General features: G+C 68.3%; 51 protein-coding genes and 1 tRNA gene (1 of these 52 only partly in view). 40 read left to right on the forward strand and 12 right to left on the reverse strand.

All coding sequences use genetic code 11. The annotated features are described in order from the left end of the window. Positions 1–742: IS3 family transposase (locus JHD63_RS04305; RefSeq protein WP_198969508.1), on the forward strand; the 742-nt coding region annotated here is incomplete at its 5' end. A 730-nt stretch (positions 743–1,472) separates the two neighbouring features. Here the strand turns inward: JHD63_RS04305 and JHD63_RS04310 are convergent. Further along, entirely contained in the window at positions 1,473–2,699 is a 1,227-nt protein-coding gene (locus JHD63_RS04310) for a hypothetical protein (RefSeq protein WP_198969510.1), read from the reverse strand. A gap of 317 nt (positions 2,700–3,016) precedes the next feature. On the opposite strand from JHD63_RS04310, the gene JHD63_RS04315 reads away from it, so the two are divergent. After that, positions 3,017–3,106, forward strand: a tRNA-Ser gene (locus JHD63_RS04315). A 513-nt stretch (positions 3,107–3,619) separates the two neighbouring features. Beyond that, positions 3,620–5,005, forward strand: a complete 1,386-nt coding sequence (locus tag JHD63_RS04320; RefSeq protein WP_198969511.1) for a sensor domain-containing diguanylate cyclase — start codon at positions 3,620–3,622, stop codon at positions 5,003–5,005. A gap of 37 nt (positions 5,006–5,042) precedes the next feature. Here JHD63_RS04320 and JHD63_RS04325 read toward each other — a convergent pair whose 3' ends face one another. From JHD63_RS04325 to metK, 6 genes are all read right to left on the reverse strand, one after another. Beyond that, entirely contained in the window at positions 5,043–5,831 is a 789-nt protein-coding gene (locus tag JHD63_RS04325) for an ABC transporter ATP-binding protein (RefSeq protein ID WP_198969512.1), read from the reverse strand. Positions 5,832–5,843: 12 nt separating this feature from the next. Further along, entirely contained in the window at positions 5,844–6,593 is a 750-nt protein-coding gene (modA, locus tag JHD63_RS04330; RefSeq protein ID WP_198969513.1) for a molybdate ABC transporter substrate-binding protein, read from the reverse strand. A gap of 17 nt (positions 6,594–6,610) precedes the next feature. Beyond that, positions 6,611–7,288: a molybdate ABC transporter permease subunit gene (gene modB, locus JHD63_RS04335; RefSeq protein WP_198969514.1), complete on the reverse strand. Its 678-nt coding sequence runs from the start codon at positions 7,286–7,288 to the stop codon at positions 6,611–6,613. Between the two features lie 114 nt (positions 7,289–7,402). Further along, positions 7,403–7,750: a winged helix-turn-helix domain-containing protein gene (locus JHD63_RS04340; RefSeq protein WP_198969515.1), complete on the reverse strand. Its 348-nt coding sequence runs from the start codon at positions 7,748–7,750 to the stop codon at positions 7,403–7,405. Between the two features lie 234 nt (positions 7,751–7,984). Then, entirely contained in the window at positions 7,985–8,977 is a 993-nt protein-coding gene (locus tag JHD63_RS04345) for a 2-dehydropantoate 2-reductase (protein WP_198969516.1), read from the reverse strand. Between the two features lie 451 nt (positions 8,978–9,428). Next, entirely contained in the window at positions 9,429–10,610 is a 1,182-nt protein-coding gene (gene metK / locus JHD63_RS04350; RefSeq protein WP_198969517.1) for a methionine adenosyltransferase, read from the reverse strand. Positions 10,611–10,765: 155 nt separating this feature from the next. Between metK and JHD63_RS04355 the strand changes: the two genes are divergently transcribed. Then, positions 10,766–11,611, forward strand: coding sequence for a lysophospholipid acyltransferase family protein (locus tag JHD63_RS04355; protein WP_198969518.1), 846 nt, complete (start codon positions 10,766–10,768; stop codon positions 11,609–11,611). Next, on the forward strand, positions 11,608–12,474 hold the full coding sequence (locus JHD63_RS04360; protein WP_198969519.1) for a lysophospholipid acyltransferase family protein: 867 nt from the start codon (positions 11,608–11,610) through the stop codon (positions 12,472–12,474). The genes JHD63_RS04355 and JHD63_RS04360 overlap by 4 nt, the downstream gene beginning before the upstream one ends. Before the next feature lie 36 nt (positions 12,475–12,510). Here JHD63_RS04360 and JHD63_RS04365 read toward each other — a convergent pair whose 3' ends face one another. After that, the gene (locus JHD63_RS04365; RefSeq protein ID WP_198969520.1) at positions 12,511–13,458 is read right to left on the reverse strand and encodes an alpha/beta fold hydrolase; all 948 of its coding nucleotides are present in this window, start codon (positions 13,456–13,458) and stop codon (positions 12,511–12,513) included. 46 nt (positions 13,459–13,504) lie between these two features. After that, a complete protein-coding gene (gene yihA, locus JHD63_RS04370; protein ID WP_198969559.1) occupies positions 13,505–14,182 on the reverse strand; it encodes a ribosome biogenesis GTP-binding protein YihA/YsxC in 678 nt (225 codons plus the stop codon). 155 nt (positions 14,183–14,337) lie between these two features. Here yihA and JHD63_RS04375 point away from each other — a divergent pair, with 155 nt between their 5' ends. From JHD63_RS04375 to JHD63_RS04395, 5 genes are all read left to right on the forward strand, one after another. Beyond that, complete coding sequence (locus tag JHD63_RS04375) at positions 14,338–14,979, forward strand: c-type cytochrome (protein ID WP_198969521.1); 642 nt, start codon at positions 14,338–14,340, stop codon at positions 14,977–14,979. 125 nt (positions 14,980–15,104) lie between these two features. Beyond that, a complete protein-coding gene (locus tag JHD63_RS04380) occupies positions 15,105–17,255 on the forward strand; it encodes a cytochrome c biogenesis protein ResB (RefSeq protein ID WP_198969522.1) in 2,151 nt (716 codons plus the stop codon). A 26-nt stretch (positions 17,256–17,281) separates the two neighbouring features. Further along, positions 17,282–18,625 (forward strand): c-type cytochrome biogenesis protein CcsB, encoded by a 1,344-nt coding sequence (gene ccsB / locus JHD63_RS04385; RefSeq protein ID WP_198969523.1) that lies wholly within the window; start codon positions 17,282–17,284, stop codon positions 18,623–18,625. A 107-nt stretch (positions 18,626–18,732) separates the two neighbouring features. After that, positions 18,733–19,731, forward strand: coding sequence for a protein-methionine-sulfoxide reductase catalytic subunit MsrP (gene msrP, locus JHD63_RS04390; RefSeq protein WP_198969524.1), 999 nt, complete (start codon positions 18,733–18,735; stop codon positions 19,729–19,731). Positions 19,732–19,752: 21 nt separating this feature from the next. After that, the gene (locus JHD63_RS04395) at positions 19,753–20,397 is read left to right on the forward strand and encodes a protein-methionine-sulfoxide reductase heme-binding subunit MsrQ (RefSeq protein WP_198969525.1); all 645 of its coding nucleotides are present in this window, start codon (positions 19,753–19,755) and stop codon (positions 20,395–20,397) included. A 96-nt stretch (positions 20,398–20,493) separates the two neighbouring features. Here the strand turns inward: JHD63_RS04395 and JHD63_RS04400 are convergent, their stop codons facing one another. Together JHD63_RS04400 and lptM are read right to left on the reverse strand one after the other, a co-directional pair. Beyond that, positions 20,494–21,321, reverse strand: coding sequence for an MBL fold metallo-hydrolase (locus JHD63_RS04400; RefSeq protein WP_198969526.1), 828 nt, complete (start codon positions 21,319–21,321; stop codon positions 20,494–20,496). 111 nt (positions 21,322–21,432) lie between these two features. Further along, positions 21,433–21,720: an LPS translocon maturation chaperone LptM gene (gene lptM / locus JHD63_RS04405; protein ID WP_198969527.1), complete on the reverse strand. Its 288-nt coding sequence runs from the start codon at positions 21,718–21,720 to the stop codon at positions 21,433–21,435. Positions 21,721–21,731: 11 nt separating this feature from the next. On the opposite strand from lptM, the gene cyaY reads away from it, so the two are divergent. Continuing rightward, positions 21,732–22,055 (forward strand): iron donor protein CyaY, encoded by a 324-nt coding sequence (gene cyaY / locus JHD63_RS04410; protein ID WP_198969528.1) that lies wholly within the window; start codon positions 21,732–21,734, stop codon positions 22,053–22,055. 123 nt (positions 22,056–22,178) lie between these two features. Here cyaY and JHD63_RS04415 read toward each other — a convergent pair whose 3' ends face one another. Further along, positions 22,179–24,521, reverse strand: a complete 2,343-nt coding sequence (locus tag JHD63_RS04415) for a penicillin-binding protein 1A (protein ID WP_233167607.1) — start codon at positions 24,519–24,521, stop codon at positions 22,179–22,181. Between the two features lie 294 nt (positions 24,522–24,815). Here JHD63_RS04415 and JHD63_RS04420 point away from each other — a divergent pair, with 294 nt between their 5' ends. The 29 genes from JHD63_RS04420 to hisB form a co-directional block, all read left to right on the forward strand. Then, the gene (locus JHD63_RS04420) at positions 24,816–25,895 is read left to right on the forward strand and encodes a pilus assembly protein PilM (RefSeq protein WP_198969530.1); all 1,080 of its coding nucleotides are present in this window, start codon (positions 24,816–24,818) and stop codon (positions 25,893–25,895) included. Continuing rightward, positions 25,892–26,509, forward strand: coding sequence for a PilN domain-containing protein (locus tag JHD63_RS04425; RefSeq protein ID WP_198969531.1), 618 nt, complete (start codon positions 25,892–25,894; stop codon positions 26,507–26,509). The genes JHD63_RS04420 and JHD63_RS04425 overlap by 4 nt, the downstream gene beginning before the upstream one ends. 8 nt (positions 26,510–26,517) lie before the next feature. Continuing rightward, positions 26,518–27,195 (forward strand): type IV pilus inner membrane component PilO, encoded by a 678-nt coding sequence (locus JHD63_RS04430; RefSeq protein ID WP_198969532.1) that lies wholly within the window; start codon positions 26,518–26,520, stop codon positions 27,193–27,195. Next, positions 27,192–27,734 (forward strand): pilus assembly protein PilP, encoded by a 543-nt coding sequence (locus JHD63_RS04435; protein WP_198969533.1) that lies wholly within the window; start codon positions 27,192–27,194, stop codon positions 27,732–27,734. Before JHD63_RS04430 ends, JHD63_RS04435 begins: the two co-directional genes overlap by 4 nt. Continuing rightward, on the forward strand, positions 27,731–29,914 hold the full coding sequence (gene pilQ / locus JHD63_RS04440) for a type IV pilus secretin PilQ (RefSeq protein ID WP_370590390.1): 2,184 nt from the start codon (positions 27,731–27,733) through the stop codon (positions 29,912–29,914). Before JHD63_RS04435 ends, pilQ begins: the two co-directional genes overlap by 4 nt. 47 nt (positions 29,915–29,961) lie before the next feature. Continuing rightward, entirely contained in the window at positions 29,962–31,812 is a 1,851-nt protein-coding gene (locus JHD63_RS04445) for an Ig-like domain-containing protein (protein WP_198969535.1), read from the forward strand. Beyond that, positions 31,809–32,363, forward strand: coding sequence for a shikimate kinase (locus JHD63_RS04450; RefSeq protein WP_198969536.1), 555 nt, complete (start codon positions 31,809–31,811; stop codon positions 32,361–32,363). The genes JHD63_RS04445 and JHD63_RS04450 overlap by 4 nt, the downstream gene beginning before the upstream one ends. A 97-nt stretch (positions 32,364–32,460) precedes the next feature. Next, on the forward strand, positions 32,461–33,609 hold the full coding sequence (gene aroB / locus JHD63_RS04455) for a 3-dehydroquinate synthase (RefSeq protein WP_198969537.1): 1,149 nt from the start codon (positions 32,461–32,463) through the stop codon (positions 33,607–33,609). A gap of 48 nt (positions 33,610–33,657) precedes the next feature. Further along, positions 33,658–34,869, forward strand: a complete 1,212-nt coding sequence (locus JHD63_RS04460; protein ID WP_198969538.1) for a deoxyguanosinetriphosphate triphosphohydrolase — start codon at positions 33,658–33,660, stop codon at positions 34,867–34,869. Next, positions 34,866–36,065, forward strand: a complete 1,200-nt coding sequence (locus tag JHD63_RS04465; protein WP_370590391.1) for an MFS transporter — start codon at positions 34,866–34,868, stop codon at positions 36,063–36,065. The genes JHD63_RS04460 and JHD63_RS04465 overlap by 4 nt, the downstream gene beginning before the upstream one ends. 10 nt (positions 36,066–36,075) lie before the next feature. Further along, a complete protein-coding gene (locus JHD63_RS04470; protein ID WP_198969539.1) occupies positions 36,076–36,666 on the forward strand; it encodes a DUF1415 domain-containing protein in 591 nt (196 codons plus the stop codon). Beyond that, positions 36,663–37,526 (forward strand): class I SAM-dependent methyltransferase, encoded by an 864-nt coding sequence (locus JHD63_RS04475; RefSeq protein WP_198969540.1) that lies wholly within the window; start codon positions 36,663–36,665, stop codon positions 37,524–37,526. The genes JHD63_RS04470 and JHD63_RS04475 overlap by 4 nt, the downstream gene beginning before the upstream one ends. Before the next feature lie 13 nt (positions 37,527–37,539). Then, on the forward strand, positions 37,540–38,250 hold the full coding sequence (locus JHD63_RS04480) for a transposase (RefSeq protein WP_198969541.1): 711 nt from the start codon (positions 37,540–37,542) through the stop codon (positions 38,248–38,250). Between the two features lie 188 nt (positions 38,251–38,438). Further along, positions 38,439–43,178 (forward strand): glutamate synthase-related protein, encoded by a 4,740-nt coding sequence (locus tag JHD63_RS04485; protein WP_198969561.1) that lies wholly within the window; start codon positions 38,439–38,441, stop codon positions 43,176–43,178. Between the two features lie 38 nt (positions 43,179–43,216). Next, a complete protein-coding gene (locus JHD63_RS04490; RefSeq protein WP_198969542.1) occupies positions 43,217–44,695 on the forward strand; it encodes a glutamate synthase subunit beta in 1,479 nt (492 codons plus the stop codon). A gap of 253 nt (positions 44,696–44,948) precedes the next feature. Then, the gene (locus tag JHD63_RS04495; protein WP_198969543.1) at positions 44,949–45,791 is read left to right on the forward strand and encodes an ABC transporter ATP-binding protein; all 843 of its coding nucleotides are present in this window, start codon (positions 44,949–44,951) and stop codon (positions 45,789–45,791) included. After that, positions 45,788–46,576: a lipid asymmetry maintenance ABC transporter permease subunit MlaE gene (mlaE, locus tag JHD63_RS04500; RefSeq protein ID WP_198969544.1), complete on the forward strand. Its 789-nt coding sequence runs from the start codon at positions 45,788–45,790 to the stop codon at positions 46,574–46,576. Before JHD63_RS04495 ends, mlaE begins: the two co-directional genes overlap by 4 nt. 10 nt (positions 46,577–46,586) lie before the next feature. Next, positions 46,587–47,084 carry an outer membrane lipid asymmetry maintenance protein MlaD gene (mlaD, locus tag JHD63_RS04505; RefSeq protein ID WP_198969545.1) on the forward strand — a complete coding sequence of 166 codons (498 nt, stop codon included), beginning with the start codon at positions 46,587–46,589 and terminating at the stop codon, positions 47,082–47,084. Continuing rightward, entirely contained in the window at positions 47,081–47,866 is a 786-nt protein-coding gene (locus JHD63_RS04510) for an MlaA family lipoprotein (protein ID WP_198969546.1), read from the forward strand. The genes mlaD and JHD63_RS04510 overlap by 4 nt, the downstream gene beginning before the upstream one ends. Positions 47,867–48,002: 136 nt before the next feature. Continuing rightward, complete coding sequence (locus tag JHD63_RS04515) at positions 48,003–48,641, forward strand: MlaC/ttg2D family ABC transporter substrate-binding protein (RefSeq protein WP_198969547.1); 639 nt, start codon at positions 48,003–48,005, stop codon at positions 48,639–48,641. Positions 48,642–48,646: 5 nt separating this feature from the next. Continuing rightward, positions 48,647–48,985 carry an STAS domain-containing protein gene (locus JHD63_RS23890; RefSeq protein ID WP_198969548.1) on the forward strand — a complete coding sequence of 113 codons (339 nt, stop codon included), beginning with the start codon at positions 48,647–48,649 and terminating at the stop codon, positions 48,983–48,985. A 49-nt stretch (positions 48,986–49,034) separates the two neighbouring features. Beyond that, positions 49,035–49,976, forward strand: a complete 942-nt coding sequence (locus JHD63_RS04525) for an ABC transporter ATP-binding protein (RefSeq protein ID WP_198969549.1) — start codon at positions 49,035–49,037, stop codon at positions 49,974–49,976. 10 nt (positions 49,977–49,986) lie between these two features. Beyond that, complete coding sequence (locus JHD63_RS04530) at positions 49,987–50,745, forward strand: ABC transporter permease (RefSeq protein WP_198969550.1); 759 nt, start codon at positions 49,987–49,989, stop codon at positions 50,743–50,745. A gap of 119 nt (positions 50,746–50,864) precedes the next feature. Beyond that, complete coding sequence (locus JHD63_RS04535) at positions 50,865–51,110, forward strand: BolA family protein (RefSeq protein ID WP_198969551.1); 246 nt, start codon at positions 50,865–50,867, stop codon at positions 51,108–51,110. A 3-nt stretch (positions 51,111–51,113) separates the two neighbouring features. Then, positions 51,114–52,379: a UDP-N-acetylglucosamine 1-carboxyvinyltransferase gene (gene murA / locus JHD63_RS04540; RefSeq protein WP_198969552.1), complete on the forward strand. Its 1,266-nt coding sequence runs from the start codon at positions 51,114–51,116 to the stop codon at positions 52,377–52,379. Further along, complete coding sequence (gene hisG / locus JHD63_RS04545) at positions 52,376–53,038, forward strand: ATP phosphoribosyltransferase (protein WP_198969553.1); 663 nt, start codon at positions 52,376–52,378, stop codon at positions 53,036–53,038. The genes murA and hisG overlap by 4 nt, the downstream gene beginning before the upstream one ends. A gap of 5 nt (positions 53,039–53,043) precedes the next feature. Next, on the forward strand, positions 53,044–54,387 hold the full coding sequence (gene hisD / locus JHD63_RS04550; protein WP_198969554.1) for a histidinol dehydrogenase: 1,344 nt from the start codon (positions 53,044–53,046) through the stop codon (positions 54,385–54,387). Between the two features lie 62 nt (positions 54,388–54,449). Then, a complete protein-coding gene (locus JHD63_RS04555; protein ID WP_198969555.1) occupies positions 54,450–55,604 on the forward strand; it encodes a pyridoxal phosphate-dependent aminotransferase in 1,155 nt (384 codons plus the stop codon). Further along, on the forward strand, positions 55,601–56,115 hold the 5' portion of the coding sequence (hisB, locus tag JHD63_RS04560) for an imidazoleglycerol-phosphate dehydratase HisB (RefSeq protein WP_198969556.1). 103 nt of this gene lie beyond the right edge of the window; 515 of the gene's 618 nt are visible here — the first part of the coding sequence; it begins with the start codon at positions 55,601–55,603; its stop codon lies beyond the right edge, outside the window. Before JHD63_RS04555 ends, hisB begins: the two co-directional genes overlap by 4 nt.

A 56,115-nucleotide genomic window follows, 5' to 3' on the forward strand; every position in this document is an offset into this window, starting at 1 on the left:
GCACATCAAGGCCATCCATGCCCAGACACGTGGCGGCTACGGCTGGCCGCGCATCTGGAAGGAACTGCTGGCCCGCGGCATCCGCGTGGGCAAGGACCGGGTGCAAAAGCTCATGCAGCGCCATGGCATTCGCGCCAGAGGCAAGCGCCGCTTCAAGGTCACCACCGACAGCCGCCATGACCTGCCGATCTCGCCCAATGTGCTGAACCGCGAGTTCACCGTGAGCGAGCCCGACAAGGTCTGGGTGGGGGACATCACCTACATCGCGACCGACGAGGGCTGGCTGTTCCTGGCGGTGGTGATCGATCTGTTCAGCCGCCAGGTGGTGGGCTGGTCGCTGCGCGAGGACATGACGCGCGACATCGTGATTGACGCGCTACGCATGGCGTGGTTCAAGCGTCGTCCGGGCAAGCAGGCCGGGTTGATCTTCCATAGCGACCGGGGCAGCCAGTACGCCAGCCACGACTTCAGGGACGTGCTCAAGGAGTACGGCATCACCAGTTCGATGAGCCGCAAAGGCAACTGCTGGGACAACGCCTGCAGCGAGACGCTGTTCGGCTCCTTGAAGGTGGAGCGGTTGCACGGCCAGCGCTTGAAGAGCAGGCGCGAGGCGAAGGACGAGACCATCGACTGGCTGCTCTGGTACAACCGTGCCCGACTGCACTCGACGCTGGCCTACGTCAGCCCGATGCAGTTCGAGCAGGACTGGCTTGCCAATCAACCAAGGCAAGCCACCTCATGAGCTCAGCTATGGGATACGGATTCCAGGGGCAAGGTCACTCCTTGAGCAATGCGTAGACCGCCGTGCATGTAGATGGCGATCGTGCGCGGGTTTGAGAGAGACGGAGTCAGTGGGCAGCCAATCCAATGGCGCCACGGCCAAGATGGATGGACGGACGTGAGCCGAGCGTCTCCATCGGGGTGCCTGACCCCACCAAAATGGGGCTGAAACTGTTACAAATTTCCCAATTCAGCCAATAGCGGGATTCGTTGTCCAAATCCCAGTCCGCTCCTGGAAATGGCCCTTGAGAGGGCAAATAGAGCGGAAAACGGGGAAAATATCTCACCATGTGAAAAATCTCCTGGATTTTGTGCGCTGGGGCAGAAATTGCGCAGGCCACATGGGTAAACGCCAAAACTGGAGCGGGCAACGCCTCGTCTCGTCGGCGTGCAATGTAAAGATTTGGTTAACCTGTTACATATTTGGACGGTATTGGATGCGCCCGATGCCCTGGTTGGGCGAGATGTTTGAGGTCAGGAGATTGGGGCGGGGAGAGCCTGGCGCATGAGGGGTAGCGCGAGGGGGAGCGGTGCGGGACGGGCCGCTATGCGATATGGGAGATCAGGCTGCGGAGGTGGGGAAGACTGTTATCTCGGTCGCTTGCAAGAGTAGGTATGACCGCATCGGCAAGTAGCAGCCAAAACAGATATTTCCTGCCTATGGCAGATTCATGGGCGCAGCAGCAATCCACTCAGAATGACACTTTGGGGGATGACGCATTCTTTAAGCGAAAAACCTGCAAGATGTCCAATTGGTCTATTCCCGACAGGCATAAACCACCTTCGATCATTCCGACGCAAAACAGTATCTTCTCTCTTCCGATTTCGCAACCGAACCGCCAGAGTTCTGGGACTGATTGCCTTTGTTCAATCAACAACGATGCTGACACCGAAATACGGCCTGGCATTGCGCCATCTTGGTAGTGAGTGTTGTCCAACTCGATTCTGGCTGCACCACAAGGATTGATTTGCGTTTCGTTCTTACTTGGCGGGGTGCGAGCATCCGAGTAGACGACCCCCAAACCCGATGAAAATGGCGAAAAGAGCATGGCACGAAAACCCTCGTAGGTGACCACACCAACCGCACCTTGGCGCACGCCTATGAGACATTGCGCAATGTGGCGCCAGATCCGAATCAACTGAGCGTACGCGACTGCCAGCGCTTCCGGATCAGGAAGGGTTGGTGCCTCCATGCCGTCTTCCGGCTTGGCGTGAAACAGGTAGCAGCGCATGCGTTCGTACTGATCGAGCAACATGTAATCGACCAAATTTCGACTGTCAGGAAGAAGCGCTCGCATGTCGATTCTTGCAGCCACTTCTCCGAGGACGCGGCGCAGCCATTTGCGCTCGCCCTCGTTCGACCCTTTTGCTCCCACCGTAGACAGCAGAACCTCCAAGCCAAGCCACAGGTTTCGGTAGGCTTCGTACAAATCGCTGCTCGCCTGCGAGAGTCGATAGAAACGTAGCGCTGGAGTCCACACTGCGGATGGCTCTGGTGGGGGCGGCATCAGATTCCCGTCTCGATCGTAGGCAACAGCGGCCATCGAAACACCGAGGACCATATCCTCGGTGGCCATGATTTCCACGATGCGGCGACCGGCATTTGTATAAAGCAAAACATGGTCATCGCCGAGGTCGGCCAACTCTGAAACCTTGGATTGCTCATAGGACAGCAAATCGAGATAGCGCTGGATGCTCTCTGTTCCGGCAGCGATCGTTGCCCGCCTATCGAGCGCTTGCAGTGACCTCGCTACGATGGTGGATTTGCCCTCTGCGCTCTCCACGATCCAGCCGTTAATCTCATCCGACCGGCTTAGCTGACATGGCTTGCGAAGACGATAAGCGACGGCTGCACCGTGATCAGCATGACCTAACGAGTCAGATCTTCCGCTCAGTAAGAACCCATCAATGGTTGCCATCACTGCCTCTGTGCAATATCAAATATAGGCTGCCCACGAACAATTAGGCCATGAATAGCTATCTTTCAGAACCTCAGGCGTTCTGCCTTGCCCTACGCTAGCTCCGCGTCTACCTGTCGGTCTACCCATCGCCCCGGAGTTCAGAGGCTCCGGTCTGGCCGTGGGCCGCACCCTGGTCGCGGTGCTGGAGAACTACCAGAACGCCGACGGCAGCGTGACGGTGCCCGAGGCGCTGCGCCCCTACATGGGCGGCACCGAACTGCTCAAGGCCTGAAAACCGCCAGAAGCCTCTGCTAGAATCCGCGCTTCGACACACAGGAGAGGTGGCAGAGTGGTCGAATGTACCTGACTCGAAATCAGGCGTACGTGCAAACGTACCGTGGGTTCGAATCCCACCCTCTCCGCCAGTAGGCAAATGGACAAGCGGCTCTCGGGCCGCTTTTTCTTTGTCTATGCCATCCGTTCCGCCAAATGGGATCTGATGGTTTCGAACGCTTTCAAATCCCGGACGCACAGCCCGGACATAGGGGGCTCAAGGGGCCAATCGCCAAAGCGCCAGAGCAGATTCGCACCCCCGTGGACGCCTGCTCGGTAGCGAAATCACGCGGCATCCACGAATAGCCGGTTTGTCCCCGGTCCGCATATCCCAGGCAGCTCCAGGCGCCGGCAACGAGCCCTTGACGCGTTCCACTGGGCGTCTTGCCGTGCGTATCTTCCGCATATGCCCGCCTATCCAGGTGCTCTTGCTGGCGTGCGGGATTCTGTTGATGAGACGCCCTGGTGCCGCGGAGAACGCAGCTGGATAGTGGGGCCAGGCCTCCATGACATGTGCTCCGAGGGGCCCTGTCTGTGCATGTTGAGCGCATCGTTTGCGATAGAGTAGCCATCAGGCGCCTCTCACTCCAGACACTCTGTGCCGCATGCTCCAGCATCTCTACCTCGTCGCTAAGCTGCTCGATGCTTTGGGGATCGCCATGTATGTGCTGGACACTGACGACCAGGCGGTGCTCTGGAACAATTCCTTCCTGCGCTTCTTCCCGGAACATGATGGTGCCGTCCACGTGGGCGAGCCGTACCGCGAAAACCTGCGGCGCTTCTACGTGTTGCGGGCACCGGATGAAAGTGCGGAGCAGATCGAGCGCTGGATCGCCGACGGCGTCCGGCGGCATCGCACGCAGACCCAGCCCTTTGTGTTCCAGCATTGTGGCCACTGGTTGCGCGTGTCCTGCGTGCTCCAGCCGGATGGATCGCGCATCCGTATCTGGCACAAGCTCTCGGCGACGGAGGCCTGGCCAAGCGAACGCCGCCCAGAGCAGGGCATGCTGCACGATCTGCATACGCCCGACGCGCGAGACCTGCTGGAGAACGTCGGCCAGGGAGCGCTGGTGGTCGATGAGCAGGACCGCATCCTGTTTGCCAACGACCAATTCGTCTCGATGTACGGCTTCGCCACCAAGGCGGCCGTCATCGGCCGCAGCTATGCGGAGCTGATCATGGCACTCTGGAGCGACGCCGATGCGGAGGAGCGCGCCGTGCGTGCGCAGGATGTGGCCGCTGCGCTGCGCGACGGCTCGCGTTTCCTGGGGGCACCCTACGAGGTACCTTTGCCAAAAGGGCGGTGGATGCGCGTGACCGCCAACCGAACGGCGAGCGGAAACAGCTATGCCCTGCATTCCGACATCAGCGCCGGGAAGCAATATGAAGCGGCGCTGCGGGGCGCCGAGCGTCAGGCGCGCGAACGCGAAGCGCAGTTGCGCGAACTCACCGACCAACTGCGCAGCGAGACCCGCCTTGATCCGCTCACCGGCTTGGCCAATCGGCGCAGCCTGCATGGACAGATGCAGGAACTGGCCCTCAACGCAGGACCGCACAGCCTGCTGTTCATCGACCTGGACGGTTTCAAGGCAGTGAACGACCAGGCCGGCCATGCTGCGGGCGACCAGGTGCTGCGCCAGGTCGCCGATCGGTTGCGCCAGGTGGTACGTGCATCTGACATCGTGGTGCGCCTGGGCGGCGACGAGTTCGTAGTGCTGCTGCGCGATGCGGGGACTGCGCAGGCGCGCGCGGTGGCCCTGAAGATCGTGCAGACCCTGGGTAGCGATGCCTTTGACGCCGACGGTCTGCGTTTTCACGTGGGTGCCAGCGTGGGCGTGCGCACATTCTGCGGGCCAAGCGAAGATCCCGAGAGTCTGGTGCGCGACGCGGATGTCGCGTGCTATCGCGCCAAGCGCAAAGGCCGTGGCTGTGTCGAGTTGCATCCCTCGGGTGGCGGCGTGGCCGGCACGGTCTGCGTGGAGCAGCCATAGCCGTCACCAGCGGCCGTCCCCCGGTCCAGCCCGTGCGCTACGGTGATACAGCGCCCTGCAGCAGGCTGCGCAGCTTCTGCCGCATGGGCGACTCCGCAGGGCCGGCGGGCACCTCGAACTGCTGCAGTGCCAGGTCGCGGCTTTGTCCTTTGCGCAGGTCGATCTCGCGCACCGCTTGCCCCTTCTGGTAGACGAAGGCGACATCCGCCAACTCCAGAACGTCGTCGATGTCGTGGGTGATCATCAGCACGGGAATGTTCCAGCGCTGCCGCACCTGCGCCAATTCCTGGCGCAAGCTGCGGCGCAGCATGGGGTTGAGCGCGGCAAAGGGCTCGTCCAGCAACAGCACCTGCGGCCGGCAGGCCAGCGCGCGGGCCAGGGCGACGCGCTGCTGCTGGCCGCCGGAGAGCGAATGGGGCCGGCTGTGCGCCATGTCGCGCAGGCCGAAGCTCTCCAGCAGGCTGTCGGCCAGGGCCTTGTCCTCGTCGGAGAGGCGGCGCTGCCGCCACGAGGTCAGCCCGAAGGCGACGTTGTCGCGCACCGATAGATGGGGAAACAGCGCGTAGTGCTGGAACAGGTAGCCGATGCGGCGCGCGGGCGGCGCCAGATCGATGCCGGCGGCCGAGTCGTACAGCGTGCGCCCAGCCAGGCGCACATGGCCCGCGCTGGGCCGCAGCAGGCCGGCGATGGCCTGCAAGGTGAGCGTCTTGCCGGAGCCCGATGGCCCGTACAGCGCGGCAAATGGAACGTCGGTGGCAAAGCGGGCCGCCAGATCGAAGCGCCGGCGGCCATCGGCCACCGACAGGCATATATCAACGTCGATCACGGCCGCACGTCCTCAGGGCTTGCCGAAGCCGTAGCGTGCCAGCACCTGCTGCGCCGCGTCGGAATTCAGAAAGGCGATGAAGTCCTGGCCCAGCGCCTTCTGTTTGCTGTCGGCCACGGTTGCCACGGGGTAGCTCACCGGCGTATGGCCCGAGGGGGTCAGCACGATCCTGACCTTGTCGCCGGCGATCGCCGCATCGGTGCGGTAGACGAAGCCAGCCTCGACCTCGCCGCGGCTCACGTAGTCGAGCACCTGCCGCACGCTGTCGGCCTGCACGAACTTGGGCTCCAGCGGTTCCCACAGTTTCGCGCCGTCCAGCACCTGCTTGGTGTAGCGGCCCACCGGCACGGTGGCCGTCTTGCCCACGGCGATGCGCTTGACCGCGGCGCCGCCCAGATCCTGCAGGGCCTTGATGCCGGCGCCGCCCTGGGCCGGCTCGATCAGCACCAGGCTGTTGGTGACGAAGTCGCGGCGGCTGTCGGTGTCGATGAGCTTCTGCTGCGCGGCCCGGTCCATGGTTTCCTGGTCGGCGCTGGCGAACACGTCCACCGGCGCACCCTGGCTGATCTGCTGCAGCAGCGCGCCCGAGGCGGCGAAATTCAGGCGCAGTGTGGTGCCGGGCTTGATCGCCTCGAACTTCGGCGCCAGTTCCTTGAACGCATCGGTCAGGCTGGCGGCGGCGGAGACGGTCAGCTGCTGTGCGGACACCGCCAGCGGAAGCGCCAGCGCAATGACCAGGGACAAGAGACGGGAAGGGCGCATGGAAAACTCCTTGGGCATCAACGAAGGGAAAAGAAGCGGTTCGACAGCACCAGCACGGTGATGGACAACAGCGAGGTGATGACGACCAGCAGCAGCGCCATGTCGTCATGGCCGGCCTGCACCGCGTCGTAGATCGCCATCGACAGCGTCTGGGTCTGCTTGGGAATGGAGCCGGCCACCATCAGCGACGCGCCAAACTCCCCCATGGCGCGCGCGAACGCCAGCAGCGTGCCGGCCAGAATGCCGGGCCAGGCCAGCGGCAGCGTCACGCGCAGGAAAACCGACAGCGGCGACTGGCGCAGCGTGCTGGCGGCGGCCTCCAGCGAACGGTCCACGTTGGCAAAGGCGGCGCTGGCCGACTTGAGCACCAGCGGCAGCGCCACCACGGCCGATGCGACCACCGCGCCGTGCCAGCTGAAGATGATGGTGTAGTCCAGATGCTCGCGCAGCCACGCTCCCAGCGGGCTGCGGCGCCCCGCCGCCACCAGGATGGCGTAGCCGATCACCGTCGGCGGCAGCACCAGCGGCAGCATGCAGGCCGCCTCCAGCACCGAACTGCCGGGAAAACGCTTGCGCGCGAATACCCATCCCAGCGACACACCGGCGACCAGCGCCAGCACGGTGGCCACCGCGGCCACCTTGAGCGAGAGGACCAGCGGAAACCAGTCCGTGGATGCGAGCAGGCTCGGCGTCATGTCGGATGGAATATAACGGATGCCGGCAGCCAGGCAGATGCCATGGCGGCTTTCCCGCCACGCGCCAGTGCAGCCGGCCGCCGGACCGTTCCGCGGGCCGGCGCTGTAAGGCGTTCAGGGCGCCAGCAGCCGGGTCAGCGCCGCGATGTCGGCGGCAGCGGCCGTGCGCGCGGTGCTCTCTATCGCCCGGTAGTGCTGCAGGATCTTCTGGCCGACGGTGGTGAGGGCGGTGCCGCCGCCATGGGCGCCGCCGGCGGCGGTGTTCACGGCCGGGCTGCCGAGCGCGCGGTTCATCTCGTCCACCAGCAGCCACGCGCGCCGGTAGGACATGCCGAGCCGGCGCGCCGCCGCCGAGATGGAGCCGGTTTCGGCAATCGCCTCCAGGAGCTGGACCTTGCCGGGGCCGATGGCGATGCTGTCGTCGCGGTAGATGCGCAGGCGGAACTGCACTTTCGATTTCATGGGAGGCGGCTGCGCGGGGCTATCAAAACCGTAGGGAAAGGCATCGGTATGCCGAGGCGTTTTGCTATTAAAAATATAGCTATAAGCCCAGAACATACCTGGGCTACAGGCCTGAAATGCTTCAAAACCTAAGTGACATGAACAGTGCGGGCACGCCGGATGACGAAACACGCCGTGCGAGACGCGCGCAGCCTTGAGGGGGAGGCGCCGCAGGCGCTTCGGGGGTGTTCCACATCAAGCGCTGGCCGCCTCGGGGTACAGCCCATGCACGCGGCCGAACAGCCGGGTCAGGCCCAGCAGCACGTCGATGTGGGGCGTCGGCACGCCCACGCGGCGGCCCAGCTCATGCGTGGCGGTGACGATGCCGTCGAGTTCGATCGGCCGGCCGGCTTCCACGTCCTGCAGCATCGAGGTCTTGAAGGCGCCAAGCCCGGCGGTGATCTGCTGCCGGTCCTCGGGCGTCTGTGCCACCGGGCAGCCGATGCGCGCGCCGATGGCCGAGGCCTCCAGCATCGCCGCCGAGCCGAAGGCGCGCACCAGCGGATCGGCCAGGATGCGGTCCACCGTGGCGCCGGTGATGGCGGAGATCGGGTTGGTGGTCAGGTTGCCCCAGAGCTTGTACCAGATGTCGCGGCGCACGTCGGGCGATACGGTGACGTCGAAGCCGGCATCGGCCAGCAGCTGGCCGACGCGCCGGGCGCGGGCCGAGTCGCCGCCGGCGGGCTCGCCGACGATCAGGCCGTTGCCCATCTTGCGGTGCACCAGCCCGGGTTCCGGGGTGAAGGTGCTGGCATGCACCACGCAGCCGAGCACCTGGGCCAGCGGTACCGCCGCGGCGATGCGGCCGCCCGGGTCCACGCTGTCGAGCGGCGCGCCATCCACCCCGGGCTGGCCCTGCACGAACCACCAGGGCACGCCGTTCATGGCGGGCAGCACCACGGTGTCGGGGCCGATCAGCGGCGCCAGCCCGGCGGCCGCCGCGCCCAGCGCCGGCCCCTTGACGGCGATGACCACCAGGTCCTGCGGGCCGAGCTCCGCCGGCTGGCTGCTGGCCTCGGCCGGGTGCTGCGCCAGCGCGCCGTCCTCGTGCAGGCGCCAGCCGTGCGTGCGCAGCGCCTCCAGCGTGGCGCCGCGGGCAATGGCGCTGACCTGCGCCTGCCCGGCCGCGGCCAGGCGCGCGCCGATGAATCCCCCCACGGCGCCGGCGCCGACGATGCAGACTTTCATGCGGGATATCTCCTTGCCGGCAAGCCCGGCGACGATGGACGTCCTGGCACTGTAGCGCCAGGCGGCGGCATCGTGCCGGTCTAAGGGGTGCGGGAGGTGTGCCGCTGCCGGCCTGCGCGGCGTCTCACGCAGGCCGGGGGCTTGGCCGAGCCCCGCCCGCCTGGATCGGCGGCGGCGGGGAGCATCGGGGGAAGGGAGGGGAAATCAGAGGACGCGGCGCGAGAGGGATCAGCGCTTGCGGTCGCGGGCGTCGTAGGGCCAGCAGGGGGCGGGACGGTTGCCGTGGGAAGCGTGGATGGGATCGTGCGTGGGCATGGCGGACTCCTTTGGCCTCTCACAACGGGCCGCGACAACACCGGGTTGACGCTGGAGCCGGCCCATGCCGGGACTATTTTGTCGCCACGCAGCGACATGGATGCACCGTCATGGTGCCATGGCGATGCGGGGCGCTTCAGCGGCCCGCGGCCGCGCGCAGCGCCGCCGCCTTGTCGGTCCGCTCCCAGGTGAATTCCGGCTCCTCGCGGCCGAAGTGGCCGTAGGCGGCGGTCTTCTGGTAGATCGGGCGCAGCAGGTCGAGCATCTGGATGATGCCCTTGGGGCGCAGGTCGAAGTGCGCTTCCACCAGCTTGGCGATCTCCGCGTCCGGGATCACGCCGGTGCCTTCGGTGTAGACCGTGATGTTCATCGGCCTGGCCACGCCGATGGCGTAGGCGACCTGGATCTGGCACTGGCGTGCCAGCCCGGCGGCGACGATGTTCTTGGCCACGTAGCGCGCCGCGTAGGCGGCCGAGCGGTCGACCTTGGACGGGTCCTTGCCCGAGAACGCGCCGCCGCCGTGCGGGCAGGCGCCGCCGTAGGTGTCGACGATGATCTTGCGCCCGGTCAGGCCGCAGTCGCCCTGCGGGCCGCCGATGACGAAGCGGCCGGTCGGGTTGATCAGGTAGCGCGTGTCCTTGAGCCACTCCCCGGGCAGCACCGGCTTGATGATCTCCTCGATGACGGCCTCGACGAAGCTGGCCTTCATCTTCGTGGGCGTCTCGCTCTGGTCCGGGCTGTGCTGGGTCGACAGCACCACGGTGTCGATGCTGTGCGGCTTGCCGTCGACGTAGCGCATGGTGACCTGGCTCTTGGCGTCGGGCCGCAGGAAGGGCAGGCGGCCGTCCTTGCGCAACTGCGCCTGGCGCTCGACCAGGCGGTGCGCGTAGTAGATCGGCGCGGGCATCAGCTCGGGCGTTTCGTCGCAGGCGTAGCCGAACATCAGGCCCTGGTCGCCAGCGCCGGTGTTGAGGTGGTCGTCGCTCGCGTGGTCCACGCCCTGGGCGATGTCGTTGCTCTGCTTGTCGTAGCAGACCATGACCGCGCAGCCCTTGTAGTCGATGCCGTAGTCGGTGTTGTCGTAGCCGATGCGCTTGATGGTGTCGCGCGCCACCTGGATGTAGTCGACGTGCGCGTTGGTCGTGATCTCGCCTGCGAGCACCACCAGGCCGGTGTTGGTCAGCGTCTCGGCGGCCACGCGGCTGCGCGGGTCCTGCTCGAAGATCGCGTCGAGGATGGCGTCGGAGATCTGGTCGGCCACCTTGTCGGGATGGCCTTCGGAGACGGATTCGGAGGTGAAGAGAAAGTCGTTCGCCATTTGCATAAACTCCAGTGTTTCGGCTGCGGGCGTTGCCCGGGCCTTTCGGAGCCTTGGCGAACGCTTTAGCAGTTGTGTTTAACGTCGCCCTGCAAGTTGCTCATTTAACTCGGCGACCGGGCCATTCTAGCCGGGCGTGGTCTTTTCTTCCGTCGATGCTCCGCTTCCTTTCCCGCTTCCCGCTTCCCCTGCTGCACGCGCTCGGCGCGGCGCTGGGCTGGCTGGCGTTCCTGGCTTCGCCGAGCTACCGGCGGCGCTTTCTGGCGAATGCCCGGCAGGCGGGCCTGGCCTTTGGCGCGGTGCGCGGCGCGGTGGCGCACGCCGGGCGCATGGTGGCCGAGCTGCCGCGCCTGTGGTTCGGCGCGCCGCCGCCCTGGCGCTGGGACGACGGCGGCTGCATCGCGCGCGCCTATGCGGCCGGGCGCGGCATCCTGTTCCTGACGCCGCACCTGGGCGGCTTCGAAATGTCGCCGCAGGCGCTGGCCGCCGACTACGGCCCGGCGCACGGGCCCATGACCATCCTCTACCGCCCGGCGCGCCAGCCCTGGCTGGCGCGCACCATGGCGCAGGCGCGTGGCCGGCCCCATCTGCTGGCGGTGCCGACCACGCTGGCCGGCGTGCGGCAGATGCTGCGCGCGCTGCGGCGCGGCGAAGCCGTGGGCCTGCTGCCCGACCAGGTGCCGCCCGAGGGCCTGGGCCTGTGGGCGCCGTTCTTCGGCCGCGAGGCCTATTCCATGACCCTGGCCGCGCGCCTGGCCCAGCAGTCCGGCGCTGCCGTATTGCTCGCGTGGAGCGAGCGCCTGCCGCGCGGGCAGGGTTTCGTCGTGCACGTGCAGGAGCGCGCGGCGCCGCTGCCGGCCGATCTGCCGCTGGCGGTGGCCGCGCTCAATGCCGACATGGAGCAGTTGATCCGCCGCTGCCCCGCGCAGTACCTGTGGGGCTACGCCCGTTACAAGGCGCCGCGCGCGGCGCCGCACACCACCGGGGAGATCGCTGCATGAGCGGCCGCGTCGGCATTCTCTTCATGCGCCTGATGGCGTTCCTGCCGCTGTCCTGGGTGCGCGCGCTGGGCTGGCTGCTGGGGCGCGCGCTGTTCGCGCTGCTCGGCAACCGGCGCCACATCGCCCAGACCAATCTGGCGCTGTGCTTTCCGGACATGGACGCGGCCGAGCGCAGGCGCCTCGCGCGGCAGAGCTTCGTCGTCTTTGCCCAGACCTGGCTGGACCGCGGCTGGCTCTGGCACGCGCCGCGCCGGGTGCTGGAGCGGCGCCTGGTGCTGCAGGGCGCGGTGCATGAACTGCAGGGCGATGCCCCGACCATCCTGTTCTGCCCGCATTTCTACGGCCTGGACGCGGCGGCGACGACCATCTCGATGCAGGTGCAGCGGCGCTGGTTCTCCATCTACTCGTCGCAGTCGGACCCGGCGGTGGACGAATGGGTGCGCAAGGGCCGCCTGCGCTTTGGCGACTCGCAGGTGTTCACCCGCACCACGGGCACCAAGACCATCGTCAACGCCATGCGCGGCGGCGGCGTGCTCTACCTGCTGCCGGACATGGATTTCGGCGCGCAGGATTCGCTGTTCGTGCCCTTCTACGGCGTGCCGGCGGCCACGCTGCCCTCGGTGCCGCGCTTTGCCCGGCTGGGCCGTGCCAAGGTGGTGCCGGTGCTGCCGCGGCTCACGCCCACCGGCTACACGGTGGACATCCTGCCGGCCTGGACCGGCTTCCCGAGCGAGGACGTGCGGGCCGACACCGCGCTGGTCAACCGCCGGCTGGAAGGCTACATCGACAGCATGCCCGCCCAGTACTACTGGGTGCACAAGCGCTTCAAGACGCGGCCCGAAGGCGCGCCTTCGGTGTATTGAGGGTGTTTTAGGCCTGTAGCCCAGGTATTTCCTGGGCTATAAGCTATCATTTTTGAGTAGAAAGCCCTGTAGCAGGCGCGCCACCAGCGCCGGCTGTTCGTGCACGATCCAGTGCGTGGCGCGCGGGATGCGCCGCAGCTCCAGCCGGGGCACCCAGGGCTCCAGGCCATCGGCCAGGGAGGGCGGCAGGGCGCTGTCGTCCTCGGCCCAGATCACCAGCGTCGGCACTTCCACCCGCAGCATGGACTCCGGCAGCGTGATGGCCGCGGCGGCCGGGTCGCCCACGCGCGGCGGGCGCAGCGGCGAGGCGCGGTAGTAGTTGCAGCCGCCGGTCAGGCCGGCGCGCCAGACCTCGCGGTACTGCTGCTTCACCGCCGGCGTGAGCCAGCCGGCGCCGTTGGGCGCACCCGGCGTGCCGGGCGCAGCCTCGGCGCCCATGTTCGTGAAGAATTCCCACAGCCGGCGATAGTCGTCGGCCGCCAGCAGCGCTTCGGCGTCCGGCCGGATCAGGAAGTTCATGTAGGCGCTGGCCGCCTGTTGCGCGGGATTGTGCCGCAGTTCGCGCAGGAAGGCGCCAGGATGCGGGGAGTTGAGGATGGCCAGCGTCTTCAGCAGCGCCGGATGCTGGTTCGCCAGGCCCCAGGCGACGGCGCCGCCCCAGTCGTGCGCCACCAGGGCGGCGAGCGGCTGGCCGGGGCCGGCTTCGAGCGTGATCAGCGCGGCGATGTCCTGCACCAGGTGCCTGGCGCGGTAGGCCTCGGGCTCGGCGGGCGCGCTCGACGGGCCGAAGCCGCGCAGGTAGGGCGCCACGCAGCGGTAGCAGCCCTGCGCCGGCTGCGCGAAGTGCTCCAGCAGCGCATCCCAGACGAAGGCGCCCTCCGGAAAGCCGTGCAGGAACAGCAGCACCGGCCGGCCCGGCGTGCCGCTGGCGCGGCAGCCCAGGGTGATGCCGTGCGGCAGCACGCGTTCGTAGGTCTCGATCATGTTCGTCTCCTGGGGCCTGCCTGCGGGGCAGGCCGGGAGGACGAACTTACTCTGCCGCCTGCGGCGCGGGCGTCCCGGCGGTGACGGCGGGAGGCTCGGCGCCGCCGTCCGTCGCGGGCGGGACAGGGTGGGCCCAGCGCCACAGCCGCTGCGCCGCCTCGTCCACGCCCTGGCGCTTGAGCGCGGAGAACAACTGCACCTCGCCGCCGCCGGCATTGAGCTTGGCGATCTGCAGCGCCTTGGCCGCCTCCACCCGTGTCAGCTTGTCGGCCTTGGTCAGCAGCACCAGGAACTTCAGGCCCTCTTCCACGCGCGGGCGGATCACGTCGAGCAGGATTTCGTCCAGCTCGGTCAGCCCGTGGCGCGGGTCGCACAGCAGCACCACGCCGGAGAGGCTTTCGCGGCTGATCAGGTAGTTGGCCATGACGCGCTGCCAGCGCGCCTTGTCGGCCTTGGGCACGGCGGCGTAGCCATAGCCGGGCAGGTCGGCCAGCACGGCGTCCTGCACGCCCTGCTTGCCCAGGCTGAACAGGTTGATGTGCTGCGTGCGGCCGGGCTTCTTGGACGCGAAGGCCAGTTGCTTCTGCTGGGTCAGCGTGTTGATGCAGGTGGACTTGCCGGCGTTGGAGCGGCCGACGAAGGCGATTTCCGGCACCGTGAGCGGCGGCAGGTGGTGCAGTTGCGCGGCGGTGGTGAGGAAGCGGGCGGTGTGCATCCAGCCCATCGCGGTCTTCGCGTCGACGGGCTCGGAGGCGTTGCCGTCAGCGGACGCGGGGGAGGTGGGTGCGGTCATCGGGGAAACAGGAGAGCGACTGGCGGAGTGCGCCGGGCCGTCATTGTAGAATCAGGAAGTTTGCGCACATAAACAAGACCCTCGATATGAAGTTGCTCGCCTCTTTGCTGACGGTTGCCGCGCTGGCATCTTCCGCCCTGTCCGTCTCCGCTGCCGATGGCGCTCCCGCCGCGCAGCAGAAGGCCGCCAAGCCCGACCTGGCGCAAGGCGAGGCAAAGTACGGCGCCATCTGCGCCGCCTGCCACGGCGCGGACGGCAACTCGGCCGTGCCGGCCCAGCCCAAGCTGTCGCAGCAGCACCCTGAATACCTGATCAAGCAGTTGCAGGAATTCAAGGAGGGCAAGCGCAAGAACGTGGTCATGCAGGGCATGGCCGCGCTGCTGAACGAGGACGACATGCGCAACATCGCCTACTGGGTCGCGGCCAAGCCCGAGAAGCCCGGCTTCGCCAAGGACAAGGAACTGGTCGTCATCGGCGAGAAGATCTACCGCGGCGGCATCGGCGAGCGCGGCGTGCCCGCCTGCGCCGGCTGCCACAGCCCCAATGGCGCTGGCATTCCGGCCCAGTACCCGCGCCTGGCCGGCCAGCATGCCGACTACATCGCCACCGAACTGATGGCCTTCCGCGACGGCGTGCGTACCAACAACGCGGTGATGAGCGGCGTGGCCGCCCGCCTGAACGACCGTGAAATCAAGGCGCTTGCCGACTACGTCGCCGGCCTGCGCTGAGCGCCTGTGCTGCACTGCAGCGTGAACTAACCGCCGACAAACACTCCAAGAAGGGCGGGTCCATCATTCGGTGATGGCCCGCCCTTCGTCCGTTCCATCTCCCGCCGCCTCGTTCCAACCGTCCCATGTCCGTCTCCACCCACGGTATCCGCGTCCGGTCCGGCTCGCATGTGTTGCGCGCCGCGGTGGAACTGCTGTCCTCGATGCGCTTCGCGATCTCGCTGCTGTCGGTGATCTGCATCGCCTCGGTCATCGGCACGGTGCTGCAGCAGCAGCAGCCCTATGGCAACTACGTCAACCAGTTCGGACCGTTCTGGGCCCAGGTGTTCGACGCGGCCAAGCTGTACCGGGTCTACAGCGCCTGGTGGTTCCTGCTGATCCTGGCCTTCCTGGTGGTCAGCACCTCGCTGTGCATCGCGCGCAGCACGCCCAAGATCCTGGCCGACCTGAAGCTCTACAAGGAGAACATCCGCGAGCAGAGCCTGCGCGCCTTCGGCCTGCGCGCCGAGTCGGACCTGGCGGAGACGCCCGAGGCCGCGGCCCGGCGCATCGGCCGGCTGCTGGCCGGCGGCGGCTGGAAGGTGCGGCTGCAGGAGCGGCCGACCTCCGCCGGCATCGGCTGGATGGTGGCGGCCAAGGCCGGGGCGGCCAACAAGCTGGGCTACATCGCGGCGCACAGCGCCATCGTGCTGGTGTGCATCGGCGGCCTGCTCGATGGCGACCTGGTGGTGCGCGCGCAGATGCTGCTGCACGGCAAGACCGCCTACAACGGCGGCGGCATGATCGCCGACGTGGCGCCCGCGCACCGGCTGGGGCCGAACAACCCGACCTTCCGCGGCAATCTGCTGGTGGCCGAGGGCACGCAGTCCAGCAGCGCCATCCTGAACCAGTCCGACGGCATCCTGGTGCAGGACCTGCCGTTCTCGGTCGAGCTGAAGAAGTTCATCGTCGACTACTACTCGACCGGCATGCCCAAGCTGTTCGCCAGCGAGATCGTGATCCACGACAAGGCCACCGGCGAGTCGCATCCGGCGCGGGTCGAGGTGAACCACCCGGCGAGCTGGCGCGGGGTGGAGATCTACCAGTCGAGCTTCGACGACGGCGGCTCGCGCGTGGTGCTGGACGCGGTGCCGATGCACGGCGCGCGCCAGCCGGTCAAGCCCTTCGAGATCGAGGGCCGCATCGGCGGCAGTTCCGAACTGAGCCAGGGCGCGGGCGGGCAGAAGCTCACGCTCGAATTCACCGCGCTGCGCACCATCAACGTCGAGAACTTCGGCCGCCCCGGCGACAGCGGGCTCGATGTGCGCAAGGTCGACCTGCGCCACGCGATCGACGAGCGCCTGGGCGCGGCCAACAAGACCGTGACCAAGAAGGAGCTGCGCAACGTCGGCCCGAGCATCACCTACCGCCTGCGCGATGCCGCGGGCCAGGCGCGCGAGTTCCACAACTACATGCTGCCGGTGGATACGGGCGACGGCGTGCCGGCCTTCCTGTTGGGCGTGCGCGCCTCGGCCGCCGACGAGTTCCGCTACCTGCGCATCCCCGTGGACGACCAGGGCGGCATGGACGGTTTCCTGCGGCTGCAGCAGGCGCTGGGCGACCCGGCGCAGCGCGAGCAGGCGGTGCGGCGCTATGTGGCGCACGCGGTGGACCCGGCGCGGCCCGAGCTGGCCCGGCAACTGGAGCTGTCGGCCGCGCGCGCTCTCTCGCTGTTTGCCGGCGAAGCCGCAGCCGTGCCCGGCGCCGCGGGCGGCGATGACGGGCCGCGCGGCGGCCTGCAGGCCCTGTCGGACTTCATGGAGGCCAATGTGCCCGAGGCCGAGCGCGCGCGCGCCGGCGAGGTGCTGGTGCGCATCCTCAACGGCGTGCTGTTCGAGCTGGTGCAGCAGACGCGCGAGCAGGCCGGCCTGGCGCCGCTGCCGGCCGACGAGCAGACCCGCGGCTTCATGACCCAGGCGGTGCTGTCGCTGTCGGACGCGCTGCTCTATCCGGAGCCGATGGCGTTCCGGCTGAAGGACTTCACGCAGGTGCAGGCCAGCGTGTTCCAGGTGGCGCGCGCGCCGGGCAAGACGGTGGTCTATCTGGGCTGCGGCCTGCTGATCCTGGGCATCTTCGCCATGCTCTACGTGCGCGAGCGCCGCCTCTGGGTGTGGCTGGCGCCGCGCGGCCCGGACGCGCACGCCGTGATGGCCCTGTCGGCCAACCGCAAGACAATGGAGGGCGAGCGCGAGTTCGCGCACCTCCGCGACAAGCTGCTCGGCACCGCACCGGGCTAGACCGTAAAGAACAGAACGAGGCCCCCATGGACACCGCCACCGCCCCCCGCAACGACGCTCCCCGCACGCTGACGCTCAACGAAGGCTTCCTCGCGCGGCGCACCTGGTTCGACTGGGGCTTTGCCGCGCTGGTCGTGGCCGGCGGCCTGTTCGCCCTCATGCGCTATGGCGCCTACATGGACGTCTACGAGAAGGGCATCCTGCTGGGCTCCCTGCCGGCGGCGGTCTGGCTGGGCTGGTTCTGGCGCCCGCTGCGCCTGCTGATGCTGGTGGTGGCGGCGCTGGCGCTCCTGGGCATCGTCTCCTACCAGGGCGACCTGGGACGCGCCGAGAACGTGTTCTGGCTCAAGTACCTGCTGTCGAGCCAGTCGGCCATCCTGTGGATGAGCGTGCTGTTCTTCATGAGCACCATCTTCTACTGGATCGGCATGTTCTCGCGCGGCGAGGGCACGGCCATGTCCCTGCTGGGCTCGCGCATCGCCTGGGTGGCGGTGACCATGGCGCTGGTGGGCACCATGGTGCGCTGGTACGAGAGCTACCTGCTCGGCAGCGACATCGGCCACATCCCGGTCAGCAATCTGTACGAGGTGTTCGTGCTGTTCTGCTGGCTCACCACCACCTTCTACCTCTACTACGAGGACCAATACCGCACCCGCGCGCTCGGCGGCTTCGTGCTGCTGGTGGTCAGCGCGGCGGTGGGCTTCCTGCTCTGGTACACGGTGGTGCGCGAGGCGCACGAGATCCAGCCGCTGGTGCCCGCGCTCAAGAGCTGGTGGATGAAGCTGCACGTGCCGGCCAACTTCATCGGCTACGGCACCTTCGCTCTGTCGGCCATGGTGGCCTTCGCCTACCTGATCAAGCAGCAGGCCGGCGAAACCCGCTGGTACCGGCTCGCGCCCCTGTGGGCGCTGGGCGTGGTGCTGTGCTTCGAGCCGATCGTGTTCCGCAAGACCGTGACCGAGGCCGGCGGCAGCTACTGGGCGGTGTACTTCGGCATTTCGGCGCTGATCGTCGCCGGCATCCTGGTCGGCCGCAAGCGCATCGCCGGCAAGCTGCCGCCGCTGCCGGTGCTGGAAGACGTGATGTACAAGGCGATCGCCGTCGGCTTTGCCTTCTTCACCATCGCCACCGTGCTGGGCGCGCTGTGGGCGGCCGAGGCCTGGGGCGGTTACTGGAGCTGGGACCCGAAGGAGACCTGGGCGCTGATCGTCTGGCTCAATTACGCGGCCTGGCTGCACATGCGCCTGATGAAGGGCCTGCGCGGCGCCATCTCGGCCTGGTGGGCGCTGGTCGGCCTGGCCGTGACGACCTTCGCGTTCCTGGGCGTGAACATGTTCCTGAGCGGCCTGCACAGCTACGGAACCTTGTAGGGCGCAGGGCATTCCGACACGGGTTGAAACCAGGCCGGTGCCGCGCGCGTAGTCTCATCGGCACACCGCCTGTGTGAACAGAGCCCAATTCGTCGATGAGGTACGCCATGCCGATACGCCCCCGCTCCCAAGGTTTGCAGCACCCGCTCCCGAGCGAGATCACGCCGCGCGGCGTCTACGAGGACCGGCGCGCGCTGATGAAGCTGCTGGCCGGCGGCGCCGCCGGCAGCGTGCTGGCGGCCTGGGCCGGGCGCGAGGCTCTGGCGCAGACGGCGCCGCCGGGCAAGCTGGCGCCGCTGCCCGGCGCGCCGTCCAAGGTGGCCGGCGCCATGTCCCTGGACAAGCAGACCGACTACAAGGACGCCAGCAGCTACAACAACTTCTACGAGTTCGGCACCGACAAGTCCGACCCGGCCCGCAACGCGCACACCCTGCAGACCCGGCCCTGGAGCGTGGAGATCGAAGGGCTGGTGAAGAAACCCGGCAGGTACGCCATCGAGGACCTGCTCAAGCTCAGCGCGATGGAAGAGCGCATCTACCGCCTGCGCTGCGTGGAGGGCTGGTCCATGGTGATCCCCTGGGTCGGCTATTCGCTGTCGGCGCTGATCGACAAGGTCGAGCCGCAACCGGGCGCGAAGTTCGTCGAGTTCGTCACCCTGGCCGACAAGAAGACCATGCCCTTCGTCGGCTCCGCCGTGCTCGACTGGCCCTACACCGAGGGCCTGCGCATGGACGAGGCCATGCACCCGCTCACGCTGCTGGCCTTCGGCATGTACGGCGAGGTGCTGCCCAACCAGAACGGCGCGCCGGTGCGCATCGTGGTGCCATGGAAGTACGGCTTCAAGTCGGCCAAGTCCATCGTCAAGATCCGCTTCCTCGACAAAATGCCGCCAACGGCCTGGAACAAGGCCGCTGCCAACGAGTACGGCTTCTATTCCAACGTCAACCCGAACGTCGACCACCCGCGCTGGAGCCAGGCGACCGAGCGCCGCATCGGCGACGGCAGCGGCCTGTTCGCCAAGCGGCGCAAGACCGAGATGTTCAACGGCTACGAGCCCCAGGTCGGCCAGCTCTATGCCGGCATGGACCTCAAGAAGAATTTCTGAGTCCGCAGCCGGACGCCGTCCATGCAGAAGCTGCTGCTGCACCCGGCCGCCAAGCCGCTCGTCTTCCTGCTGTGCCTGCTGCCGTTTGCGTGGCTGTGCTATGGCGTCCTCGCCGACCGCCTGGGCGCCAACCCGGCCGAGGCGCTGATCCGCTCGGCCGGCGACTGGACGCTGCGCTTCCTGTGCATCGTGCTGGCCGTCACGCCCCTGCGGGTGTTCAGCGGCTTGACCGCGCTGGCGCGCTACCGCCGCATGCTGGGCCTGTTCGTCTACTTCTATGCCGTGCTGCACCTGCTGTGCTACGGCGTGTTCGACATGGACCTGGACCTGGCCGCGATCGCCAAGGACATCGCCAAGCGGCCCTTCATCCTGGTCGGCTTCGCCGCCTTCGTGCTGCTCACGCCGCTGGCCGCGACCTCGTTCAACCGGGCCATCAAATGGATCGGCGCGCGGCGCTGGCAGTGGCTGCACCGGCTGGTCTACCTGGTGGCCGGCCTGGGCCTGCTGCACTTCTTCTGGATGCGCGCGGGGAAGAACAACTTCGCCGAGGTGTTCATCTACGCCGGCATCATCGGCGTGCTGCTGGCCTGGCGCGTGGTGCAGGCCCTGCGCCGGCGCCCGGGCCCCTGGCGGGCGCCGCGCGCCGGGGTGCTCACTCAAAAATGATAGCTTGAAGCCCTGGCAATTCGTGCCATTCAGATTGCTTTGTGCTTGAAGTCAGCATTGCACCAGGGCTTCATGCTATTTAATGCATAGCGACATTCACCCGCCGACCGCGCGCAGCACCGGTGCCGTGCGGCGTGAATGCGGGTCGATCACCGTCTGCGGCAACTGGTAGGCGCGCTCGTCGAACAGGTCGATGCCGCAGGCCAGCGTCTCGATCCAGTCCAGGAAGTCGCGGATCGCCGCCGCGCCGCTGATCGGCGCGCCATGCTGCGGCACCAGCATGGCGATGTCGAGCTGCCGCACCATGCGCACCCACAGCCGCAGGATCTTGTTGGACACCATGTAGCGCCGGTGAAAGCCCTCCATGAAGCGAATGTGCGGCGCCAGCTCGGTCACCGGCGTCTTCGCCTGCTGGCCCGACAGCATCGACACGCCCAGATCGCCGGTGAACAGGATGCGGCTGACCGGGTCGTAGAACTGGAAGTTGCCTTCCGAATGCATGAAGTGCGCCGGCAGCAGCCACAGTTCGTGGCGCCCCAGCGGCAGACGGCCGCCGCCGTCGGGCACGCCGACCACCCGGTTGTCGGTCTTGCCGACCTTGGTGAAATGCGGCGCGAAGCGCTCCCACACGCGCGAGATGACGAGCAGGCCGGAGGTCGAAGTCATCCAGCGGTCGAGCGAGCCGATGATGTCCGGGTCCGCGTGCGAGGCGATGACGTAGGCCAGCTTGTGCGGGCTGAAGTGCCGCGACATGCCCACGTACAGCTCGTTGAAGGCCAGGTTGCCCCCTGGATCGATCACCGCGCCGGTATCGCCGTCGACGATCAGGAACTGGTTGGACTGCACCGCCTGGCCGTCCTCCTCGATCAGGTCGGTGAACATCAGGCAGGCGTGGTGGTCGTCGCGGTACAGCTCTACGGGCATGGCAGGGCCGCGCCGCCAAAAGGGCGCGCGAGGCCCCACGGATGCTAGGCCGCGCGGCCGTGCGCCGCGTTGATCCAGGTCAGGGGATCAGTGGCAGAGCCGCAGAAGGGCTCAAAGGCCTCCTGCGCCGGGAAAGGACATCTCCGGCACCAGGTTCTGGTCCGGCAGCGTCGCCGCTGGCGCGGGCGGGGAGGTGTTGGCACTGCTGGTGGCGGCCGCCGCCGGTTTGTCGGGCGCACCGAACACCTGGCGCTTGAGGGTTTGCGGCAGGGTGGCGCGCTGCGCGGCCAAGGGCCCGGTCGGGAGCATCAGCGGTCCTTTCTGCCCGCAGGCCGCCAGCACCGCCGCAATGCCGGCAAGGGCAATGGCTCTCACTAGAATTCCGGGGACATTCAACATCCGCAAATTGTATGACCGACCTCGAATTCCTCGACCTTGCCGAGCGACTGCTGCAGAGCGTGGAGGAAAGCTGTGACCGCATCAACGACGCAACCGATGCGGACCTCGACAGCCAGCGCGTGGGCGGCATGGTGACCCTGACTTTCCGCAACGGCAGCCAGATCGTGCTGAACATGCAGAAGCCCCTGCACGAACTGTGGCTGGCCGCGCGCTCCGGCGGCTACCACTTCAAGTGGGACGGCAGCGCCTGGCAGGACACCAAGGGCCAGGGGGAACTGCGCGCAATCCTCGCGCGCGAGGCCAGCGCCCAGTCGGGGCTGCCGCTGTCCTTCTGAGCCGCCGCGCCGCCCCTGCCCACCAGGAACAGCGCGGAACCGGCTCTGCCGGGCCGCTGGTGTTGCCCCCTTTGAGGGGGTTGGCGAAGACACGAAGTAGCGAAGCCTGGGGGTGAACTAGTTCTAGTTCTTGAACAGGTCCAGGATGCGGTTGCGCTCCTCGGCGGGCGGCGGCGCCTGCACCGCACTGGCGTCGGATGTCGTGTCCGCGCCCAGGCTCGGGATGCCGCCGTTGCGCGCGTATTCCTCGTAGAACCACTCGCCGCCGACGTTCACCACGCCCGAGGGCGGCGTGATCTCGGCCACCGGCACGCCCTTGAGCGCGTATTCCATGAAGCTGACCCATACCGGCAGGCTCAGGCCGCCGCCGGTCTCGCGGTCGCCCAGGCTGCGCGGCGTGTCGTAGCCGATCCAGGTGATGGCCGCGATCGTCGGCTGGAAGCCGGCGAACCAGGCGTCCATCGAGTCGTTGGTGGTGCCGGTCTTGCCGTAGATGTCGGGCCGCTTGAGCATCTGCTGCGCGCGCGCCGCGGTGCCCGAACGCGCCACGCTCTGCAGCAGGCTGTCCATGATGAAAGCGTTGCGCGGGTCGATGGTCTGGTTCGACTGGTCGAGCACCGGCGGCGTGGTTTCGAGCAGCACGCGGCCCTTCTGGTCGGTGACCTTGGCGATCAGCCAGGGATTGACGCGGTGGCCGCCATTGGCGAACACGGCGTAGGCCGCGGCCATCTGCATCGGCGTGACCGAGCCCGCGCCCAGCGCCATGGGCAGGTAGGCCGGATGCTTGTCGGCATCGAAGCCGAAGCGCGTGATCCAGTCCTGGGCGTACTTGGTGCCGATCGACTGCAGGATGCGTATGGACACCATGTTCTTGGACTTCTCCAGCGCGCGCCGCATGGACATGGGGCCGTCGAAGCCGCCGCCGTAGTTCTTCGGCTCCCAGGGCTGGCCGCCGGTGGTGCCGGCGTCGAAGAACAGCGGGCCGTCGTTGATCACCGTGGCCGGCGTGAAGCCCTTCTCCAGCGCCGCGGAATAGATGAAGGGCTTGAAGCTCGATCCCGGCTGGCGCCAGGCCTGGGTGACGTGGTTGAACTTGTTCTTGCCGAAGTCGAAGCCGCCCACCAAGGCGCGGATGGCGCCATTGCGCGGATCGAGCGCGACGAAGGCGCCTTCCACCTCGGGGATCTGCGTGATTTCCCAGGTGTCCTTGGGCGTCTTGACCACGCGGATCACCGCGCCGGGGCGCAGGCGGATGTTGGGCGCGGCCTTCGGGCTCAGGCCCGACTGCGCCGGCCGCAGGCCCTCGCCCGTGATCTCCACGCGGTCGCCGCTGGGGCGCAGCGCGACGATCTTCTTCGGGTCGGCCGATAGCACCACGGCGCCCAGCACGTCGCCGTTGTCAGGGTGCTCGGCGAGGGCGTCGCCGACCGCGTCTTCCTGCTCCTTGGGGTCGCTCGGCAGGTTGATGAATTCCTCGGGGCCGCGGTAGATCTGGCGGCGCTCATAGTCCATCAGGCCCTTGCGCAGGGCGCGGTAGGCCGCCTCCTGGTCGCCCGCGCTGACGGTGGTGTAGACGTTGAGCCCGCGCGTGTAGGCGTCGTTGCCGTACTGCGCGAAGATCAGCTGGCGCACCATCTCGGCGATGTACTCGGCATGCACCCGGCCCGCGTCGGGGCCGCTGCGGATCTTCAGGTCTTCCTTGCGCGCGGCATCGGCCTGCTCGCGCGTGATGAAGCCGGTTTCCTCCATCCGGTCGATGATGTAGAGTTGGCGAGCGCGTGCCCGGCGCGGGTTGCTGATCGGGTTGTTCGCCGTGGGCGCCTTGGGCAGCCCGGCGAGCATCGCGGCCTCGGCGATGGTGATCTCCTTCAGCGGCTTGCCGAAGTAGGCCTCCGACGCCGCGGCAAAGCCGTAGGCCCGATTGCCCAGGTAGATCTGGTTCATGTAGATCTCGAGGATCTGGTCCTTCGACAGCAGATGCTCGAGCTTGAAGGTCAGCAGGATCTCGTAGATCTTGCGGGTGAAGGTCTTCTCGGACGACAGGTAGACGTTGCGCGCGACCTGCATGGTGATGGTCGAGGCCCCCTGGCTCTTGGCGCGGTTCAGGTTGGCCAGCGCGGCGCGCACCATGCCCTTGTAGTCCACCCCGCCATGGCTGTAGAAACTGCTGTCCTCGGCCGCCAGCACCGCGTCCTTCATGGTCTTGGGAATGTCGCCCACCGGGGTCAGGTTGCGGCGCTCCTCCCCGAATTCACCCAGCAGCGCGCCTTCCGTGGAGAACACGCGCAGCGGCAGCTTGGGCCGGTAGTCCGCCAGGTCGGAGATGTCCGGCAGGTTGGGGTAGGCCACGGCGAGCGCCACGGCGATCACCAGCAGCAGGGACACCGCCCCCGCTGCGGCCAGCCCGGCCAGGGCCAGCAGCGCGCGCAGCACCCAGGTGAGCCCACTGGCGGGCTGCAGCGACATGAGCTTGCGATCCTGGGAGTTGTCCGTTGGAGTGGAGGAGGAGGGCATGGGGGCTCGGTTGGGGGCAACCGCTCATTATAAAAATCGCGCCTGTCCGGCGGCGTGTCAGCAAATCCTCACAGTGCAAGCGTGTGTGATCACTTCGCCGGCACGCCGCAAACGTGTTGTTTTGGCAACGCGCTGCCGGTGCCCGGAATCCCAATACCTTGGCGGATGGGAAAAGGTGCTGATAGCATCGGTTTTGAAGTGTTAGCTTTTGTTGCACCTCCATTCCAAAAATTTCAGGGGGACGATTTGATCTCTGTGAGGTCGCTGTTCAACCGCCAGGCCACGCCGTTGCTGGGAATCGACGTCAGTTCATCCAGCGTCAAGCTGGTGGAGCTCGGTCGTGACAAGGGCGGGCGCTGGTCCCTGGAGCGCTGCGCCATCGAGCCGCTGGAGCGCGGCCTGATCGTGGACGGCAACATCGAAAAGTTCGACGAGGTCGCCGAGGCGTTGCGCCGGCTCGTGAAGAAGAGCGGAACACGCACCCGTAACGTCGCCATGGCCTTGCCGACCTCGGCGGTCATTACCAGGAAGATCATCCTGCCCGACGGCCTGAGCGAGCCTGAGCTCGAGGTCCAGGTCGAGTCGGAGGCCAGCCAGTACATCCCGTTCTCGCTGGATGAGGTCAGCCTGGATTTCTGCGTCATCGGCCCGAGCACCGGCTCACTGGGCGATGTCGAGGTGCTGATCGCCGCCTCGCGCCGGGAAAAGGTGCAGGACCGCCAGGGCCTGGCCGAGGCCGCGGGCCTCAAGCCGGTCATCCTGGACATCGAGTCCCATGCGGCGCGCCTGGCCGCCGACCGTTTGATCGGCGCGCTGCCCAAGCAGGGTGTCAATGCGATGGTGGCCCTGTTCAAGGTCGGCGGCGCCGCCAGCACCCTGCAGGTGATACGCAACGAAGAGGTGCTGTACGAGCGCGAGCAGGCATTCGGCGGCGCGCAGCTCACCCAGATCATCGTGCGGCAGTACGGCTTCTCTCCGGAAGAAGCGGAAAGCAAGAAACGCAACGCCGAACTGCCGGACGACTACGAGACCGCCGTGCTGCGCCCCTTCGTGGACGGCATGGCGGCGGAAATCGGCCGTTCGCTGCAGTTCTTCTTCACCAGCACGCCTTACAACCATGTCGACAGGATCCTGCTCTCGGGTGGCTCGGCGTCGCTGCCGGGCCTTACCGAGGCCGTGACCCGGCAATCCTCCTTCGCCTGCGCCCTAGCCAACCCCTTCGACGGCATGCAGGTTGGGGCCGGCGTGCACTCCAAGAAGGTTCTGCGCGATGCGCCGTGCTACCTGACGGCCTGCGGCCTGGCGATGCGGAGATTCCTGCAGTGATCCTCATCAACCTGCTGCCGCACCGCGAGGCGGCGCGCAAGCGGCGCCGCGATGCCTTCAACACGGCCATGCTCGGGTCCGTGCTGCTGGGCGGCCTGATCGCCTGCGGGATCTACCTCTGGTACCAGTCGCAGATCGAGACGCAGCAGGGGCGCAACCAGTTCCTGAAGTCCGAGATCACGCGCCTGGAATCGCAGATCAAGGAAATCGCCAACCTCGAATCCGAGATCGCGGCGCTGCGGGCGCGGCAGAAGGCCGTGGAAGACCTGCAGTCGGACCGCAACCTGCAGGTGCACCTGCTCAACGAACTGGTACGGCAACTGCCCGACGGCGTGTACCTGTCCGACGTCAAGCAAATGGAGCAGACCGTGACCCTCAAGGGGTCTGCCCAGTCCAATGAGCGCGTCTCCGAGCTGTTGCGCAACCTGGGCAGCAAGGCGCCATGGCTGTCCAAGCCGCAACTGGTGGAGATCGTGGCCGGTACCGTCAACCTCTCGCCGCGCGACCAGCGGCGGGTGGCCAATTTCACCATTTCCGTACACCTGCTGCGCTCCAGCGAGATGCAGGCGGCAAATGCCACGTCCGGGGCCGCCGCGCCGGTCGCACGTCCCTGAGCCCGGCCATGGCAAGCAAGAAGAAACTCAGTGTCGATGCGGCTGCGCAGTGGCAGCAGTTGCAGCGGCAGTTCCGCAATCTCGATCCCAAGGACCCCTCGCTCTGGCCCGGCCTGCCGCGCGCTTTGCTGTGCATTGCGCTGGGGGCGCTCGTGCTCGGCGCCCTCTGGTTCTTCTGGCTCGGCGACTACCAGACCGAACTCGAGGCCGAGACCGCCAAGGAGCAGGCCTTGCGCCAGGACTACCAGGCGAAGCTGGCCAAGGCGGTCAGCCTGGAGGCGCTCAAGCGCCAGCGCGAGCAGGTTCAGCAGTACGTGCAGCAGTTGGAGAAGCAGTTGCCCAGCAAGGCCGAGATGGCGGCGCTGTTGTCCGACATCAACCAGGCCGGCCTGGGGCGCAGCCTGCAGTTCGAGCTGTTCCGGCCCAGCGACGTGCGGGTACGCGAGTACTACGCGGAGCTGCCGATCTCGGTGCGCGTCACCGGGCGCTACCACGACATGGGCGCCTTCGCCTCGGACATCGCGCACCTGTCGCGCATCGTCACGCTCAACAACCTGTCCATTGCGCCGGGCAAGGACGGTGCGCTGGTCATGGACGTCACGGCGCGCACCTTCCGCTATCTGGACAACGAAGAGATCGAAGCCCAGCGCAAGGTCACTGCCGCCCAGGCAAAGGCGGCCAAATGAAGGCGCCCCTGTGGATGGTCGCCGTGCTCTGCGCCGGGCTTCTTGCCGGCTGTGGAAGCTCCGAGGACGATGACCTGCGCGCGTGGATGGCCGAACAGAAGGCCCAGACCCGTCCGAAGATCACGCCCCTGGCCGAGCCCAAGCAGTTCGTGCCCGAGGACTACACGCAGCAGGCTGCGGTGGAGCCCTTCAATCCGGAGAAGCTGACGCAGGCACTGCGCCGCGAAACGTCGCACAGCGCCACCAACGAAGCGCTCATCGCGCGCGAGCTCTCACGCCGCAAGGAGCCGCTGGAGGCCTTCCCGCTCGACTCCATGGCCATGGTGGGTAGCATGGTCAAGTCGGGTCAGCATGTAGCGCTGGTGCGTGCCAACAACCTGCTCTACCAGGTCCGCATAGGCGAATACCTGGGGCAGAACTTTGGCCGGGTGCAGAAGATTACCGAGACCGAAATGACGCTGCGAGAGATCGTGCCCGACGCCATGGGCGACTGGATGGAGCGCACGACGAGCTTGCAGTTGCAGGAAAAAGCCAAATGATGAACATCTTGAACAAACGCCTGCAGCGGGTCTGGCTTGGTGGACTCACGCTGGCGGCAGTCCTGCTGCTCCTGCCTTGCGCGGCACAGGCGCAGGGCGCCATCGAATCGATCTCGGGCTCGACCCAGGGCGGAGCGGACGTGCTGCGCATCGACTTCAGGGAGCCCCTGCCGGCGGTGCCTACAGGTTTTGCCACCCAGTCCCCCGCGCGCATCGCGCTCGATTTTCCCGGGGTCACCAACGGCCTCGGGCGCTCGTCGGTGGAATTGAATCAGGGCAATCTGCGTTCGGCCATGGTGGTGGAGGCGGGCGACCGCACCCGTGTCGTGCTCAACCTCAAGGCGGCCACTACCTACAGCAGCCAGATCCTGGGCCGCTCGCTGCTGGTGACGCTCGCGCCCGTGGCCGGCGCGGCCTCTGCCGTGTCCACCGCGCCGGTGTTCGCCGAGCCGGGCGCGAGCGATGCCGCGCCCCTGCGCGACATCGATTTCCGGCGTGCCGACGATGCCGCGGGCCGTGTCGTGGTGTCGCTGCCGAGCAGCCAGGTCGGCGTCGACCTGCGCCAGCAGGGGGGTGCGCTGGTCGTGGACTTCCTCAAGTCGTCCCTGCCCGAAGGCTTGCGGCGCAGGCTCGATGTGGCCGACTTCGGCACTCCGGTGCAGACCGTCTCCGCCACCCAGGTCGGCGACCGCGTGCGCATGACCATCCAGCCCCGCGGCGAGTGGGAGCACAGCGCCTACCAGAGCGACAGCCAGTTCGTCGTCGAGGTCCGGCCGAAGAAGACCGAACTCAACAGGCTGTCGCAAGGCCCCGGATACACCGGCGAGAAGCTCTCGCTGAACTTCCAGAGCATCGAGGTGCGTTCGCTGCTGCAGGTCATCGCCGACTTCACCAACTTCAACATCGTCACCTCCGACACCGTCAACGGCACGCTCACCCTGCGCCTGAAGGACGTGCCCTGGGACCAGGCGCTGCAGATCATCATGGAGGCCAAGGGGCTGGGCATGCGCAAGAACGGCACCGTGCTGTGGATCGCGCCCAAGGACGAGATCGATGCGCGTGCCAAGAAAGACCTCGAGGCCGAACTGGCGATCCAGAAGCTCGAGCCGCTGCGCACACAGGCCTTCCAATTGAACTACGCCAAGTCCGTGGAAGTGGTGCGGCAACTGCTGGGCGTCATGGTCGGCGTCCCGGGCGTGGGAATGGGCATGGGCATCGGCGGCGCATCCGCCAACAATGCACGCTTCCTGACCGAGCGCGGCAGCGCCATCGCCGAAGTGCGGACCAACCAGTTGTTCGTGACCGACACCGCCGCCAAGCTGACCGAGGTGCAGGACCTGATCACGCGCCTGGACCGCCCGGTGCGCCAGGTGCTGATCGAGGCGCGCATCGTGGAGGCTTCCGACACCTTCAGCCGCTCGCTGGGCGTCAAGCTCGGCGGCGGCGACCTGCGCGCGCAGAACGGCGGCCAGGGCGGCTACCGGATCAGCGGCAACAACCGCATCGCTTTGGGGACCAACTATCCCAATGCGGTGGCGTCCAGCGGCGCGGGCGGCCAGGTGGATACCACCAGCACCTTCATCAACCTGCCGGCGAAACCGGGAAGCTCGGGCGCGGACGTGGCTACGTTCGCGGTATCCATCTTCAATGCGGCGGCCAACCGCTTCCTGACCCTGGAGCTCTCCGCGCTCGAGTCCGACGGCAAGGGCAAGGTGGTGTCCAGCCCGCGTGTGGTCACGGCCGACCAGACCAAGGCGCTGATCGAACAGGGCACCGAGTATCCCTACCAGCAGAACGCCGGCGGCATCACGGGGGGCACCTCCATCGCCTTCCGCAAGGCCACGCTGAAGCTGGAAGTGACGCCGCAGATCACGCCTGAGGGCAACATCATCCTGGACCTGGACGTCAACAAGGACTCGCGCGGCGAGACCACCATCAACGGCATCGCCATCGACACCAAGCACGTCAAGACGCAGGTGCTGGTCGAAAATGGCGGCACGGTCGTGATCGGCGGCATCTTCACGCTGGAGGAAAGCAACAGCGAGGACAAGGTGCCCCTGCTGGGCGACATACCATTGGCCGGCAACCTGTTCAAGACGCGCACGCGCATCTCGAACAAGAAGGAATTGCTGATGTTCATCACGCCCAAGATGATCGCCGACCGCATGGCCGAGCGTTGAGCCTTGGCCGACCAATTTTCAAGCTGGCAACTAGACGTCGAGGGAATATGAAAAGTCTGAATCTCGTGGCATGGGGTAAACGCCTGCCGGCATTGTTCATGGCAGCCACGCTGGCGGCCTGCGGCGGTGGCGGTGGCGACAGCGGAGGGCCGTTTGGCGGTACGCCCACCAAAACCGCGGCCAAGATCGACATGTCGGCGACCGCCGATTCGGTGGCCTCCGCTACCGGCGACAACGCGATCACCGTGACGGCCGTCGTCAAGGACGCGTCCAACAGCGCGCTGGCGTCCTACGCGGTGAGCTTTTCCGCCAGTTCCGGCGTTCTGCAGAGCGCGCCGGCCACCACGGACGCATCGGGCCAGGCCACCGTCAAGCTGAGCGCGGGGGCAGACCGCTCCAATCGCACCATCGTGGTCAGAGCCACAGCGGGCTCCGTCACCAGCACCCTGAGCGTGCCGGTGGTGGGCACCAAGATCACGCTGGCCGGCAGCACGTCGCTGCTGATGTCAGCCGGCGCCACCACCTTCACGGCCAAGGCAGTGGATTCGTCGGGTGCCGCGATTCCTGGGGCGACGCTGAACTTCCAGTCCACGCTGGGCAACACCCTGAGCAACAGCACGGCCACGACCGATGCCTCCGGCTTCGCGCAGGTGAGCTATACCCCGGTCAAGGCCGGGCTCGACACCCTGTCCGTGACCGGGCTGGGCACCTCTGCGCAGCAGCAGGTGTCCATCAGCGGGCAGGCCTTCGCCTTTGTCGCGCCGGCCACCGGCAGTTCGCTGCCCACGAATTCGGCGCAGACGATCACGGTCCAGCTCAAGGAGGGCGTCGCCGGAATCGCGGGCCAGACCGTGTCGTTCGCGACCACGCGCGGCGTGGTGTATGCCTCCACGGCGGTGACCGATGCTTCCGGCCTGGCGTCCACCACGCTGAGTTCCACCACGGCCGGCCCGGCGACCCTGACGGCGACCACGGCCAATGGCGCGTCCGCAACCCAGTCCATCGAGTTCGTCGCCACGGTGCCGGCGACCCTGGCGTTGCAGGCGAATCCCAGTGCCGTGGTACCCAACACGACGGGCGGCAGCACGAGTCGCTCGACGCTGACGGCCGTGGTAAGTGACCTCAATGGCAACCCGGTCAAGGGTGCCACGGTGAACTTCTCCGCGGCAGACCCCAGTGGCGGCTCGATCTCGCCGGCAACGGCGGTCACGGACGCCAACGGCCAGGCGCAGTCCAGCTTCATCGCGGGCAGCGTCTCGACGGCCACCAATGGCGTCGTGGTGACCGCAACGGTTGCGTCGAACACGTCCATCTCCGGCACGGCGAGGGTGACGGTCAACGGCCGTGCGTTGTTCATCACCGTGGCGACCGGCAATCAGATCGAGGTGCCCAACACCACGACCTACAGCAAGCCTTTCAGCGTCTACGTCACCGACTCCAACGGTGCGGCCATTGCATCGCAGCCCGTGGTGCTCTCGGTGTATGCCAACCTCTATCGCAAGGGCGTGTACGTGGCGGGGGCGTCCAGTTGGGTCTCCAAGGTGTCGGCCACCTGCGCCAACGAGGATGCGAATCAGAACGGCATTCTGGATCCGAATGAAGACATCAATGGCGATGGACGCCTGACCCCGGGCGGTGTCGCCCTGGTCAGCACGACCACCGTGACCACCAATGCCACCGGCGCCGCCAGCTTCAGCGTGCTCTACGGCAAGCAGTACGCCAACTGGACGACCGCAACGGTCAAGGCCAGCGCGACGGTGGCGGGCACCGAGTCCACGTCGGTCTATGGTCCCTTCACGCTGCCGGTGCTGGCCGATGACGTGTCGGACCTGAAGGTTGCGCCGCCGGGGGTCATCAGCCCGTTCGGCCAATCCTCTTCCTGCACCAACGCCTTGTGACCCAGGTGGTGCTGGTCGGCTTGCCCGGGTCGGGCAAGTCCACCATCGGCCGTCTGCTCGCACGGCGGCTGAAGCTGCCGTTCGCGGATTCGGACCATGTGATCGAGGAGCGGATCGGCGGCAGCATCCGCGAGTTCTTCGAGCGCGAGGGCGAGCCGGCCTTCCGCGACGTCGAGGCGGCGGTGCTGCAGCAACTGGCGCAGGACCACCAGGGCGTGCTGGCCACCGGGGGCGGCGCCGTGCTGCGCGCCGAGAACCGGGCCTGCCTGCGCCAGGCGGGGCGGGTGGTGTACCTGCGCTCCCTGCCCGAAGACCTGTACCGCCGCCTGCGCAACGACCGCAACCGGCCGCTGCTGCAGGTCGACGACCAGATGGCGCGCCTGCGCGAGCTGTTCCAGGTGCGCGATCCGCTGTACCAGGAAGTGGCCCATTTCACGCTCGATACCGGGCGCACCTCGGTCAATGCCCTGCTCTCGACCATCGTCATGCAACTCGAACTGGCGGGCCATGGCATGGCGCCGCCGCCAGGCGGCGGCAGTGCGCCGTCCTGACCGGGCTGCGGTCCGCGGCCGGTCTCCTCTAAACTCCACCGCTTCTTCCTCCAAGGGCCGCCTGTCCGAGCGGGATGGCCGTTTGCCCCACTGCCCGATGTCCGCCAGCCCTGCTTGCCTGCCCACCTCCCCGTCCGGCCGCGTCACGCCTGCCACGGTTCCGATATCGCTCGGCGAACGCAGCTATCCGATCCGCATCGGGCAGGGCCTGCTGGCCGATCCGCAGACCTATGCCGGCCTGCCGCGCGCGGCCGCCGCGCTGATCGTGACCAACGCCACGGTCGCGCCCCTGTACGAGGCGGGCCTGCGCCAGGCGTTGGCGCCGCACTATGCCAAGGTGCACACGGTGGTGCTGCCGGACGGCGAGGCGTACAAGGACTGGCCCACGCTCAACCGCATCTTCGACGCGCTGCTGGAGCAGGGCTGCGACCGCAAGACGGTGCTGTTCGCGCTGGGCGGCGGCGTGGTGGGCGACATGACCGGCTTCGCCGCGGCCTGCTACATGCGCGGCGTGCCCTTCGTGCAGGTGCCGACCACGCTGCTGGCGCAGGTCGACTCCTCGGTCGGCGGCAAGACCGCCATCAACCATCCGCTGGGCAAGAACATGGTGGGCGCCTTCTACCAGCCGCGACTGGTGGTGTGCGACCTGGACAGCATCGCCACGCTGCCGCCGCGCGAGCTGAGCGCCGGCCTGGCCGAGATCATCAAGTACGGCCCGATCGCCGACATGGCCTTTCTCGACTGGATCGAGGCCAACGTCGAGGCCCTGCGCGCCGGCGATGCCCAGGCCCTGGCCCACGCGGTGCGGCGCAGTTGCGAGATCAAGGCCGCCGTGGTGGGCGCGGACGAGCGCGAAGGCGGCCTGCGCGCCATCCTGAATTTCGGCCACACCTTCGGCCACGCGATCGAATCCGGCCTGGGCTACGGCGCCTGGCTGCATGGCGAGGGCGTGGGCTGCGGCATGGTCATGGCCGCCACGCTGTCGCAGCGCCTGGGCCTGGTGGATGCGGCCTTCGTGGCGCGCCTTGCCGCCATCATCGCGCGCGCCGGCCTGCCGGTGGCCGCGCCGCCACTGGACGCCGCCGACAACGCCGGCCGCTGGCTGCAGCTGATGCGCGTGGACAAGAAGGCCGAGGGCGGCGAGATCCGCTTCGTGCTGATCGACGGCCCCGGCCGCGCGACGGTGCGCGCGGCGCCCGATGCGCTGGTGCGCGAGGTGATCGCCGCCTGCAGCGCTCGTGCATGAGCAGCCGCGCGGCGCTGCGGCTCGGCTTGCTATAAAAATAATAGCTATATGCCGGCTAACGACCTGGGCTTCAGCCACTTTTCTTCAAAATTCCTGGCCCCGTACGCCTGCGATCCCGCGCGGAGCCGCGGCCGCCGCTTCCCGGAGCTGGCGGCGCCCACGCGCACCGAGTACCAGCGCGACCGCGACCGCATCGTGCACTCCACCGCGTTCCGGCGGCTGGTCTACAAGACCCAGGTGTTCCTCAACCATGAAGGCGACCTGTTCCGCACGCGGCTCACGCATTCGCTGGAGGTGGCGCAACTGGGCCGCTCGATCGCGCGCTCGCTGCGGCTCAACGAGGACCTGGTCGAGGCGATCGCGCTGGCGCACGACCTGGGCCACACGCCCTTCGGCCATGCCGGGCAGGACGAACTGAACGCCTGCATGGCGGAGCACGGCGGCTTCGAGCACAACCTGCAGAGCCTGCGCGTGGTCGACGTGCTGGAGGAGCGCTACCCGCTCTACGACGGCCTGAACCTGAGCTTCGAGACGCGCGCCGGCATCCTCAAGCACTGCTCGCGCGCCAACGCCGAGCGGCTGGAGCAGGCCGAGCCCGACGGCGTGGCCCGGCGCTTCCTCGAGCACACGGCGCCCAGCCTGGAGGCGCAACTGTGCAACCTGGCCGACGAGATCGCCTACAACGCGCACGACATCGACGACGGCGTGCGCTCCGGCCTGATCACGCTCGAACAGATGCAGGACGTGCCCCTCTTCGACCGCTTCCGGCGCGAGGCCCTGGCCGAACACCCGCACCTGGCCGAGGGCCGCGGGCCGCGCCGGCTGCTGCACGAGGCGATCCGCCGCATGCTCAGCGCGCAGGTCTATGACGTGATCGACGCCACCGCCGCCGCGCTGCAGGCCGCCGCGCCCGCCAGCGCCGAGGCCGCGCGCCGGGCCGGGGCGCTGGTGCGCTTTGGCGACGCCATGCGGCAGGAGTCCGGCGTGCTCAAGCGCTTCCTGTTCCAGAACCTGTACCGCCATCCGCAGGTCATGCAGACCACCGGCCAGGCCCGGCAGGTGGTGCGCGAGCTGTTCGCCGCCTACTGCGCCGCGCCCGAGGAGATGCGCGGCGGCTTCGGCGCCCGGGCCCGCGCCTGCGCGCCCGGCGGGCCGCACGACAGGCCCGAGCGCGTGGTGGCCGACTACGTCTCCGGCATGACCGACCGCTTCGCGGTGCGCGAGCACGAGCGGCTCACCGGCCGGCAGATCTTCCCGTGACGGCGCGGCGCGCGCGCCACGCGAGCGGCGTGGTGATCCTGGCCGGCATCTCCGCCGCGCTGCACGTGGCCAAGCTGCCGCCGGCCATCCCGGCGCTGCAGCAGTCGCTGGGCATCGGCCTGGTGCAGGCGGGTTTCCTGCTCTCGACCGTGCAGTTCGCGGGCATGGCGCTGGGCATCCTGATCGGGCTGCTGGTGGACGGCGTCGGGCTGCGGCGCAGCCTGCTCGGCGGGCTGCTGCTGCTCACCCTGGCCAGCGCGGCGGGCGCGCTGGCCACCTCCGCCGGCGCCTTGCTGCTGCTGCGACTGATCGAGGGCCTGGGCTTCATGCTGGCCGCGCTGCCCGGCCCGAGCCTGCTGCGCCGGCTGGTGGCGCCGCCCCGGCTGCCGGCCGTGCTCGGCTTCTGGGGCGCCTACATGCCCTTTGCCACGGCGCTGGCGCTGCTGCTCGGGCCGTGGTGGATGGAGGCGCTGGGCTGGCGCGCCTGGTGGCTGCTGCTGGCGGCCGGCACCGCGCTGATGGCGTTCTGGGTCTGGCGCGCGCTGCCGGCCGACGCCGCGGCCGCGCCCGTGGCGCGGGCCGGGTTTTCGCGCCGGCTGGCGGCCTCCTGGCCGCTCTTGTCGGGGCGGCTGCGGCGCACGCTGGGCGCCGCCGGCCCCTGGCGCGTGGCGCTGGGCTTCGCCACCTATTCCGGTCCGTGGATCGCGGTGGTCGGCTTCCTGCCCGCGCTCTATGCCCAGGCCGGTGTGCGGCCCTGGGCGGCGGGCGGGCTCAGCGCGCTGGTGGCGGCGGGCAACATCGTCGGCAACATCGCGGCCGGGCAATGGCTGCAGCGCGGCGTGGCGCCGCGGCGGCTGCTGTGGGCCGGCTATGCGGCCATGGCGCTGGGCGCCTGCCTGTTCTTCGTGCCCGCCACCGAGGGCCTGCCGGCGCTGCGCTATGCCGCCGTGCTGGCGTTCTCGCTCTGCGGCGGCGTCGTGCCGGGCACCCTGTTCTCGCAGGCGGTGCGCGTGGCGCCGGGGGAAGACACGGTCGCCACCACCATCGGCTGGATGCAGCAGTGCTCGTCGTTCGGCCAGTTCGTGCTGCCGCCGCTGGTGGCCTGGGTGGCCAGCGCGGCCGGCGGCTGGCAATGGACCTGGGTGGTGACCGGCGCCAGCGCCGCGGCCGGCGCGGCGCTGGCGTGGCGCCGGTAAACTGCGCACCGTGCCTGCCATTCCCCCCGATTCCGACGCCATCGCCGACACCCAGGCCTGGCTTGAGCGCGCGGTCATCGGCCTGAACCTCTGCCCCTTCGCCAAGGCCGTCCACGTGCGCGGCCAGGTCCACTACGCGGTCTGCGCCGCCACCGAGCCCGGCGCGCTGCTCCAGGCTCTGGAATATGAGGCAAAAAGCCTTCTAGCCCTAGAACCGTCTGGGCGTGATACTACACTTTTGATAGCAACCGGCGGTCTGCGCGATTTCCTGGATTTCAACGCTTTCCTGGGCCGCGCCGAGCGCCTGCTGGCGCGCCGGGGCTTCGACGGCGTGCTGCAGCTCGCCAGCTTCCATCCGCACTACCAGTTCGCCGGCACCGAGGCCGACGACGCCACCAACTGCAGCAACCGCACGCCCTGGCCCACGCTGCACCTGCTGCGCGAGGCCAGCATCGACCGCGCGGTCGAGGCCTTTCCCGATCCCGAGGCGATCTTCGGCCGCAACATGGCCGTGCTCGAGCAGATGGGACTGGCCGGCTGGCAGGCGCTGGACGTGGGCCCCGGCGCGGGGGCGCGGCGGCCGGCGGGGGAGGGCGCGTGAAGAAGGCCACGGCGGCGCCCGCCCACCCGCTCGCGGACGAGCTGCGGCCCGGCCAGTCGGTCGAGCTGCTCAAGGAGCTGCACATCCTCACCCGCGAGGGCCGGCTCAACCAGGATTCCCGGCGCAAGCTCAAGCAGGTCTACCACCTGGTCCAGTTCATCGAGACCCTGCTCAAGGAACTGCCCGAAGGCGGCGCCGGCGCCACCCTGGCCGACCACGGCGCGGGCAAGTCCTACCTGGGCTTCATCCTCTACGACCTGTTCTTCCGCGCGCTCGGCTCGGGCCACATCTACGGCATCGAGACGCGCGCCGAGCTGGTGGAGACGTCGCGCGCCCTGGCCGCGCGGCTGGGCTTTGCGCGCATGTCCTTCCTGCCGCTGTCCGTGGCCCAGGCCACCACCGACGCCACGCTGCCCGAGCGCATCGACGTCGTCACCGCGCTGCACGCCTGCGACACCGCGACCGACGACGCCATCGCGTTCGGCCTGGCCAAGAACGCGCGCTGCATGGCGCTGGTGCCCTGCTGCCAGGCCGAGGTCGCCGCCTGCCTGCGCCAGCACAAGGCCCTGGCGCTGGCGCGCACGCCGCTGGCCGAACTCTGGCGCCACCCGCTGCACACGCGCGAACTGGGCAGCCAGCTCACCAACGTGCTGCGCTGCCTGTACCTGGAGGCCTGCGGCTACCAGGTGACCGTGACCGAGTTGGTCGGCTGGGAGCACAGCATGAAGAACGAGCTGATCATCGCCCGCCGCAGCGGCGGGCCCAGGCGCAGCGCGGCCGAGCGCCTGCGGGCGATCCTGGAGGAGTTCGGTCTGGCGTCCCTGCAGCCCGTGCGCTTTCCGCGCTTGCCGGCGGCCTGAGCTTGCGCCGCCCATGGCCCGCCTGCCCCGCCTGGCCCTTCCCGGCCATCCGCACCACCTGATGCTGCGCGGCAACGGCGGCCAGGCCGTGGTGCGGGACGGGCAGGATGGCGAGAGCCTGCTCGCGCTCCTGGGGGAATATGCCCAGAGCCACCGCGTGCTGCTGCATGCCTACCTGTTCCTGCCGGACCAGGTGCACCTGCTGGCCACGCCGCAGGCGCAGGACAGCCTGCCCTTGTGGGTCCAGGGCATGAGCCGGCGCTATGTGCGCGGCTTCAATGACCGCCACGGCCGGCGCGGCACGCTCTGGGAAGGGCGTTACCGCTCGCAGGTGCTGGAGGCCGGCCGCTGGCTGCTGCCGAGCATGGTGGCGCTGGACCTGCTGCCGGTGCGCACCGGCCTGGCGCCGCAGCCGCAGGACCATGCGTGGGGCAGCCACCGGCACTACGTCGGCCTTCAGCCCGGCCGCTTCCTGACGCCGCCGGCCGTCTACTGGGAGCTGGGCAACACCCCGTTCGCGCGCGAGGCCGCCTACGCCGAACTGGTGCGCGCCGGCCTGGATGCCGCCACGCAGCTCCAACTGGAGGAGTCCTGGCGCGGCGAATGGGCGCTGGGCAGCGAGGCGTTTGTCGCATCCGCGCAAAAGCTCACACCGCGCCGCTTGCGCAAGACCCGCGCCGGCCGGCCCGCCGCACCCAGAGAAAATCCGATAAAAACTGGCTGAAGCCCAGGTATATTCTTGGCTTAATGCTATGTTTTTTGATGTGTCCCCTTATTAATCCCCATGATTTCATTCAACATTTAATTGGTATCTGACCCCAATTAAAGTGCTTGGCACCGATGTTGCTGTGTCTTATGCTCGCCCTCCCCGCGATTGACTAGCGACACCTACGACAGGAGCACGCCATGAGCATGACAACGGCTGCCGAGATCCAGCATCTCCAAGAACACGGCCTTTATTCCAAGGCCCACGAGCACGATGCGTGCGGCCTGGGCTTCGTGGCCCACATCAAGGGCGAGAAGCGCCATGACATCGTCACGCAGGCGCTCAAGATCCTCGAGAACATCGACCACCGCGGCGCGGTGGGCGCCGACAAGCTCATGGGCGACGGCGCGGGCATCCTGATCCAGATCCCGGACCTGCTGTACCGCGAGGAAATGGCCGCCCAGGGCGTGGTGCTGCCGCCGGCCGGCGAGTACGGCGTGGGCATGATCTTCCTGCCCAAGGAGCACGCCTCGCGCCTGGCCTGCGAGCAGGAGATGGAGCGCGCGATCAAGGCCGAGGGCCAGGTGCTGCTGGGCTGGCGCGACGTGCCGGTGAACCGCGACATGCCGATGTCGCCCCAGGTGCGCAAGACCGAGCCGGTGCTGCGCCAGGTGTTCATCGGCCGCGGCGCCGACGTCATCGTGCAGGACGCGCTCGAACGCAAGCTCTACGTCATCCGCAAGACCGCCAGCGCCAACATCCAGAACCTGCGGCTCAAGCATGGCAAGGAGTACTACGTGCCGAGCATGTCGAGCCGCACCGTGGTCTACAAGGGCCTGCTGCTGGCCGACCAGGTGGGCACCTATTACTTCGACCTGCAGGACCCGCGCTGCGTCTCGGCGCTGGGCCTGGTGCACCAGCGCTTCTCCACCAACACCTTCCCCGAGTGGCCGCTGGCCCACCCGTACCGCTACGTGGCCCACAACGGCGAGATCAACACGGTCAAGGGCAACTACAACTGGATGCGCGCGCGCGAGGGCGTGATGTCCTCGCCGGTGCTGGGCGCCGACCTGCACAAGCTCTACCCGATCAGCTTCGCCGGGCAGTCCGATACCGCCACCTTCGACAACTGCCTCGAACTGCTGACCATGGCCGGCTATCCGATCAGCCATGCGGTGATGATGATGATCCCCGAGCCCTGGGAGCAGCACACCACCATGGACGAGCGCCGCAGGGCCTTCTACGAGTACCACGCGGCCATGATGGAGCCCTGGGACGGCCCGGCTTCCATCGTGTTCACCGACGGCCGCCAGATCGGCGCCACGCTCGACCGCAACGGCCTGCGCCCGTCGCGCTACTGCATCACCGACGACGACCTGGTCATCATGGGCTCGGAGTCCGGCGTGCTGCCGATCCCCGAGAACAGGATCGTGCGCAAATGGCGCCTGCAGCCCGGCAAGATGTTCCTGATCGACCTCGACCAGGGCCGCATGATCGACGACGAGGAGCTCAAGGCCAGCCTGGCCCACAGCCGCCCCTACAAGCAGTGGATCGAGAACCTGCGCATCAAGCTCGACCACGTGGCCGGCTCGCAGGCGTCGGCGCCGGCCTCCTCGGTCAGCCTGCTCGACCGCCAGCAGGCCTTCGGCTACACCCAGGAGGACGTGAAGTTCTTGCTCTCGCCCATGGCCAGGAATGGGGAGGAAGGCATCGGCTCTATGGGCAACGACAGCCCGCTGGCCGTGCTCTCGAGCAAGGACAAGCCGCTCTACAGCTACTTCAAGCAGATGTTCGCGCAGGTGACCAACCCGCCGATCGACCCGATCCGCGAGGCGATCGTGATGTCGCTGGTGTCCTTCATCGGCCCCAAGCCCAACCTGCTGGACATCAACCAGGTCAACCCGCCGATGCGGCTGGAGGTGAGCCAGCCGATCCTCGACTTCGCCGACATGGCCAAGCTGCGCGACATCGCCACCTTCACCCAGGGCAAGTTCAAGAGCGCGACGCTGGACATCACCTACCCGCTGGCCTGGGGCCATGAGGGCGTGGAGGCCAAGCTCGCCTCGCTCTGCGCCGAAGCGGTGGACGCGATCAAGAGCGGCCACAACATCCTGATCGTCAGCGACCGCGGCGTGGCCGCCACGCAGGTGGCCATTCCCGCGCTGCTGGCGCTGTCGGCCATCCACCAGCACCTGGTCCGCGAAGGCCTGCGCACCACCACCGGCCTGGTGGTGGAGACCGGCAGCGCGCGCGAGGTGCACCACTTCGCCGTGCTGGCCGGCTACGGCGCGGAGGCGGTGCACCCCTACCTGGCGATGGAAACCCTGGCCGAGCTGCACCAGGACCTGCCGGGCGACCTGTCGCCCGAGAAGGCGATCTACAACTACGTCAAGGCCATCGGCAAGGGCCTGTCCAAGATCATGTCCAAGATGGGCGTGAGCACCTACATGAGCTACTGCGGCGCGCAGCTGTTCGAGGCCATCGGCATCAACAGCGACACCGTCGGCAAGTACTTCACCGGCACCGCCAGCCGGGTCGAGGGCATCGGCATCTTCGAGATCGCCGAGGAAGGCATCCGCCTGCACAAGGCCGCCTTCGGCGACGACCCGGTGCTGGCCAGCATGCTCGACGCCGGCGGTGAGTACGCCTGGCGCACCCGTGGCGAAGAGCACATGTGGTCGCCCGACGCGATCGCCAAGCTGCAGCATTCCACCCGCGCCAACAACTGGAACACCTACAAGGAATACGCCCAGCTGATCAACGACCAGAGCCGCCGCCACATGACGCTGCGCGGCCTGTTCGAATTCAGGATCGACCCGGCCAAGGCGATCCCCGTGGAAGAGGTCGAGCCCGCGGCCGAGATCGTCAAGCGCTTTGCCACCGGCGCCATGTCGCTCGGCTCCATCTCCACCGAGGCGCATGCCACGCTGGCCGTGGCCATGAACCGCATCGGCGGCAAGAGCAACACCGGCGAGGGCGGCGAGGACGAGCACCGCTACCGCAATGAGTTGAAGGGCATCCCGATCAAGGTCGGCGACACGCTCAAGAGCGTGATCGGCGAGGCCAACGTCGAGGTCGACCTGCCGCTGCAGGACGGCGACTCGCTGCGCTCGCGCATCAAGCAGGTGGCCTCGGGCCGCTTCGGCGTCACGGCCGAGTACCTGTCCTCGGCCGACCAGATCCAGATCAAGATGGCCCAGGGCGCCAAGCCCGGCGAAGGCGGCCAGCTGCCCGGCGGCAAGGTGTCCGACTACATCGGCAAGCTGCGCCACTCGGTACCGGGCGTGGGCCTGATCAGCCCGCCGCCGCACCACGACATTTACTCGATCGAGGACCTGGCCCAACTGATCCACGACCTGAAAAACGTCGCGCCGCACGCCAGCATCAGCACCAAGCTGGTGTCGGAAGTGGGCGTGGGCACCATCGCCGCGGGCGTGGCCAAGTGCAAGAGCGACCACGTCGTGATCGCCGGCCACGACGGCGGCACCGGCGCCTCGCCCTGGTCGTCCATCAAGCATGCCGGCGGCCCGTGGGAGATCGGCCTGGCCGAAACGCAGCAGACCCTGGTGCTCAACCGCCTGCGCAGCCGCATCCGGGTGCAGGCCGACGGCCAGATGAAGACCGGCCGCGACGTCGCCATCGGCGCGCTGCTGGGCGCCGACGAGTTCGGCTTCGCCACCGCGCCGCTGGTGGTCGAGGGCTGCATCATGATGCGCAAGTGCCACCTCAACACCTGCCCGGTGGGCGTGGCCACGCAGGACCCGGTGCTGCGCAGGAAGTTCTCGGGCAAGCCCGAGCACGTCGTCAACTACTTCTTCTTCGTGGCCGAGGAAGTGCGCCAGATCATGGCGCAGCTCGGCATCCGCAAGTTCGACGACCTGATCGGCCGGGTCGACCTGCTCGACACCCGCAAGGGCATTGCGCACTGGAAGGCGCGCGGCCTGGACTTCAGCCGCCTGTTCGCGCAGCCGCAGGTGCCGGCCGACGTGCCGCGCTTGCACACCGAGTCGCAGGAGCACGGCCTGGAGCATGCGCTGGACAACCGGCTGATCGAGAAATGCCGCCCGGCCATCGAGCGCGGCGAGCGCGTGCGCTTCATGGAAGTGGCGCGCAACGTCAACCGCACCGTGGGCGCCATGCTCTCCGGCGCCGTCACCCGGGTGCACCCCGAGGGCCTGCCGGACGACACCATCCACATCCAGCTCGAAGGCACCGGCGGCCAGTCCTTCGGCGCCTTCCTCACGCGCGGCATCACGCTCTACCTGATCGGCGACGCCAACGACTACACCGGCAAGGGCCTCTCCGGCGGCCGCGTGGTGGTGCGCCCGAGCCTGGACTTCCGCGGCGAGGCGGCGCGCAACATCATCGTCGGCAACACCGTGATGTACGGCGCCACCGCGGGCGAGGCCTACCTGGCCGGCGTGGCGGGCGAGCGCTTCGCCGTGCGCCTGTCGGGCGCCACCGCCGTGGTGGAAGGCACCGGCGACCATGGCTGCGAGTACATGACCGGCGGCACTGTCGCGGTGCTGGGCAAGACCGGCCGCAACTTCGCCGCCGGCATGAGCGGGGGCATCGCCTACGTCTATGACGAGGACGGCCAGTTCGCCTCGCGCTGCAACCTTTCCATGGTCACGCTCGAGAAGGTCGTCCCCGGCGCCGAGCAGACCGCCAGCGTGCCCCGCAGCATCTGGCACCGCGACCAGACCGACGAAGCCACGCTGCGCAAGCTGCTGGAAGACCACAACCGCTGGACCGGCAGCAAGCGCGCGCGCGAGCTGCTGGACAACTGGGCCGTCTCGCGCACCAAGTTCGTCAAGGTGTTCCCGACCGAGTACAAGCGCGCGCTGGCCGAGATCCACGAGCGCCGCGTCAACGCCGAGCCGCCGACGCCGCACGTGGCCGCCCCGGCCGCCGCCAAGAACAAAGAAGCGGTGCCCGCCAAGTAAGGCGCGGCCCACCACCACGATAAAAAGGACACACGGTCATGGGAAAAACCACCGGCTTCATGGAATACGAGCGCATCGAGGAGGGCTACAGGCCCGTGCCCGAGCGCCTGAAGCACTACAGGGAATTCGTCGTCGGCCTCGATGAGCCGCAGGCCAAGGTGCAGGCCGCGCGCTGCATGGACTGCGGCACGCCGTTCTGCAACAACGGCTGCCCGGTCAACAACATCATCCCGGACTTCAACGACCTGGTCTACCAGTCGGACTGGCAGAGCGCCTGGGCGGTGCTGGACTCGACCAACAACTTCCCCGAGTTCACCGGCCGCATCTGCCCCGCGCCCTGCGAGGCCGCCTGCGTGCTCAACGTGAACGACGACCCGGTCGGCATCAAGTCGATCGAGCACGCCATCATCGACCGCGCCTGGGCCGAAGGCTGGGTGGCGCCGCGCCTGGCCAAGCACAAGACCGGCAAGAGGGTGGCGGTGGTCGGCTCCGGCCCGGCCGGCATGGCCGCGGCGCAGCAGCTCGCGCGCGTCGGCCACGACGTGACGCTGTTCGAGAAGAACGACCGCGTCGGCGGCCTGCTGCGCTATGGCATTCCCGACTTCAAGATGGAGAAGTCGCACATCGACCGGCGCGTCGCGCAGATGCAGGCCGAAGGCGTCACCATCCGCACCGGCGTGGTCATCGGCGCCAAGGACGATCCGCTGGGCAAGGGCTCCAGGGTCACCAACTGGGCCAAGGAGACGATCACGCCCGGGCAACTGCAGCAGGACTTCGACGCGGTGCTGATCACCGCCGGCGCCGAGCAGTCGCGCGACCTGCCGGTGCCCGGCCGCGAACTCGACGGCATCCATTTCGCGATGGAATTCCTGCCGCAGCAGAACAAGGTCAACGCCGGCGACAAGGTCAAGGGCCAGCTGCGCGCCGACGGCAAGCACGTCATCGTCATCGGCGGCGGCGATACCGGCAGCGACTGCGTCGGCACCAGCAACCGCCATGGCGCGGCCAGCGTCACCCAGTTCGAGCTGATGCCCCAGCCGCCGGTGCAGGAAAACCGCCCGATGACCTGGCCCTACTGGCCCTACAAGCTGCGCACCAGCTCCAGCCACGAAGAGGGCTGCGAGCGCGAGTTCGCCATCTCCACCAAGGAATTCGTCGGCGAGAAGGGCAAGGTCACCGGCCTGAAGACCGTGCGCGTCGAGTGGAAGGACGGCAAGATGATCGAAGTGCCCGGCTCCGAGCAGGTCCTCAAGGCCGACTTGGTGCTGCTGGCCATGGGCTTCGTCAGCCCGGTCTCGCCGGTGCTCGAGGCCTTCGGCGTGGAGAAGGACGCCCGCGGCAACGCCAGGGCCAGCACCGATTTCGACGGCGGCTACGCCACCAACGTGCCCAAGGTCTTCGCCGCCGGCGACGTGCGCCGCGGGCAGTCGCTCGTGGTATGGGCCATCCGCGAAGGGCGCCAGGCCGCACGCGCGGTCGATGAATTCCTGATGGGCTTCAGCGATCTGCCGCGCTGATCGGGCTCCGGGCTTGTCGGCGGAAGCGGCGCCTGATCGGCGCCGTTTCTTTTTTGCTATTAAATTAATAGCTAGAAGCCCAGGTATATCATGGGCTTCACGCCTTTTTGGCGTGGATTTCTCGGCGGCGGGGCGCCTGCACGTCCGCGGCCGCGGCTTCCGTGGCAACGGCCTGGGATACATTCACCCGTGTAGGTTAAACCTGCGCCATCCCCTATGATGCCGCGCTGCCCCGTGCCTGGCCCGCTTCCTTATGGACATTCCCCCGCCCGACTCCTCTTGCCCGCCGCCGCTCGTCAGCCTGCGTGACCTCAGGTTCGGCTACGGCGAGCGCGTCATCCTGGACGGGGTATCGCTGGACATTCCGCGCGGCAAGGTCACGGCGCTGATGGGCGCCTCCGGCGGCGGCAAGACCACCGTGCTGCGGCTGATCGGCGGCCAGGTCCGCGCGCAGAAGGGCCAGGTGCTGTTCGACGGCAAGGACGTGGGCGCCATGGACCAGGCCGCGCTCTACGCGGCGCGGCGGCGCATGGGCATGCTGTTCCAGTTCGGCGCGCTGTTCACCGACCTGGACGTGTTCGGCAACGTCGCCTTCCCGCTGCGCGAGCACACCGACCTGAGCGAGGATCTGATCCGCGACATCGTGCTGATGAAGCTCGATGCCGTCGGGCTGCGCGGCGCGCGCGACCTGCGGCCCAGCGAGATCTCCGGCGGCATGGCGCGCCGCGTGGCGCTGGCCCGCGCCATCGTGCTCGACCCCGAGCTGGTGCTGTACGACGAGCCTTTCGCCGGCCTCGACCCGATTTCGCTGGGCATCGCCGCACGCCTGATCCGGCAGTTGAACGACGCCATGGCGCTGACCAGCGTGGTGGTCTCGCACGACGTGGACGAGACGCTGGCCATTGCCGACCACGTCATCGTGCTGGCGGCCGGGCGCATCGGCGCGCAGGGGTCGCCCGAGGCGATCCGTGCCAGCACCGATCCGGTGGTGCACCAGTTCATCCACGCCGAGGCCGATGGTCCGGTGCGTTTTCACTACCCGGCGCCTGAGGCGGCGCAGGATTTCGGCCCGGTCTCCGGGAGGAAGCGCCTATGAGCACGCGCTGGTGGCATCCCGCCGACGTCGGCTTCGCGGTGCGCGGCAAGCTCGCCGGCATCGGCGCGGCGGCGCGGCTGTTCTGGCGCCTGCTGGCGCGCAGCGGCACGGCGCTGCGCCGCTTCCGGCTGGTGTCCGAGCAGATCCATTTCCTGGGCAATTATTCGCTGGCGATCATCACGGTCTCGGGCCTGTTCGTCGGCTTCGTCCTCAGCCTGCAGGGCTACTACACGCTGCAGCGCTATGGCGCGGCGGATGCACTGGGGCTGCTGGTGGCGCTGTCGCTGGTGCGCGAACTGGGGCCGGTGATCAGCGCACTGCTTTTCGCCGGGCGCGCCGGCACCTCGCTCACGGCCGAGATCGGCCTGATGAAGGCCGGCGAGCAGCTCAGCGCCATGGAGATGATGGCGATCGACCCGGTCAGCCGCATCCTCGCGCCCCGGTTCTGGGGCGGCGTGATCGCGCTGCCGCTGCTGTCGGCGGTGTTCAGCGCCGTGGGCATCATCGGCGGCTGGCTGGTCGGCGTGGTGCTGATCGGCATCGACGGCGGCGCTTTCTGGAGCCAGATGCAGGGCGGGGTCGACGTGCTGCGCGACGTCGGCAACGGCGTGCTCAAGAGCGTGGTGTTCGGGCTCACCGTGACCTTCGTCGCGCTGCTGCAGGGCTACACGGCCAAACCCACGCCCGAAGGGGTCTCGCGCGCGACGACGCGCACCGTGGTCATGTCTTCGCTTGCCGTGCTCGGTCTGGACTTCATCCTGACCGCGCTCATGTTCAGTATTTGAGGGGTTATCAATGGAACGCTCCAAAAGCGATGTGTGGGTCGGCCTGTTCGTGCTGCTCGGGCTGGCAGCCGTGCTGTTCCTGTCCCTGCAGTCGGCCAACCTGCTGCGGCTCAACTTCCAGTCCACCTACACCGTGACCGCGCGCTTCGACAACATCGGCGGCCTCAAGCCGCAGGCGGCCGTCAAGAGCGCCGGCGTGGTGGTCGGCCGGGTGGACGGCATCACGTTCGATGACAAGAGTTTCCAGGCATCGGTGGCCCTGTCGCTGCAGAACCGCTACAAATTCCCCAAGGACAGCTCGCTCAAGATCCTCACCAGCGGCCTGCTCGGCGAGCAGTACATCGGCATCGAGGCCGGGGCGGACGACAAGAACCTGGAGCAGGGAGACGTCATCACCACGACGCAATCGGCCGTGGTGCTGGAGAACCTCATTGGCCAGTTTCTCTTCAACAAGGCCGAGGATGGCGGAAAACCGGCACCTGGTGCCAGTCAGGGCAGCAAGAAATGAAAAAACACGAACAATCCCCCCGCCGCGCAGCGGCAATCGCCGCCGCGCTGGCCGCCTCGATGCTGGCCGGCGGCTGCGCCACCACCGGCGCCGAAGGCCGGGCGCCGAACCCGCGCGATCCGTTCGAGCCCTTCAACCGCGGCGTCTTCGAGTTCAACGATGCGCTGGACCGCGCCGTGTTCAAGCCGGTGGCCACCGTCTACCGCGACGTCACGCCGTCGCCGGTGCGCACCGGCGTGGGCAATTTCTTCCGCAACCTGACCGAGCCCTGGTCCTTCGTCAACAACCTGCTGCAGCTCAAGGTGCGCGATGCGGGCGAAACCTGGATCCGCTTCGCGGTCAACACCGTGTTCGGCCTGGGCGGCGTGATCGACATCGCCGGCGCCGCCGACATCGAGCGGCACCCGCAGGATTTCGGCCAGACGCTGGCCTACTATGGCGTGCCGACCGGCCCTTACCTGGTGCTGCCGCTGCTCGGGCCGTCCACGGTGCGCGGCACCGCCGCGCTGCCGGTGGACACGGCGGGCAACCTGCTGGCCCACGTGCACGACGTGCCGGTGCGCAACTCGCTCTACGTGCTGCGCATCGTCGATACGCGCGCGAGCTTTCTGCGCGCCAGCGCGATCCTGGATGAAGCAGCACTGGACAAGTACAGCTTCACCCGTGACTCGTACCTGCAACTGCGCCGCAACCAGCCGCGCGGCGCGGATGAGGACGGCCGTGATGCCGGTTACGAGATCGACGACAGCCGGGTGCCGACGTTCCCGCTGAAGCTCCGGTAGGCGGGTTTCAGCCTGTTGCATCTACGCGAGGCACGGCCGGAACCCTCCATTCCATGTATGTTCGAACAGTGAAAGCCAGATCCGCGCGAGGGGCGCGGGGCGATCCAACTGTTGCAAGAAGTAAAGAGAGGTCACCATGAATCGACGTTCCCTGGGCCGCATGGCCGCGAGCCTGGCCGCCATGGCCGCACTGGCCCTGCCGCTGGCCGTGCGCGCGGCCGATGAAGCGCCGGATGCGCTGATCAAGCGCCTGTCCACCGAGACGCTGGACGCGATCAAGGCCGACAGCAGCCTGCGCAGCGGCGACGTCAGCAAGGTGATCGCGCTGGTCGACAGCAAGATCATGCCCAGCGTCAACTTCCAGCGCATGACGGCCGCCGCCGTCGGGCCGCAGTGGCGCCAGGCCACGCCCGAGCAGCGCAGCCGCCTGCAGCAGGAATTCAAGACCCTGCTGGTGCGCACCTACGCGGGCGCGCTGTCTCAGGTGAGCGACCAGAGCATCTCGGTCAAACCGCTGCGCGCCGATCCGAGCGACAAGGAGGTGGTGGTCCGCACCGAGGTCATCGGCCGCGGCGACCCGATCCAGCTCGACTACCGCCTCGAAAAGACCCCGGGCGAGGGCGCCGGGTGGAAGATCTACAACCTCAACGTGCTCGGCGTGTGGCTGGTGGAAACCTACCGCAGCCAGTTTGCGCAGCAGCTCAGCAATGGCGGCATCGACGGCCTGATCCAGACGCTGGCCAAGCGCAACCAGTCCAACGACAAGAAGAGCTGATCCCCATGGCCAAGCAGGCAGCAGCGCCAGCCGTCGCGGCGGTGGCCGACAGCCCCGCCGCGCCAGCGCAGCAGACGCTGGTGCTGCCGACCGAACTGACCCATGCACAGGCCCAGGCCTGCCTGCGCATGCTCACCCAGGGCCTCCACCCAGGGCCGCTGCCGGTGGTGGCCGATGCCTCGGCGCTGGCGAGCTTCGATTCGTCGGCACTCGCCGTGCTGCTCGCCTGCCGGCGCGAGGCGCTGTCGCTCGGGCGTGCTTTCACCGTGCGCGGCCTGCATCCGCGCCTGGCGGGTCTGGCCCGCCTGTATGGCATAGCGGAGCTGCTCCCCGCCCAGGGTTGAGCGGGTCGGACGGGCCCTGCGGCCCGAGCCCGTAAAATACCGGGCTCCCATGCCCGCGATCTCCTTCCAGTCCGTCTCCAAGCAGTATTCGACCTCCCGCGGCGTGCTACAGGCCCTCGACGGCGTCAGTTTCGACATCGCACAGGGTGAATTCTTCGGTTTGCTCGGCCCCAACGGCGCCGGCAAGACCACCCTCATCAGCATCCTCGCCGGCCTGGCCCGCGCCACCCAGGGCCGGGTCCTGGTGGACGGCCACGACGTGCAGACCGACTTCGCCGCCGCGCGCCGCACGCTGGGCGTGGTGCCGCAGGAGCTGGTGTTCGACCCGTTCTTCAATGTGCGCGAGACGCTGCGCATCCAGTCCGGCTACTTCGGCGTCAGGAACAACGACGCCTGGATCGACGAGCTGCTCGAGGCCCTGGGCCTGGCCGACAAGGCCGGCTCCGGCATGCGCCAGCTCTCCGGCGGCATGAAGCGCCGGGTGCTGGTGGCGCAGGCGCTGGTGCACAAGCCGCCGATCATCGTGCTCGACGAGCCCACCGCCGGTGTCGACGTGGAACTGCGCCAGACGCTGTGGCAGTTCATCGCGCGGCTCAACCGCGAAGGCCACACGGTGCTGCTCACCACCCACTACCTGGAAGAGGCCGAGGCTCTGTGCAGCCGCATCGCCATGCTCAAGAAGGGCCGGCTGGTGGCCCTCAATCGCACCAGCGACCTGATCCGCATGGCCGCGGGCAACGTGCTGCGCTTCAAGGTCGACGGCGAGTTGCCGCCGGCACTGGCCGCCCAGGCGCGCATCACCGGCCGCATCGTGCAACTGCCCGCGCCCGACGCGGTGGCCATCGAGCAGTTGCTGGCCGAGGTGCGCCGGGCCGGGCTCACGGTCGAGGACGTGGAGGTCCGCAAGGCCGACCTGGAGGACGTCTTCCTCGAAGTCATGGCCACCGACCTGTCCGCCGCCGGCGGCCACCGCTGGCAGTCCCCGGTATGAGGCAACGCGCATGACTGGCTGGCAAACGCTGTTCTACAAGGAAGTGCTGCGCTTCTGGAAGGTGGGCCTGCAGACCGTGGGCGCGCCGGTGCTCACCGCCGTGCTGTACCTGCTGGTGTTCGGCCACGCGCTGGAGGACCACGTGAAGGTCTACGGCACGGTGAGCTACACCGCCTTCCTGGTGCCCGGGCTGGTGATGATGAGCGTGCTGCAGAACGCCTTCGCCAACAGCTCGTCCTCGCTGATCCAGAGCAAGATCATGGGCAGCCTGGTGTTCGTGCTGCTCACGCCGCTGTCGCACTGGGGCTGGTTCGCGGCCTACGTCGGCTCCTCGGTGGTGCGCGGGCTGGCCGTGGGCCTGGGCGTGCTGGCCGTGACCGCGCTGTTCTTCGCCCGGCTGTCCTTCGTGGCACCGTGGTGGATCGTGGCGTTCGCGCTGCTGGGCTCGGCCTTGCTCGGCACGCTGGGCGTGCTCGCCGGGCTCTGGGCCGAGAAGTTCGACCAGATGGCGCTGTTCCAGAACTTCCTCATCATGCCGATGACCTTCCTCTCCGGCGTGTTCTATTCCATCGGCTCGCTGCCCCCGTTCTGGCAGACGGTGAGCCATCTCAACCCGTTCTTCTACATGATCGACGGCTTTCGCTACGGCTTCTTCGGCGTCAGCGACGCCTCGCCCTGGCTGAGCCTGGCGATCGTCGGGGGCGCCCTGGTCGCGGTCAGCGCGCTGGCGCTGCACCTGCTGCGCATCGGCTACAAGATCCGAGGTTGACCATGGTTCGCCCCCAGTCTGCGCGCCCTTCGTGTCGCTACGCCAACCCCCTTGCGGGGGCGGCACCGGCGGCCCGGCGAAGCCGGTTCCGCGGTGTTTTTCGATGAATTTCCACTTCCATGACTGCTGACGAGCTCACTTCCATCATCCGCTCCGGCCTGGCCTGCGAGCACCTGGCGCTCGAAGGCGACGGCCGGCACTGGTTCGCCACCATCGTGTCCGCCGCCTTCGAGGGCCAGCGTCCGATCCAGCGCCACCAGCAGGTCTACGCCACGCTGGGCAGGCGGCTGCAGACCGACGAGGTCCATGCGCTGTCCATGAAGACCTACACGCCCGCCGAGTGGGCCCGCGCGCAGAAGGGCTGAACCATGGACAAGCTGCTGATCCGCGGCGGCCGCCGCCTGCAGGGCGAGGTCTCGATCTCGGGCGCCAAGAATGCCGCGCTGCCCGAGATTTTCGCCGCCCTGCTGACCGCCGACGCCGTGACCCTGAGCAACGTCCCGGGCCTGCAGGACGTGAGCACCGCGCTGCAACTGTTCGAGCACATGGGCGTGCGCTCCGAGCGCGCCCCGGGCCGGCTGGTGCTGGAGGCCGGCACCCTGCCGGCGCGCGAGGCGCCGTATGACCTGATGAAGCTCATGCGCGCCTCGATCCTGGTGCTCGGCCCGCTGGTGGCGCGCTTCGGCGAGGCGACCGTGTCGCTGCCCGGCGGCTGCACCATCGGTTCGCGCCCGGTGGACCAGCATCTCAAGGGGTTGCAGGCCATGGGCGCGCAGATCAGCTTCGAGCACGGCGACATCGTCGCGCGCGCCAGGCGGCTCAAGGGCGCGCGCATCACCACCGACATGGTCACCGTGACCGGCACCGAGAACCTGCTCATGGCCGCTACCCTGGCCGAGGGCGAGACGGTGCTGGAGAACGCCGCCCAGGAGCCCGAGGTCTGCGACCTGGCCGAGATGCTGATCGCCATGGGCGCGCGCATCGAGGGCCACGGCAGCAGCCGCATCCGCATCCAGGGCGTGGAGCGGCTGCACGGCTGCAGCCACGCCGTGGTGGCAGACCGCATCGAGGCCGGCACCTTCCTCTGCGCCGTCGCCGCCGCCGGCGGCGACGTGCTGCTGCGGCATGCGCGCATCGACCACCTCGACGCCGTGGCCGAGAAGCTGCGCGACGCCGGCGTCGCCATCACGGCGGAGGAGGGCGGGGTGCGCGTGCGCTCGCCCGGCGTGGCCGAGGGCGCGCTCAAGGCGCAGACCTTCCGCACCACCGAATACCCGGGCTTCCCGACCGACATGCAGGCGCAATTCATGGCGCTCAACTGCGTGGCGCGCGGCACCTCGACCGTGACCGAGACCATCTTCGAGAACCGCTTCATGCACGTGAACGAACTGATGCGCCTGGGCGCGCAGATCCGCGTCGACGGCAAGGTCGCGGTGGTCGAGGGCGTGCCGCGCCTGTCGGGCGCCACCGTGATGGCCACCGACCTGCGCGCCTCGGCCAGCCTGGTCATCGCCGGCCTGGTGGCCGAGGGCGAGACGCTGGTGGACCGCATCTACCACCTGGACCGCGGCTACGACCGCATGGAAGCCAAGCTGCGCGGCATTGGCGCGGACGTCGAAAGGATCTCGCCGTGATCACGCTCGCCCTGTCCAAGGGACGCATCTTCGACGAGACGCTGCCGCTGCTGGCCGCGGCCGGCATCGAGGTGCTGGAAGACCCCGAGAAATCGCGCAAGCTGATCCTGCCCACCAACCACGCCGACGTGCGCGTGGTGCTGGTGCGCGCCAGCGACGTGCCGACCTACGTCGAGTACGGCGGCGCCGACCTGGGCGTGACCGGCCTGGACACGCTGCTGGAGCACCAGATGGAGGCCGCCGGCGGCGGCTCGCGCCTGTACCAGCCGCTGGACCTGAGGATCGCGCGCTGCCGCGTCAGCGTGGCGGTGCGCGCCGACTACGACTACGCCAGCGCCGTCAAGCAGGGCTCGCGCCTGCGTGTGGCCACCAAGTACCTGGGCATCGCCCGCGAATTCTTCGCCGCCAAGGGCGTGCACGTGGACCTGATCAAGCTCTACGGCAGCATGGAGTTGGCGCCGCTCACGGGCCTGGCCGACGCCATCGTCGACCTCGTCTCCACCGGCAACACCCTCAAGGCCAACCACCTGGTCGAGGTCGAGCGCATCATGGACATCAGCTCGCGCCTGGTGGTCAACCAAGCCGCGCTCAAGTTGAAGCGCGAGCCGATCCGCCGCATCGTGGACGCCTTCGCCTCCGCCATTTCCGTTGAGGCATGATTGCTATGGAACTTGTAGCTAAACCCCTGCGTCTTTCCACGGCTAGCGCCACTTTTGAGGCGGATTTCCAGGCCCGGCTGCACTGGTCGGCCGACACCGACGCCGCCATAGAGCAGCGCGTGGCCGACATCCTGGCCGACGTGCAGCAGCGCGGCGACGCCGCGGTGCTGGAGTACACCGCCCGCTTCGACGGCCTGCAGGCCCAAAGCCTGGGCGCGCTGGAGCTGACCCAGGCCGAGCTGAAGGCCGCCTTCGAGTCGCTGCCCGCCGCGCAGCGCGACGCGCTCGACGCGGCAGCGCGCCGCGTGCGCCGCTACCACGAGGCTCAGAAGAAGGCCAGCGGCGAGAGCTGGAGCTACCGCGACGAGGACGGCACGCTGCTGGGCCAGAAGGTCACGCCGCTGGACCGCGTCGGCATCTACGTGCCCGGCGGCAAGGCGGCCTACCCGTCCTCGGTGCTGATGAACGCCGTCCCCGCGCACGTCGCCGGTGTCGGCGAGATCATCATGGTCGTGCCCACGCCCCGGGGCGAGAAGAACCCGTTGGTGCTGGCCGCCGCCCATGTGGCGGGCGTCACGCGCGCCTTCACCATCGGCGGCGCGCAGGCCGTGGCGGCGCTGGCCTACGGCACGCAAACCGTGCCCAAGGTCGACAAGGTCACCGGCCCCGGCAACGCCTACGTGGCCAGCGCCAAGAAGCGCGTGTTCGGCACCGTCGGCATCGACATGATCGCCGGCCCGAGCGAAATCCTGGTGCTGGCCGACGGCAGCACGCCGCCCGACTGGGTGGCGATGGACCTGTTCAGCCAGGCCGAGCACGACGAGCTGGCGCAGAGCATCCTGCTGTGCCCCGACGCCGCCTACATCGACGCGGTGCAGGCGGCCATCGACCGCCTGCTGCCCACGCTGCCGCGCGCCGGGATCATCGCCAGGAGCCTGAACGGCCGCGGCGCGCTGATCCTCACGCGCGACATGGAAGAGGCCTGCGCCATCAGCAACCGCATCGCGCCCGAGCACCTGGAAGTCAGCAGCCGCGACCCGCAGCGCTGGGAGCCCTTGTTGAAGCATGCCGGCGCGATCTTCCTCGGCGCCTACACCAGCGAGAGCCTGGGCGACTACTGCGCCGGCCCCAACCACGTGCTGCCCACCAGCGGCACCGCGCGCTTCTCCAGCCCGCTGGGCGTCTACGACTTCCAGAAGCGCAGCAGCCTCATCGAGGTGAGCGAGGCCGGCGCCCAGATGCTGGGCCCGATCGCCGCCGAACTCGCCTACGGCGAAGGCCTGCAGGCGCACGCCCGCGCGGCCGAACTGCGCCTGAAGAACGTGCCGCCGCAGCGGGGCACGCCATGAGCGCGGCGCCGGGCCGCTCCCAAACAAGCTCGCACCGCAGTGCGCAGCACGAAGGTGCTTCAATGAGCCGCCCGCTCCAGCGCATCCGGCGCGACGTGCAGTCCATGCACGCCTATGCGGTGCAGGACGCCGCCGGCCTGCTCAAGCTCGACGCCATGGAGAACCCGCACTGCCTGCCGCCCGCGCTGCAGGCCGCGCTCGGCGCGCGCCTGGGCGCGCTCGCGCTCAACCGCTACCCGGGCCCGCGCATCGACGAGCTCAAGCGCGCGCTGGCCGCCCATGCCGGCCTGCCCGAAGGCCAGGCGCTGATGCTGGGCAACGGCTCGGACGAACTGATCTCGCTGCTGGCCATGGCCTGCGACGTGCCGGCGGAGCAGACGCCCGACGGCCTGCCGCCGGCCATCCTGGCGCCGCTGCCGGGCTTCGTGATGTACGCCATGAGCGCGGCGCTGCAAGGCCTGCGCTTCGTCGGCGTGCCGCTCACCGCCGACTTCGCGCTGGACGCCGACGCCATGTGCGACGCCATCGCCCGGCACCGGCCCGCCATCACCTACCTGGCCTATCCCAACAACCCGACCGCCGGCCTGTGGCGGGCCGATGCCATGGCGCGCGTGATCGCTGCGGCGGGTGAGGCCGGCGGCCTGGTGGTGATCGACGAGGCCTACCAGCCCTTTGCCAGCCACAGCTGGCTCGACGAAATCCGCCGCGCGCCCGAGGCGCACGGCCACGTGCTGCTGATCCGCACCCTCAGCAAGTTCGGCCTGGCCGGCGCGCGCATCGGCTACCTGATCGGGCCCCAGGCGCTGGTGGCCGAGATCGACAAGGTGCGCCCGCCCTACAACGTGAGCGTGCTCAACGCCGAATGCGCGCTGTTCGCGCTGGAGCACGCCGAGGTGTTCGCGGCCCAGGCCGCCGACATCTGCGCCGAGCGCGCCGCGCTGTCGGCCACGCTGGCGCTGCTGCCGGGCGCGAAAGTCTGGCCGAGCGACGCCAACATGCTGCTGCTGCGCCTGCCCGGCGGCGACGCGGGCGCGCTGCGGGCCTTCGAAGGGCTGCGCTCGGCCGGCATCCTGGTCAAGAACGTTTCTAAAATGCATCCCCTGCTGGCCGGGTGCCTGCGCCTGACCGTCGGCACCGCGCGCGAGAATGCGCAGATGCTCGCGGCCCTGCGGCACATCCTGGCAGCGCCCCCGCCCACCCACGCCCCGAACCGATGAGCACCCCTTCCTCCGCCGACACCCCCGATCGCATCGCCGAGGTCGCGCGCAACACCGCAGAGACCCGGATCACCGCGCGCGTCAACCTCGACGGCAGCGGGCATGCCACGCTGGCCACGGGCATCGGCTTCTTCGACCACATGCTCGACCAGATCGCCCGCCATGGCCTGATCGACCTGGAGGTGCGCGCCGAGGGCGACCTCCACATCGACGGCCACCACACGGTCGAGGACGTCGGCATCACGCTCGGCCAGGCCTTCGCCCGGGCGGTCGGCGACAAGAAGGGCATCCGCCGCTACGGCCATGCCTACGTGCCGCTGGACGAGGCCCTGTCGCGCGTGGTGGTCGATTTCTCCGGCCGCCCGGGGCTGCACATGCACGTGCCCTTCACCAGCGGCATGGTCGGCGGCTTCGACACCCAGCTCGCCTTCGAATTCTTCCAGGGCTTCGCCAACCACGCCGGCGTGACGCTGCACATAGACAACCTCAAGGGCGCCAACGCCCACCACCA

Source organism: Xylophilus sp. ASV27 (assembly GCF_016428875.1).
In the GTDB taxonomy this organism is placed as follows: domain Bacteria; phylum Pseudomonadota; class Gammaproteobacteria; order Burkholderiales; family Burkholderiaceae_C; genus Xylophilus.

What these genes read in the sequence shown, in the direction of transcription:
- mlaD (WP_198969545.1), top strand. Translation starts at nt 46,587, where the DNA reads ATGGAACGCTCCAAAAGCGATGTGTGGGTCGGCCTGTTCGTGCTGCTC.
- yihA (WP_198969559.1), bottom strand. Translation starts at nt 14,182, where the DNA reads ATGGGCTGGATGCACACCGCCCGCTTCCTCACCACCGCCGCGCAACTG.
- JHD63_RS04400 (WP_198969526.1), bottom strand. Translation starts at nt 21,321, where the DNA reads ATGCCCGTAGAGCTGTACCGCGACGACCACCACGCCTGCCTGATGTTC.
- JHD63_RS04535 (WP_198969551.1), top strand. Translation starts at nt 50,865, where the DNA reads ATGACTGCTGACGAGCTCACTTCCATCATCCGCTCCGGCCTGGCCTGC.
- msrP (WP_198969524.1), top strand. Translation starts at nt 18,733, where the DNA reads ATGCCGATACGCCCCCGCTCCCAAGGTTTGCAGCACCCGCTCCCGAGC.
- metK (WP_198969517.1), bottom strand. Translation starts at nt 10,610, where the DNA reads ATGGCGAACGACTTTCTCTTCACCTCCGAATCCGTCTCCGAAGGCCAT.
- aroB (WP_198969537.1), top strand. Translation starts at nt 32,461, where the DNA reads ATGTCCGCCAGCCCTGCTTGCCTGCCCACCTCCCCGTCCGGCCGCGTC.
- hisD (WP_198969554.1), top strand. Translation starts at nt 53,044, where the DNA reads ATGGAACTTGTAGCTAAACCCCTGCGTCTTTCCACGGCTAGCGCCACT.
- lptM (WP_198969527.1), bottom strand. Translation starts at nt 21,720, where the DNA reads ATGTTGAATGTCCCCGGAATTCTAGTGAGAGCCATTGCCCTTGCCGGC.
- JHD63_RS04445 (WP_198969535.1), top strand. Translation starts at nt 29,962, where the DNA reads ATGAAAAGTCTGAATCTCGTGGCATGGGGTAAACGCCTGCCGGCATTG.
- modA (WP_198969513.1), bottom strand. Translation starts at nt 6,593, where the DNA reads ATGCGCCCTTCCCGTCTCTTGTCCCTGGTCATTGCGCTGGCGCTTCCG.
- JHD63_RS04510 (WP_198969546.1), top strand. Translation starts at nt 47,081, where the DNA reads ATGAAAAAACACGAACAATCCCCCCGCCGCGCAGCGGCAATCGCCGCC.
- JHD63_RS04310 (WP_198969510.1), bottom strand. Translation starts at nt 2,699, where the DNA reads ATGGCAACCATTGATGGGTTCTTACTGAGCGGAAGATCTGACTCGTTA.
- JHD63_RS04495 (WP_198969543.1), top strand. Translation starts at nt 44,949, where the DNA reads ATGGACATTCCCCCGCCCGACTCCTCTTGCCCGCCGCCGCTCGTCAGC.
- JHD63_RS04340 (WP_198969515.1), bottom strand. Translation starts at nt 7,750, where the DNA reads ATGAAATCGAAAGTGCAGTTCCGCCTGCGCATCTACCGCGACGACAGC.
- JHD63_RS04480 (WP_198969541.1), top strand. Translation starts at nt 37,540, where the DNA reads ATGGCCCGCCTGCCCCGCCTGGCCCTTCCCGGCCATCCGCACCACCTG.
- JHD63_RS04380 (WP_198969522.1), top strand. Translation starts at nt 15,105, where the DNA reads ATGTCCGTCTCCACCCACGGTATCCGCGTCCGGTCCGGCTCGCATGTG.
- JHD63_RS04435 (WP_198969533.1), top strand. Translation starts at nt 27,192, where the DNA reads ATGAAGGCGCCCCTGTGGATGGTCGCCGTGCTCTGCGCCGGGCTTCTT.
- JHD63_RS04320 (WP_198969511.1), top strand. Translation starts at nt 3,620, where the DNA reads ATGCTCCAGCATCTCTACCTCGTCGCTAAGCTGCTCGATGCTTTGGGG.
- JHD63_RS23890 (WP_198969548.1), top strand. Translation starts at nt 48,647, where the DNA reads ATGGCCAAGCAGGCAGCAGCGCCAGCCGTCGCGGCGGTGGCCGACAGC.
- JHD63_RS04355 (WP_198969518.1), top strand. Translation starts at nt 10,766, where the DNA reads ATGCTCCGCTTCCTTTCCCGCTTCCCGCTTCCCCTGCTGCACGCGCTC.
- JHD63_RS04460 (WP_198969538.1), top strand. Translation starts at nt 33,658, where the DNA reads ATGCCGGCTAACGACCTGGGCTTCAGCCACTTTTCTTCAAAATTCCTG.
- JHD63_RS04375 (WP_198969521.1), top strand. Translation starts at nt 14,338, where the DNA reads ATGAAGTTGCTCGCCTCTTTGCTGACGGTTGCCGCGCTGGCATCTTCC.
- JHD63_RS04360 (WP_198969519.1), top strand. Translation starts at nt 11,608, where the DNA reads ATGAGCGGCCGCGTCGGCATTCTCTTCATGCGCCTGATGGCGTTCCTG.
- JHD63_RS04430 (WP_198969532.1), top strand. Translation starts at nt 26,518, where the DNA reads ATGGCAAGCAAGAAGAAACTCAGTGTCGATGCGGCTGCGCAGTGGCAG.
- murA (WP_198969552.1), top strand. Translation starts at nt 51,114, where the DNA reads ATGGACAAGCTGCTGATCCGCGGCGGCCGCCGCCTGCAGGGCGAGGTC.
- cyaY (WP_198969528.1), top strand. Translation starts at nt 21,732, where the DNA reads ATGACCGACCTCGAATTCCTCGACCTTGCCGAGCGACTGCTGCAGAGC.
- JHD63_RS04555 (WP_198969555.1), top strand. Translation starts at nt 54,450, where the DNA reads ATGAGCCGCCCGCTCCAGCGCATCCGGCGCGACGTGCAGTCCATGCAC.
- JHD63_RS04530 (WP_198969550.1), top strand. Translation starts at nt 49,987, where the DNA reads ATGACTGGCTGGCAAACGCTGTTCTACAAGGAAGTGCTGCGCTTCTGG.
- mlaE (WP_198969544.1), top strand. Translation starts at nt 45,788, where the DNA reads ATGAGCACGCGCTGGTGGCATCCCGCCGACGTCGGCTTCGCGGTGCGC.
- JHD63_RS04415 (WP_233167607.1), bottom strand. Translation starts at nt 24,521, where the DNA reads ATGTCGCTGCAGCCCGCCAGTGGGCTCACCTGGGTGCTGCGCGCGCTG.
- JHD63_RS04525 (WP_198969549.1), top strand. Translation starts at nt 49,035, where the DNA reads ATGCCCGCGATCTCCTTCCAGTCCGTCTCCAAGCAGTATTCGACCTCC.
- JHD63_RS04365 (WP_198969520.1), bottom strand. Translation starts at nt 13,458, where the DNA reads ATGATCGAGACCTACGAACGCGTGCTGCCGCACGGCATCACCCTGGGC.
- ccsB (WP_198969523.1), top strand. Translation starts at nt 17,282, where the DNA reads ATGGACACCGCCACCGCCCCCCGCAACGACGCTCCCCGCACGCTGACG.
- JHD63_RS04345 (WP_198969516.1), bottom strand. Translation starts at nt 8,977, where the DNA reads ATGAAAGTCTGCATCGTCGGCGCCGGCGCCGTGGGGGGATTCATCGGC.
- JHD63_RS04395 (WP_198969525.1), top strand. Translation starts at nt 19,753, where the DNA reads ATGCAGAAGCTGCTGCTGCACCCGGCCGCCAAGCCGCTCGTCTTCCTG.
- JHD63_RS04485 (WP_198969561.1), top strand. Translation starts at nt 38,439, where the DNA reads ATGACAACGGCTGCCGAGATCCAGCATCTCCAAGAACACGGCCTTTAT.
- modB (WP_198969514.1), bottom strand. Translation starts at nt 7,288, where the DNA reads ATGACGCCGAGCCTGCTCGCATCCACGGACTGGTTTCCGCTGGTCCTC.
- JHD63_RS04490 (WP_198969542.1), top strand. Translation starts at nt 43,217, where the DNA reads ATGGGAAAAACCACCGGCTTCATGGAATACGAGCGCATCGAGGAGGGC.
- pilQ (WP_370590390.1), top strand. Translation starts at nt 27,731, where the DNA reads ATGATGAACATCTTGAACAAACGCCTGCAGCGGGTCTGGCTTGGTGGA.
- JHD63_RS04515 (WP_198969547.1), top strand. Translation starts at nt 48,003, where the DNA reads ATGAATCGACGTTCCCTGGGCCGCATGGCCGCGAGCCTGGCCGCCATG.